The 56,028-nt window shown below is 60.0% G+C and carries 58 protein-coding genes and 1 tRNA gene (2 of these 59 cut by a window edge); 25 read left to right on the plus strand and 34 right to left on the minus strand.

The genetic code is table 11. From position 1 onward, the window contains the following. Both AC07N6_RS12950 and AC07N6_RS12955 read left to right on the plus strand, forming a co-directional pair. Nucleotides 1-63, plus strand: partial view of an HlyD family secretion protein gene (locus tag AC07N6_RS12950; RefSeq protein WP_494781575.1) — the 3' end only. It extends 1,146 nt beyond the left edge of the window; the window shows 63 of its 1,209 coding nt (coding positions 1,147-1,209); its start codon lies off the left edge, out of view; it ends in the stop codon at nt 61-63. 41 nt (nt 64-104) lie between these two features. After that, nucleotides 105-1,604 carry an MFS transporter gene (locus tag AC07N6_RS12955; RefSeq protein WP_494781574.1) on the plus strand — a complete coding sequence of 500 codons (1,500 nt, stop codon included), beginning with the start codon at nt 105-107 and terminating at the stop codon, nt 1,602-1,604. Nucleotides 1,605-1,715: 111 nt separating this feature from the next. On the opposite strand, the gene AC07N6_RS12960 is transcribed toward AC07N6_RS12955, so the two are convergent. From AC07N6_RS12960 to AC07N6_RS12985, 6 genes are all read right to left on the minus strand, one after another. After that, nucleotides 1,716-1,904 carry a hypothetical protein gene (locus AC07N6_RS12960; RefSeq protein WP_494781573.1) on the minus strand — a complete coding sequence of 63 codons (189 nt, stop codon included), beginning with the start codon at nt 1,902-1,904 and terminating at the stop codon, nt 1,716-1,718. 94 nt (nt 1,905-1,998) lie between these two features. Then, complete coding sequence (locus tag AC07N6_RS12965; protein WP_494781572.1) at nt 1,999-2,355, minus strand: hypothetical protein; 357 nt, start codon at nt 2,353-2,355, stop codon at nt 1,999-2,001. A 249-nt stretch (nt 2,356-2,604) separates the two neighbouring features. Beyond that, nucleotides 2,605-3,021 carry a hypothetical protein gene (locus AC07N6_RS12970; protein WP_494781571.1) on the minus strand — a complete coding sequence of 139 codons (417 nt, stop codon included), beginning with the start codon at nt 3,019-3,021 and terminating at the stop codon, nt 2,605-2,607. 173 nt (nt 3,022-3,194) lie between these two features. After that, on the minus strand, nt 3,195-4,022 hold the full coding sequence (locus AC07N6_RS12975) for a pirin family protein (protein ID WP_494781570.1): 828 nt from the start codon (nt 4,020-4,022) through the stop codon (nt 3,195-3,197). 30 nt (nt 4,023-4,052) lie between these two features. Next, entirely contained in the window at nt 4,053-5,123 is a 1,071-nt protein-coding gene (locus tag AC07N6_RS12980; protein ID WP_494781569.1) for an alkene reductase, read from the minus strand. Nucleotides 5,124-5,195: 72 nt separating this feature from the next. Beyond that, nucleotides 5,196-5,927, minus strand: coding sequence for an SDR family NAD(P)-dependent oxidoreductase (locus tag AC07N6_RS12985; RefSeq protein ID WP_494781568.1), 732 nt, complete (start codon nt 5,925-5,927; stop codon nt 5,196-5,198). 147 nt (nt 5,928-6,074) lie between these two features. On the opposite strand from AC07N6_RS12985, the gene AC07N6_RS12990 reads away from it, so the two are divergent. Further along, the gene (locus tag AC07N6_RS12990; protein ID WP_494781567.1) at nt 6,075-6,371 is read left to right on the plus strand and encodes a hypothetical protein; all 297 of its coding nucleotides are present in this window, start codon (nt 6,075-6,077) and stop codon (nt 6,369-6,371) included. A gap of 226 nt (nt 6,372-6,597) precedes the next feature. Here AC07N6_RS12990 and AC07N6_RS12995 read toward each other — a convergent pair. Further along, nucleotides 6,598-6,673: transfer RNA gene (locus AC07N6_RS12995), tRNA-Arg, on the minus strand. Between the two features lie 232 nt (nt 6,674-6,905). On the opposite strand from AC07N6_RS12995, the gene AC07N6_RS13000 reads away from it, so the two are divergent. Next, complete coding sequence (locus AC07N6_RS13000; protein WP_494781566.1) at nt 6,906-7,508, plus strand: c-type cytochrome; 603 nt, start codon at nt 6,906-6,908, stop codon at nt 7,506-7,508. 76 nt (nt 7,509-7,584) lie between these two features. On the opposite strand, the gene AC07N6_RS13005 is transcribed toward AC07N6_RS13000, so the two are convergent. The 5 genes from AC07N6_RS13005 to AC07N6_RS13025 all read right to left on the minus strand — a co-directional run bounded on the left by AC07N6_RS13005 (nt 7,585) and on the right by AC07N6_RS13025 (nt 10,995). Further along, on the minus strand, nt 7,585-8,295 hold the full coding sequence (locus tag AC07N6_RS13005; RefSeq protein WP_494781565.1) for a YiaD family glycine zipper/OmpA-like lipoprotein: 711 nt from the start codon (nt 8,293-8,295) through the stop codon (nt 7,585-7,587). 200 nt (nt 8,296-8,495) lie between these two features. Further along, nucleotides 8,496-8,933: a hypothetical protein gene (locus AC07N6_RS13010; protein WP_494781564.1), complete on the minus strand. Its 438-nt coding sequence runs from the start codon at nt 8,931-8,933 to the stop codon at nt 8,496-8,498. A 38-nt stretch (nt 8,934-8,971) separates the two neighbouring features. Continuing rightward, entirely contained in the window at nt 8,972-9,364 is a 393-nt protein-coding gene (locus AC07N6_RS13015) for a phage holin family protein (protein WP_494781563.1), read from the minus strand. An 11-nt stretch (nt 9,365-9,375) separates the two neighbouring features. After that, the gene (locus tag AC07N6_RS13020) at nt 9,376-9,684 is read right to left on the minus strand and encodes an ElaB/YgaM/YqjD family protein (RefSeq protein ID WP_494781562.1); all 309 of its coding nucleotides are present in this window, start codon (nt 9,682-9,684) and stop codon (nt 9,376-9,378) included. A gap of 246 nt (nt 9,685-9,930) precedes the next feature. After that, entirely contained in the window at nt 9,931-10,995 is a 1,065-nt protein-coding gene (locus tag AC07N6_RS13025; RefSeq protein WP_494781561.1) for a gamma-glutamyl-gamma-aminobutyrate hydrolase family protein, read from the minus strand. 321 nt (nt 10,996-11,316) lie between these two features. Between AC07N6_RS13025 and kefF the strand changes: the two genes are divergently transcribed. Further along, entirely contained in the window at nt 11,317-11,853 is a 537-nt protein-coding gene (gene kefF, locus AC07N6_RS13030; RefSeq protein WP_494781560.1) for a glutathione-regulated potassium-efflux system oxidoreductase KefF, read from the plus strand. Nucleotides 11,854-11,922: 69 nt separating this feature from the next. Beyond that, nucleotides 11,923-13,767, plus strand: a complete 1,845-nt coding sequence (gene kefC / locus AC07N6_RS13035) for a glutathione-regulated potassium-efflux system protein KefC (protein WP_494781559.1) — start codon at nt 11,923-11,925, stop codon at nt 13,765-13,767. Between the two features lie 130 nt (nt 13,768-13,897). Here the strand turns inward: kefC and AC07N6_RS13040 are convergent, their stop codons facing one another. The 5 genes from AC07N6_RS13040 to AC07N6_RS13060 form a co-directional block, all read right to left on the minus strand. Then, nucleotides 13,898-15,379 carry a DegQ family serine endoprotease gene (locus AC07N6_RS13040; protein ID WP_494781558.1) on the minus strand — a complete coding sequence of 494 codons (1,482 nt, stop codon included), beginning with the start codon at nt 15,377-15,379 and terminating at the stop codon, nt 13,898-13,900. 230 nt (nt 15,380-15,609) lie between these two features. Then, complete coding sequence (locus AC07N6_RS13045; protein ID WP_494781557.1) at nt 15,610-16,941, minus strand: ATP-binding protein; 1,332 nt, start codon at nt 16,939-16,941, stop codon at nt 15,610-15,612. Further along, on the minus strand, nt 16,938-17,594 hold the full coding sequence (locus AC07N6_RS13050) for a response regulator (RefSeq protein ID WP_494781556.1): 657 nt from the start codon (nt 17,592-17,594) through the stop codon (nt 16,938-16,940). The genes AC07N6_RS13045 and AC07N6_RS13050 overlap by 4 nt, the downstream gene beginning before the upstream one ends. Nucleotides 17,595-17,611: 17 nt before the next feature. Continuing rightward, nucleotides 17,612-17,806 (minus strand): DUF2905 domain-containing protein, encoded by a 195-nt coding sequence (locus AC07N6_RS13055; RefSeq protein WP_050467708.1) that lies wholly within the window; start codon nt 17,804-17,806, stop codon nt 17,612-17,614. Nucleotides 17,807-17,816: 10 nt separating this feature from the next. After that, on the minus strand, nt 17,817-18,977 hold the full coding sequence (locus tag AC07N6_RS13060; RefSeq protein ID WP_494781555.1) for a class I SAM-dependent methyltransferase: 1,161 nt from the start codon (nt 18,975-18,977) through the stop codon (nt 17,817-17,819). Between the two features lie 22 nt (nt 18,978-18,999). Between AC07N6_RS13060 and AC07N6_RS13065 the strand changes: the two genes are divergently transcribed. From AC07N6_RS13065 to rfbD, 9 genes are all read left to right on the plus strand, one after another. Next, complete coding sequence (locus AC07N6_RS13065; RefSeq protein WP_494781554.1) at nt 19,000-19,779, plus strand: SDR family oxidoreductase; 780 nt, start codon at nt 19,000-19,002, stop codon at nt 19,777-19,779. 18 nt (nt 19,780-19,797) lie between these two features. After that, complete coding sequence (locus AC07N6_RS13070; RefSeq protein WP_494781553.1) at nt 19,798-20,193, plus strand: dihydroneopterin aldolase; 396 nt, start codon at nt 19,798-19,800, stop codon at nt 20,191-20,193. A gap of 20 nt (nt 20,194-20,213) precedes the next feature. Continuing rightward, the gene (ttcA, locus tag AC07N6_RS13075) at nt 20,214-21,206 is read left to right on the plus strand and encodes a tRNA 2-thiocytidine(32) synthetase TtcA (protein ID WP_494781552.1); all 993 of its coding nucleotides are present in this window, start codon (nt 20,214-20,216) and stop codon (nt 21,204-21,206) included. Nucleotides 21,207-21,669: 463 nt separating this feature from the next. Then, on the plus strand, nt 21,670-22,746 hold the full coding sequence (rfbG, locus tag AC07N6_RS13080; protein ID WP_494781551.1) for a CDP-glucose 4,6-dehydratase: 1,077 nt from the start codon (nt 21,670-21,672) through the stop codon (nt 22,744-22,746). A 35-nt stretch (nt 22,747-22,781) separates the two neighbouring features. Then, nucleotides 22,782-23,792 carry a UDP-glucose 4-epimerase GalE gene (gene galE / locus AC07N6_RS13085; RefSeq protein WP_494781550.1) on the plus strand — a complete coding sequence of 337 codons (1,011 nt, stop codon included), beginning with the start codon at nt 22,782-22,784 and terminating at the stop codon, nt 23,790-23,792. A gap of 13 nt (nt 23,793-23,805) precedes the next feature. Then, nucleotides 23,806-24,885, plus strand: coding sequence for a dTDP-glucose 4,6-dehydratase (gene rfbB / locus AC07N6_RS13090; protein WP_494781549.1), 1,080 nt, complete (start codon nt 23,806-23,808; stop codon nt 24,883-24,885). A gap of 10 nt (nt 24,886-24,895) precedes the next feature. Continuing rightward, nucleotides 24,896-25,792, plus strand: coding sequence for a glucose-1-phosphate thymidylyltransferase RfbA (rfbA, locus tag AC07N6_RS13095; RefSeq protein WP_494781548.1), 897 nt, complete (start codon nt 24,896-24,898; stop codon nt 25,790-25,792). 24 nt (nt 25,793-25,816) lie between these two features. Beyond that, on the plus strand, nt 25,817-26,362 hold the full coding sequence (rfbC, locus tag AC07N6_RS13100) for a dTDP-4-dehydrorhamnose 3,5-epimerase (protein ID WP_494781547.1): 546 nt from the start codon (nt 25,817-25,819) through the stop codon (nt 26,360-26,362). A gap of 10 nt (nt 26,363-26,372) precedes the next feature. Continuing rightward, nucleotides 26,373-27,323, plus strand: a complete 951-nt coding sequence (gene rfbD / locus AC07N6_RS13105) for a dTDP-4-dehydrorhamnose reductase (protein ID WP_494781546.1) — start codon at nt 26,373-26,375, stop codon at nt 27,321-27,323. Nucleotides 27,324-27,424: 101 nt separating this feature from the next. Here the strand turns inward: rfbD and AC07N6_RS13110 are convergent, their stop codons facing one another. Genes AC07N6_RS13110 through rfbF form a run of 4 tightly spaced genes read right to left on the minus strand, consistent with a single transcriptional unit; the run spans nt 27,425 to nt 31,759 of the window. After that, on the minus strand, nt 27,425-29,173 hold the full coding sequence (locus tag AC07N6_RS13110) for a hypothetical protein (protein ID WP_494781545.1): 1,749 nt from the start codon (nt 29,171-29,173) through the stop codon (nt 27,425-27,427). Between the two features lie 27 nt (nt 29,174-29,200). Continuing rightward, on the minus strand, nt 29,201-30,424 hold the full coding sequence (locus AC07N6_RS13115) for a methyltransferase domain-containing protein (RefSeq protein ID WP_494781544.1): 1,224 nt from the start codon (nt 30,422-30,424) through the stop codon (nt 29,201-29,203). Next, complete coding sequence (locus AC07N6_RS13120) at nt 30,421-30,978, minus strand: dTDP-4-dehydrorhamnose 3,5-epimerase family protein (protein WP_494781543.1); 558 nt, start codon at nt 30,976-30,978, stop codon at nt 30,421-30,423. Before AC07N6_RS13120 ends, AC07N6_RS13115 begins: the two co-directional genes overlap by 4 nt. A 4-nt stretch (nt 30,979-30,982) precedes the next feature. Next, nucleotides 30,983-31,759: a glucose-1-phosphate cytidylyltransferase gene (gene rfbF / locus AC07N6_RS13125; RefSeq protein ID WP_494781542.1), complete on the minus strand. Its 777-nt coding sequence runs from the start codon at nt 31,757-31,759 to the stop codon at nt 30,983-30,985. 422 nt (nt 31,760-32,181) lie between these two features. On the opposite strand from rfbF, the gene AC07N6_RS13130 reads away from it, so the two are divergent. Beyond that, nucleotides 32,182-33,843, plus strand: a complete 1,662-nt coding sequence (locus AC07N6_RS13130) for a glycosyltransferase (RefSeq protein WP_494786259.1) — start codon at nt 32,182-32,184, stop codon at nt 33,841-33,843. Nucleotides 33,844-33,872: 29 nt separating this feature from the next. Here the strand turns inward: AC07N6_RS13130 and AC07N6_RS13135 are convergent, their stop codons facing one another. Then, on the minus strand, nt 33,873-34,712 hold the full coding sequence (locus AC07N6_RS13135) for a phytanoyl-CoA dioxygenase family protein (RefSeq protein ID WP_494781540.1): 840 nt from the start codon (nt 34,710-34,712) through the stop codon (nt 33,873-33,875). Between the two features lie 115 nt (nt 34,713-34,827). Between AC07N6_RS13135 and AC07N6_RS13140 the strand changes: the two genes are divergently transcribed. From AC07N6_RS13140 to AC07N6_RS13160, 5 genes are read left to right on the plus strand one after another with little or no spacing between them, the layout of a single operon-like run. Continuing rightward, nucleotides 34,828-35,484, plus strand: coding sequence for an acetyltransferase (locus AC07N6_RS13140; RefSeq protein ID WP_494781539.1), 657 nt, complete (start codon nt 34,828-34,830; stop codon nt 35,482-35,484). A gap of 2 nt (nt 35,485-35,486) precedes the next feature. Then, nucleotides 35,487-36,410, plus strand: a complete 924-nt coding sequence (locus AC07N6_RS13145) for a glycoside hydrolase family protein (RefSeq protein ID WP_494781538.1) — start codon at nt 35,487-35,489, stop codon at nt 36,408-36,410. Continuing rightward, nucleotides 36,403-37,182 carry a class I SAM-dependent methyltransferase gene (locus AC07N6_RS13150; RefSeq protein WP_494781537.1) on the plus strand — a complete coding sequence of 260 codons (780 nt, stop codon included), beginning with the start codon at nt 36,403-36,405 and terminating at the stop codon, nt 37,180-37,182. The genes AC07N6_RS13145 and AC07N6_RS13150 overlap by 8 nt, the downstream gene beginning before the upstream one ends. Nucleotides 37,183-37,193: 11 nt before the next feature. Then, nucleotides 37,194-37,973, plus strand: coding sequence for a phytanoyl-CoA dioxygenase family protein (locus AC07N6_RS13155; protein ID WP_494781536.1), 780 nt, complete (start codon nt 37,194-37,196; stop codon nt 37,971-37,973). Between the two features lie 2 nt (nt 37,974-37,975). Further along, complete coding sequence (locus tag AC07N6_RS13160; RefSeq protein WP_494781535.1) at nt 37,976-38,701, plus strand: class I SAM-dependent methyltransferase; 726 nt, start codon at nt 37,976-37,978, stop codon at nt 38,699-38,701. 12 nt (nt 38,702-38,713) lie between these two features. Here the strand turns inward: AC07N6_RS13160 and AC07N6_RS13165 are convergent, their stop codons facing one another. The 5 genes from AC07N6_RS13165 to AC07N6_RS13185 form a co-directional block, all read right to left on the minus strand. Beyond that, on the minus strand, nt 38,714-39,415 hold the full coding sequence (locus tag AC07N6_RS13165) for a WbqC family protein (RefSeq protein ID WP_494781534.1): 702 nt from the start codon (nt 39,413-39,415) through the stop codon (nt 38,714-38,716). A 2-nt stretch (nt 39,416-39,417) separates the two neighbouring features. Beyond that, nucleotides 39,418-40,536 carry a DegT/DnrJ/EryC1/StrS family aminotransferase gene (locus tag AC07N6_RS13170; RefSeq protein WP_494781533.1) on the minus strand — a complete coding sequence of 373 codons (1,119 nt, stop codon included), beginning with the start codon at nt 40,534-40,536 and terminating at the stop codon, nt 39,418-39,420. A gap of 74 nt (nt 40,537-40,610) precedes the next feature. Then, entirely contained in the window at nt 40,611-41,312 is a 702-nt protein-coding gene (locus AC07N6_RS13175; RefSeq protein WP_494781532.1) for a class I SAM-dependent methyltransferase, read from the minus strand. 60 nt (nt 41,313-41,372) lie between these two features. After that, the gene (locus AC07N6_RS13180) at nt 41,373-42,710 is read right to left on the minus strand and encodes a glycosyltransferase (RefSeq protein ID WP_494781531.1); all 1,338 of its coding nucleotides are present in this window, start codon (nt 42,708-42,710) and stop codon (nt 41,373-41,375) included. A gap of 93 nt (nt 42,711-42,803) precedes the next feature. Beyond that, nucleotides 42,804-43,850, minus strand: a complete 1,047-nt coding sequence (locus AC07N6_RS13185; protein WP_494781530.1) for a glycosyltransferase family 4 protein — start codon at nt 43,848-43,850, stop codon at nt 42,804-42,806. Nucleotides 43,851-44,144: 294 nt separating this feature from the next. On the opposite strand from AC07N6_RS13185, the gene glmU reads away from it, so the two are divergent. Beyond that, on the plus strand, nt 44,145-45,503 hold the full coding sequence (gene glmU / locus AC07N6_RS13190; RefSeq protein WP_494781528.1) for a bifunctional UDP-N-acetylglucosamine diphosphorylase/glucosamine-1-phosphate N-acetyltransferase GlmU: 1,359 nt from the start codon (nt 44,145-44,147) through the stop codon (nt 45,501-45,503). A 95-nt stretch (nt 45,504-45,598) separates the two neighbouring features. Here glmU and AC07N6_RS13195 read toward each other — a convergent pair whose 3' ends face one another. Then, a complete protein-coding gene (locus AC07N6_RS13195) occupies nt 45,599-46,078 on the minus strand; it encodes an Lrp/AsnC family transcriptional regulator (RefSeq protein WP_494781527.1) in 480 nt (159 codons plus the stop codon). Between the two features lie 194 nt (nt 46,079-46,272). Between AC07N6_RS13195 and glmS the strand changes: the two genes are divergently transcribed. Then, a complete protein-coding gene (gene glmS / locus AC07N6_RS13200; RefSeq protein ID WP_494781526.1) occupies nt 46,273-48,090 on the plus strand; it encodes a glutamine--fructose-6-phosphate transaminase (isomerizing) in 1,818 nt (605 codons plus the stop codon). A gap of 457 nt (nt 48,091-48,547) precedes the next feature. Here glmS and AC07N6_RS13205 read toward each other — a convergent pair whose 3' ends face one another. The 4 genes from AC07N6_RS13205 to gtdA are packed head-to-tail and all read right to left on the minus strand — an operon-like array spanning nt 48,548 to nt 52,316. Beyond that, on the minus strand, nt 48,548-49,786 hold the full coding sequence (locus AC07N6_RS13205) for a 3-hydroxybenzoate 6-monooxygenase (RefSeq protein WP_494781525.1): 1,239 nt from the start codon (nt 49,784-49,786) through the stop codon (nt 48,548-48,550). Nucleotides 49,787-49,821: 35 nt separating this feature from the next. Beyond that, complete coding sequence (gene maiA / locus AC07N6_RS13210) at nt 49,822-50,481, minus strand: maleylacetoacetate isomerase (RefSeq protein WP_494781724.1); 660 nt, start codon at nt 50,479-50,481, stop codon at nt 49,822-49,824. Nucleotides 50,482-50,510: 29 nt separating this feature from the next. Continuing rightward, complete coding sequence (locus tag AC07N6_RS13215) at nt 50,511-51,218, minus strand: fumarylacetoacetate hydrolase family protein (RefSeq protein WP_494781524.1); 708 nt, start codon at nt 51,216-51,218, stop codon at nt 50,511-50,513. Nucleotides 51,219-51,254: 36 nt separating this feature from the next. After that, entirely contained in the window at nt 51,255-52,316 is a 1,062-nt protein-coding gene (gtdA, locus tag AC07N6_RS13220) for a gentisate 1,2-dioxygenase (RefSeq protein ID WP_494781523.1), read from the minus strand. Between the two features lie 290 nt (nt 52,317-52,606). Here gtdA and AC07N6_RS13225 point away from each other — a divergent pair, with 290 nt between their 5' ends. Then, nucleotides 52,607-53,959 carry an MFS transporter gene (locus AC07N6_RS13225; protein WP_494781522.1) on the plus strand — a complete coding sequence of 451 codons (1,353 nt, stop codon included), beginning with the start codon at nt 52,607-52,609 and terminating at the stop codon, nt 53,957-53,959. 36 nt (nt 53,960-53,995) lie between these two features. Here AC07N6_RS13225 and AC07N6_RS13230 read toward each other — a convergent pair whose 3' ends face one another. Further along, nucleotides 53,996-54,889, minus strand: a complete 894-nt coding sequence (locus AC07N6_RS13230) for a LysR family transcriptional regulator (RefSeq protein ID WP_494781521.1) — start codon at nt 54,887-54,889, stop codon at nt 53,996-53,998. A 57-nt stretch (nt 54,890-54,946) separates the two neighbouring features. After that, nucleotides 54,947-55,879 carry a LysR family transcriptional regulator gene (locus AC07N6_RS13235; RefSeq protein WP_494781723.1) on the minus strand — a complete coding sequence of 311 codons (933 nt, stop codon included), beginning with the start codon at nt 55,877-55,879 and terminating at the stop codon, nt 54,947-54,949. Nucleotides 55,880-56,017: 138 nt separating this feature from the next. Here AC07N6_RS13235 and AC07N6_RS13240 point away from each other — a divergent pair, with 138 nt between their 5' ends. After that, a protein-coding gene (locus AC07N6_RS13240) for an SDR family NAD(P)-dependent oxidoreductase (protein WP_494781520.1) crosses the window boundary here: on the plus strand, nt 56,018-56,028 show its 5' portion. 727 nt of this gene lie beyond the right edge of the window; the window shows 11 of its 738 coding nt (coding positions 1-11); the start codon lies at nt 56,018-56,020; the stop codon falls past the right edge of the window.

Raw genomic sequence — 56,028 nt, forward strand, 5'->3', positions numbered from 1 at the left:
AACATCATCCAGCAAAACCTCGGCGCACAGGGCAAGGCGCAAGCCAGTCGGGGCACATCTTGAACCAGGCCCCGGCCCAAACCCAAACCAGGCCCCGGCCCAGCTTGCTGGCGACGATCTTTCTGTTGACGCTGATCGAGTTTTTGCAATCGGGCATGATTGCATTCGGCGCCGGCCCCATCATGGGAGAGATCGGCGCGGCCCCTGAAGAATTCAGCCTGGCCACGGCGGCTTATGCATGTACCGCAATCACGATGATCGCCAAACAACGCTGGATGGTGGAGCGTATGGGCTGGCGCGCATTCGTGCTCGGGTCGTTGGCCGTCTTCAGCATGGGCTGCCTCATCTGCGCGACGAGCGAATCGTTTCCGGCTTTTCTGCTCGGCCGGATCGTCATGGGTTTAGGCGGCGGCAGCTTCATGACATCGGGGCGTGTGATCATCAACTTGCTGCCGCCAAGTCCTGCCCGTTTCCAAGGGATTCGATACTTCGCTTCGGGTCTCGCCGCCGGCATCGCTCTGGCTCCCGGACTTGCCTCGTTTTCGGTCGCGCACGACAAATGGAACCTGATCTTCGGCATTCTCCTCGGCCTGGCTGTCATCACCGCTTTATGTGCGGCCCTGTCGTTGCCGGACGCACTGGTCCCGCAAGAATTACAAACGCAGTCGCATCCGGTCGGCTTCATGGCCCTCGTGGTCGGCAGTTTTTTCTGCATGTATATGCTGCAACGTTCCCAATACGACTTCTTCAGCGATACGGCCATATTGCTGGTCGGCTTCGCATTGGCAGGATTGGCGCTGTATTACTTCTTCCGCTCCATCCGCCATCGCGACCGGCCATTGCTGGCATTACACTCCTTGCGCCATCCCAGCTATGTCGCTGGCGTCATCCTGTTTTCGTTTTGCTATTTGCTGTTGGGCGCCAATAATTACATGCTTCCGGTGTTCATGCAGCGGACCTTGGGCTTCGCATGGGAAACCGTTGGCAAATTCCAGACCATGGGATTGTTTGCCGCCTTGCTTGCCTGGTTTTGCATGGCATGGATTCTTCCGCGGTGGCCGGGAGCAAAGAAATTCTTTGTCATCGGGTTTCTTGCATTGGCAATGTTTGGATGGCATTTGTCGCGCTTGACCCTGGGCGCCGACCTGTGGTCGGATGTGCTGCCGGCATTGATCGGAAACGGCATCTTCTTGATGTTTGTCATGGCAACGACGGCGATTCAGACATTCCGTGACGTCCAGAATCAGGATACGGTCTTTTCGAATGCCCAGCAGTTCAAGAACATGGTCGCTCAGTTTGCGATGGCGCTTGGCGTTTCTTTGGCGACCATTACGCTGCAATGGCGGACAACCGAACATTATGGCGTCTTGAATACGAAATTTTTTGCAAACGATCCGATCTACCTGAACCACGCGCAAAGAATTGCCGAGGCCATCGCGTCTGCCGTTGGCCCGCAAGCAGCACAATCCATTTCAGTCGCCACGCTTGCGCAAGCGCTTACCCAGCAGTCGACCCTGCTGGCCTGTATGGATTATTTTTCTGTCATTGCAGCGCTTGGCATGACCGGGGCAGTCTTGATGTCCTTGCAGAGGCTAATGAAGTAAAGGTTGGATGTCGCGCGTCATTTGCAATCCGGCGCACATCATGAGGCCCGCCAGGCCGAGAGCTTGGGGGCATATCGGTTCAGCGGGAACGCGATTGCCCGCTCGACATCATCAGATCTGCGCCTTCCCGGTCCTGATGCATTCGGCAACGCGAGCGCAGCAGATATTGCACAACATCTGATCGGGAGGATAAGGGGGAGACCAGGCGACCAGATTTTCATCGCAAGCAAGGCACAGGACCCAATCTCCCGGCTTGATATGCGGCGGCGGCGCTTTAAAGTCTCTGGCGGTATAGCCCATGATCTCTCCACTGTGGGATTCCAATCCTGATTTCAAGTGCATCGGCCTGACCGGCGGCATCGCGCAGGGATTGAAATGAACCCGTACATTCGATTCAATAATGCATTGCCCCAAGGGGTCGGCAACTTGAAATTTTTTTCCTTACCGCGGCGCAAACAGCGCGCGGCTGCAAGTTTCCATTGGACATGCCTATCGCTTCAGCGGCAGCTTCGGCTTGCTCCAATGCAGTCCAGATGTTGCTTGCGATTTCTCGCGTATCTTTTTCTTCGATAGCGTCGCTCAATTCCTGGGCCACGGCGACATGCCCGCCATACTGCGCAGCCAGGTGCGCAAGATGCTTGTCGTATCCGGCCAATATCGCACCGGCCCTTCCGGCAGCCTTCCCGAATGGCTCGGCGCGAAGCGCCATGGAAGGCAGATACTGCCGACCTTCAACCTGACCGACATTCATTAGGGCCTGTTAACATTTAATTTGCGAGATGCGTTGCCTCCAGAAGGCGGGGTGGCAAGGCGCCCGGTGAGGCTGGTGGTTGGCCACCAGCCTCACCGGGCAACGCGGCCAGCGCGTCTTCTGGAGGCAACCCTTCGGGAGCAGCCAGCAAGCGTCGCCTGCCGTTGTTGCGGCTCCTTGCCGTAGCACCGCTACGACGCGTCGCCACGCCTAGGCAGACAACGCTTGCTGGACACTCGCACTCGTAAATTAAATGTTAACAGGCCCTAGTTCCGCTTCACAGGCGCGCTGGGCGGCATCGGCGATCACCTTCATCACATCGGTTGCGGTGCATTTCACCAGCAATCTAAAAGCGCCGGTACTCAGATAATCACCCACAAGAACATCGCCGGCGACGCCAAGCCCTTCGGCGCCACGCCATTCATCATCGAGGTTGCGGTGCAAGCGATGTATTGCCAGGTTCATCAATTCCAAGGCTGCCGCGAGTTCCAATGCTTCTTTTCCCAACGCAAGGGAGAGCACTACCGCTGCCCGTACGGGCGTGATCCTGCTTGTGATTAACGAAATGCCAAACTCTATGGGCGCGGCATTACTCGGGAGGCATTGCTTTATCGGAGTTTTAATGCTGTCGCGCACATCATCGAAAGAAGTGAACATGATTTTCAAGGTTGGGTATCGATATAACTGTGCGCGTCTCTACCGCCAATCCCGTGGCCGGCCAATGCAATCCAAGCACATTGGCTGCTTTCGGCGCACCACACATCATCAACTTTCATGGCATTGCATCCAAAGTAGGCATGGGGCGCCCAGGCACTTGCCCCGGCCTGGGCGACGGCCTGTTACAACGATCCCATGTCGCCACGATGGTAAGCGGCGCTTGCCGCGGCCAGTTTCTCCTGGCTGGCAAAGGCCATCGGGCCATTGGAAAGCACGGGTTGATCCAGTGGCTGCCCGATGAACACGGCAATCTTGGCGCTGCCGTCCCTGGCGATGAGCTTGTGCTGGGTAGCCAAGGGCGATGTCGGCAAGATGGGCGCACCGAGATCATCAAGGCCGAACGTTTGACCGTCGAGTTCGGCGCTGCCGAAAATCGGCATAAAGAAAGCGCGCTGCCCGGCGGCGACTTGGAGATCCAGTTCGGCGCCGGCTTCCAGCGTGACATCCAGCAAGGTCACGTCAGTCGGCGGAGTCAGCGGCGATTGCACGCCCTCAAAACTGCCCAGTGGAATCCGGATCCGCACCCCGGGCCGCTGCACCACCGGAACGTCACGCGGCGTCAGGGTAAGCGCGAAGGGGGCGAAATCCTGCCGTTCCCGAGGCAGGTTGACAAAGATCTGCAGCAGATGCGTTGTGCTGCCCAATACGGCAGGATTCTCTTCATGAATCACCCCGCTGCCAGCCGCCGTCCAATGCAGGCCTCCCGGCTCGATCAGAGTCCGGTTGCCGCGAGAGTCTCGATTGGCAATGCCGGTCTCCGAATCAAGGAACAGGTAAGTCACGGCAGAAAAACCGGCATGGGGGTGCGGTGGGAACGTCGGCACACTCATCCATGCATGGTCGATGCCCATGAAGGGATCAAGTTGCGCCGGATTGGAGGGATGCAGGCGGTAAGCGCGAAAGCCGCTCCCGCGATTAGCGCGTTGCATGCGTGCAATGGTGGTGTTCATGGCAATTTGCCTTTCGTATTCTCTGGCTTTTTAAGCGGCGCCACTCCCGGCCAATGTCGGATAATCAATGTAGCCGTTGGCCGTCGGCGGCGCGAAGAAGGTGTTGCGATCGGGGACATTGAGCGCCGCGCCGACGCGGAAGCGTTCGGGCAAATCTGGATTGGCCAGGAATGCGCTGCCGAAAACGACGGCATCCGCTTTAGCATCATTTACCGCGGCTTCGGCGGTTTCCTGAGTCAGCCCGCTCCCCATGAAATAGGTGCCGCCGAAGAGAGGCCGCAGCAGGGCGTGGTAATCGGTTTTTGCGCCAAACAACGCCACATGCAAGTAGGCCAGGTTGAACTTGACCAGATTCCGGACCAGATAGGTGTATGTCGCTTGCGGATCTGCATCGGTGATGCTGTTGTAATTCATTTCAGGAGAAATCTTGATGCCGACGCGGTCGCCCCCTGCCTCTTCGACCATCGCTTCCAGCACCTCCAGCACGAAGCGCGCACGCTTTTCCAGCGAGCCGCCGTACTGGTCTTGACGATGGTTGCTGCCCGACGACAGGAATTGTTCCGGCAGATAACCGGAAGCGGCATGCAGTTCGACGCCATCGAAGCCGGCTTCAAGGGCGCGGCGGGTTGCCAGGCGGAATTCGTCGATCACACCGGGGATTTCATCCAGCGCGAGCGCACGGGGCGTCACATAGTCGACCTGGCCGGCACTCGTCCAGGCCTGGCCCTCGGGCTTGATGGCCGAGGGCGCCACCGGCGTGGCGCCGTCCAGCAGCGTCGGGTGCGAAATGCGGCCGCTGTGCATCAACTGCATGAAGATGCGGCCGCCGCGGGCATGCACGGCTTCGGTGATCTTCTTCCATGCGGCGACTTGCGCATCGGTGGCGATGCCGGGCGTATGGACATAGCCCTTGCCAACGGCCGAAGGGAAAACACCTTCGGAAATGATGAGGCCTGCGCTGGCGCGTTGTGCGTAGTAAGTCAGCGTGATATCGCTTGGCACACCGTCGTCGGCGGCGCGCGAGCGGGTCATGGGCGCCATGACAAGGCGGTTAGGCGCAATGTAGCGGCCGATGCGTACTGGGGAAAGAAGTTTGCTCATCATGTATTCCTTGGTTGTTTCCGTATTTGACGCGGAGTTGCGGGTTGTTGGTTGCTGCTGCTTAGTTGCTGCTTAGTTGCGAATCTGGCCGCCGTCGGCGGCGAGGGTCTGGCCGGTGACGAAGGCGCAATCAGGCGAGCACAAGAAAGAGACCACGCCGACCAGGTCTTGCGGTTCGATCATGCGGGGGATGGCCTGCAGTTTCGGCAGGTATTCGAAAATCTCTTCGTTGGTGCCGCGCATCGACTTCGTGTTGGTCAGGCCGGGGGCCATCACATTGACGGTTACGCCGTAGGCGCCAACTTCGCTGGCCAGCGCACGGGTGAATCCGATGACACCGCCCTTGCTGGCGATATAGGCGGTCATGTCGGGGGCATTAAGCCAGAAGGTGGTGCTGGCGATGTTGACGATGCGCCCCAGTTTGCGCGCCTTCATGCCCGGGATGAAGGCTTTGCACATCAGGAAAGCGCCATCGAGATTGACACCGATGACCTTGCGCCAGGTGGCGTAATCGGTATCCTCGAACGACTTCCATGGATAGATGCCGGCATTGTTGACCAGCGCGACGACGGGCTGCATGTTGGCGGCGACATCCTGGGCAAATTGCAAGGTGGACTCAGGCGAGGTCACATCGACCACGGCGGAAAAGAACTTGCGCCCCTTGGCCTCGACCAGGGCGCGGGTGGCAGATGCATCGCCGACATCGGCGACGGCGATATCGAAGCCATCCGCTGCCAGTCTTTCTGCATAGGCCTGGCCGATTCCGTTAGCGGCGCCGGTAACGACTGCGGTTCCTTTGGACATGATTCCTTCTCCTTATATCGCGCTGAACGATCAGATTCGTGTGGGACAAATGCACATCCGCCATCGCGCCATGCGTTCTCGTTGAGCGCCGTGTGAATGTGTTACACGTATCTTCGATTAATTCCGATAAGGGATAAAGGCGGTCAAGTGGAAATTATTAATCCAAAAATGGAATTATTGAATGAAATTGCCGAACGACAGGCCTCCGCCATCAACATCGCCAACGTCGTCAACGTCATGCGTTTTCGCAAGGGGCCGTGGGCAAGCGCCTGGCCGCGCTACTGCGCCGGACCACACGCAAAGCCGAGCTTGCCGAGGCCGGCCAGTTATATGACGGGCGATGCCGCCGACAGCTTGTGCGTCAATCCGAGGGGGCACTGCAATGGCGACTCAAATCGATGCGCAATTACAGAGTTGGCGGCGCCATTGAACAGAAAAATATAGCGCCTGATACCTGATTGATATCGCGCAAAGTATGTCGACCATCACGGGCACATCCTGCTTCCCGGCAGAACACGTTGGCTTTTAAATAATTCTTTGTATTTCGCTTGGTACGCTTATTCGATAGAGCATGCGCTGATCGGCGCATCTCTCCGAGATTGGACGCATAAGCTGCCAAACGGCAAAGTTATGGTTCCAGCTTCACATCTGAGGTGGGGAAAGAATTCTGTGGCGCGGCTGGCGGGGATCGAACCCACGACCCTTGGCTTCGGAGGCCAATACTCTATCCACTGAGCTACAGCCGCGTTGTGGGGCAAAACCCGAAGAGGCCTGAAGAATACCGTTTTTCATGCGGGCCGTCCATTGCCGCAGGCGTTTTTGCGTGTCAAACGGAAAGCATTGTGACTATAATCAAGGGTTCGGCGAGAGAGCGCAATGAAAGCCCTGCCTGATAATGAGTCCATATAATGCCAGGCGATACAAAGGGAACCGACGTTTTCCGCCCCAATTTCGAGGAAACATTACGGAGGGACGCTAATGAGCACAGCTCATCATGATGAACACGAGTCGGCAATCAAGACTCCCAAGCAATTGATCGCAGCTGTCGCAGCAGGTTTTCTGGTTCCAATCGTCTGCATTGTGCTCCTGGTCGAGTATGTTACCAACGACCAGAAGACCGGCGCCGGCTCCGATGGGCAAACGCCCGAGATGGTTGCCGCGCGCATCAAGCCGGTGGCCGACGATGGCTTCACCTTCCGTGACGCCAATACTCCCAAGCAACTGCAATCTGGCGAAGAAGTCTTCAAGTCGACTTGCGCCGCCTGCCATGCCGCCGGCATCGCAGGCGCACCCAAGGTTGGCGATGAGGCCGCCTGGAAAGCCCGTCTCGCCGAAGGCTATGACCAACTGGTTTCACACGCCATCAATGGCTTGCGCGCCATGCCGCCCAAGGGCGGCAATCCCGACCTGGATGATGTGGAAATCCAGCGCACCGTGGTCTACATGGCCAACCAGTCCGGCGCCAAGTTCAAGGAACCCGAAGTGAAAGCCCCGGCCGCGGCTCCCGCCGCAGGTGACGGCGCAGCGGCGCCAGCCGCCGATGCGCCTGCCGCTGCCACATCGGCCGCCCCGGCGAAATAAGGCGCTGCCAGCAAAAAGCCCCGAATACTATTCGGGGCTTTTTATTTCCCGGCCGCTCACCGGAGTCGGATCGCCATCAATAACGTGGCGGAGGCGGCGGCGTATATCCGGCAGGCGCTTGTTGTTGCTGCGCTTGCTGCTGCGGTTCGGCCACATAGATTTCCACGCGGCGGTTCTTGGCGCGGTTGGCGTCCGATGTATTGGGTACGAGCGGCTCATGCGAACCGCGGCCATCGATCATGAAACGGCCGACACCGACGCCGCGCGTGGTCAGATAGTCGCGCGTGCGTGCTGCGCGCTCGGTGGACAACGGGTCGTTGATCGCATCGCTGCCGGTGTTGTCGGTATGGCCGACGATGGTGACGGTGGTGGCCGGATTTTCGGCCAGGGTCGCGGCGAAGCGATCCAGCACGGGACGCAGCTCGGGCTTGATGTCGGCACGGCCCGTATCGAAGGAAATATCGCTGGGGATTTCAAGTTTCAGGCGGTTGTCCTGGGTCTGGGTGACTTGCACGCCGGTGCCCTGGGTTGCCTGTTCCATGGCGCGCTTTTGCTCCTCCATCCGGTTGGACCAGATATTGCCGGCCACGGCGCCGATGGCGCCGCCGATCGCCGCGCCGCCCAAAGCACGTCCGCCGCCACCGCCGCCGGTGACTGCGCCAAGGATACCGCCGATGCCGGCGCCAATACCCGCGCCGGTGGCCGTGCCGCGCTGCGTCTGGCTCATGTCCGCACAGCCGGAAATCGCCAGGACGCCGGCGATGGCGGCAATCGATAATGTCTTCATCTTGTTTCCTTTCTTGCCTTCTCAGCGTTGTTGTTCAGGCCTCGCGGCCGGTCAGATTCAGAGCAGGATGAACGCATTAATGTTCCGCCGCCAGCGATATTTCGCTTCCCGAAAAAACAAAGGCATCCGGCGCAGCGGATGCCTTTGTCTCGCGTGGAAAACAGCGCCTCTGCGGAAGCATCAGCGCCGCGGCTTGCCGCTCATGGCGCTTCCGGCGGCCGGTCCTGCCCGGCCGGTACGTTGTCGGCCTCTTCGCCGCCGGAACGTTGGCTCAGGTAATACGCCAGGCCGCCGACCGCGCTGATGATGCCGCCATACAAAAGCGGCTTGCGCAGCCAGCGCCTGGACAGCAAAGATGCGCCGGTGATCAGCAACGGCATGACCGACTGCAGGTTGACGCCGCCCAGGCCGCCGGCAGCCAGCGACTTGATCGACTGCAAGGTCTTGCCGCCGCCGATGAAGGAAGTGGCAAAATGCGCAGCCCGGTTCAAGGCCCCCTTGGCCAGCGATTCGGCGCTCAGACTGTGCCGCACCACCTCACGCGCCTCCATCACGCCCACACGGTACAACGCTCCTTGCGCCAGCACTTTGCGCTTGCGCTCTTCGTGCGTCATGGCGTCATCCTGGTTTGCTTGCATACGGCTCCTTTTCGCTCTGTCGGTAACGACTGCCAGCGTTACAGCAAGGCATCGCGGTCCTTGCGCAATTCGGACATGGTGACGGGCAGCGAGAGCTTGCCTTGCAGCAGCACCGAACGCGCATAAAACACCAGGCCGACCGTGACCGCACTGAAGATGGCGCCGAGCAACGCCAGGATCTTCCAGCCCCAGGTATCCCACGCCAGCATGACGAGCAACACCGACCAGAATGCGATCGCAAACCATAATGCGATGGCCGCCAACACGAAGATGACAGCGAAGCGAACCAGGTTGGCGCCGATCTCGGACATTTCCAGCGATGCCAGCTCGATACGGCTGATGATGAGGCCGAGCAGGTTCTTGGCCAGGCCCAGCAAGCCTGCGGTCAGCCCGGGATTGGCGGGCTGGCCTTCCTTGTGCGGGGTCGCCATCGGGACCCGGCTTACTTGCTGCGGCCGATGACCAGCCCCACCAGCAAACCGACGCCGGCCGAGATGGCCACGGCGCGCCACGGGTTTTCATGCACGTAATCGTCGGTCTTGGCGGCGACTACCTTGCCCTTTTCGATGGCGGCGGTCTGCGCGCCCTGTGCAGCTTCCGCCGCGGCTTCCAGCAGGGTCAGCCCCTTGGCGCGCAATACATCTGCCTTTTCGCCGGTGGCGGCTGCGGCTTCGGCGAACAGGGCCTGGGCATCTTTGACAAGGGTTTTCATATCGTTCCTCACGGTCTTGAGAGCGGTGGATTGGGTCATGTGATTCTCCTTTTTATCTCAGTTGGTGAAATGACAAAACTAACAAAACTGAGTGCCGGCGGCAACGCCATCAAGCTCAACGTATCGGCCCAGCTTCAGCCGATTCTACAGAGACGATTCGCCGACGTGTAGTCGACACGGCGCAATATTGCGCCAGCACAAAGAAAGTTCGATGACACGCCTCGACATTAGTTTCCCGAGGGAAAATATATGCCGTGCGCGAACAGACAGCACGCCGGCCCATATTCAGAAACGCGTCTCGCGCGCGGTGCGCAGGAAACTGTCGAGAATCGGCGTGCAGTCGAGCAGCTCGGCGCCGCCGGAGCGATGGAATTCCGGGTGCCACTGCAAACCCATGACGAACGGCGCCTTGCGGTAGCGGATGGCTTCGACGATCTGGTCGGGGCCGGATACCGCCTCCACCGAAAGGTCGCGTCCGAGGTCGCGCACCGCCTGGTGGTGGATCGAATTGACGATGGCGTTCTCGGTCTTCACCAGCGTCGCCAGCGAAGAGCCCGGCGGGAACTGCAGCGTATGGAAATTGCTGTCGTACATGTCGTTGACGTGCGGGATGGCGCTCGGCACATCGGTGGCGATATCCTGGTACAAGGTGCCGCCGAAGGCCACGTTGATCAACTGGCAGCCGCGACAGATGCCCAGCACCGGCTTGCCGGCCTCGATGAATTCATGCAGCAGTTCCAGCTCGTACATGTCGCGCGCGCGGTCGCCGCTCCATTCAGGGCGCGTCGCCGCCTGGGCGTAGCTTTGCGGCGAAACGTCCGCGCCGCCTTGCAGCACCAGGCCGTCGAGATTCTTGGCGTAGTCGCGCAAACGGATGTTGCTGGGATGGACCAGGCCGTTGGTATTGACCGTCGGGATCATGAACACCAGCACGTCGCGCGACATCACCCACTGCGCAATCGACTCTTCCAGGTATTGCAGCGTCTTGCTGCGCAAGCCCTTGGAGCCGGACTCGGGGTGGAAGATACGGGCCGACACGCCGATCTTGAGCGTACGCTGCATGACACGGCGCCCGGCCTTGTCGGACATCGCGCGCAAGCGCGCCGCCAGGAAATGCCAGGTCTGCGCCCATGGCGCATCGGTGGCATGGTGCGGCGGCGGCGGCAAGGGAGCGTGCTGGGCAGTTGGCGGCGGCGCCGCCTGGGCGGGCTGCTCCGCCGACTTCGGCTGGGCTGCCGCATCGGCGGCTTGCGGGGTGGCTGGAGGGGTAGCTGGAGGTGCGGCAGGAGCGGGCTTGGCCGGATTGGGTTCTCGTGGCTGGCTGGCTTCGGAATCTTGGATATCGGACATGGCTGCAATAACGAGTGAATATGAATAAACTGCGGCGAGTGTCATCTGCTGCGCCATCCGCATGCGCTCATGGCGCAAGGGGAAGCCGCTGGGGGATGGCTGAGTATAAGCGCATTGCCCGGCTTTTGATACCCGCAGGAAAACCAGGGGAAGGGCGTCGCCTTTGCATGTGCGTAGCGCTTTGTACAAGCGGCCGCCGGTGCTTTCGTGGCAAACTCCCCTTCCCTCGATCAAACAGACAACGGACAGTGCGCGCATGTTCCGGCCAATTTCGGCGAACTGCGCACCCTGCCCGAGAACAACACCAGGCTCGCCACTGCCATGCCCAACATACTCATCCTGTATGCCCACCCCACCGCCGAACTCTCGCGCACCAATGGCCTGATGGTCGAGGCCGCCGCCAAACTGCCCAACGTGGTGGTCAACGACTTGTATGAGCGCTATCCGGATTTCCACATCGACATCGAGCGCGAACAGCAACTGCTCACGCAAGCCGACCTGGTCGTCATGCAGCACCCCATCCACTGGTACAGCATGCCGGCGCTGCAGAAGGAGTGGCTGGACCTGGTGCTGGCGCGCGGCTGGGCCTTCGGCCATGATGGCAACGCACTGCGCGGCAAAGGATTCTGGCTGGTGGCAAGCACCGGCGGCGAATCCGAGGCGTACGCGCCCGGCGGACGCCACGGCCATCCCTTCAGCGACTTCCTCCCGCCTTACCGGCAAACCGCGCAACTGTGCGGCATGCACTGGATGGAACCGCTGATCCTGCACGGCGCCCACCACATCGCGCCGCTCGATTTCCAGCGGCACGTAACGCACTATCTCGACCGGCTGGAACGCTATCCGAACTGGGATTGAATCCATCCGCCATACCGAGCCCCTTCCCCGTAACCGCCCCCACCCCAATCCAATAAAGATAACGCCGCCATGGATGAACACTTACTCAAAGCCCTGGTTTACCTGCTCGCCGCAGTGGCCGCCGTACCGATCGCCAAACGCCTCGGCCTGGGCGCGGTGCTGGGCTACCTGCTGGCCGGGATCGTCATCGGCCCCTGGGGCCTGGGCCTGATCACCGAAGTCAATCACATCCTCGAATTCTCCGAATTCGGCGTGGTGCTGCTGCTGTTCCTGATCGGGCTGGAACTCGACCCCAAACGCCTGTGGGCGTTGCGGCGCTCCATCTTCGGCTGGGGCAGCGCGCAAGTGCTGGCGGTCACCGCCGCCCTGCTGGCCGCGACGCTGGCCGCCGGCGTGCCCTGGCGCATCGGCCTGATCGCGGCACTGGGCATGTCGCTCTCTTCCACCGCGATTGCCCTGGCCACGCTGGGCGAACGCAAGCTCACCGCCTCGCCGGCCGGGGCGGCGGGATTTTCCATCCTGCTGTTCCAGGACATCGCCGCGATCCCGATGATGGCGGCGGTGCCGCTGCTGGGCGTGGCGGCCAGCCAGGGCAGCGGCCAGGGCTGGCTGCATGCGGGCCAGGTGGCGCTGGTGATCGCCCTGCTGATCTTCGGCGGGCGCGTGCTGATGCGCCCCATCCTGCGCATCATCGCCAAGACCGATATGCGCGAGATCTTCACCGCCTTCGCCCTGCTGCTGGTGATCGCCACCGGCCTGTTGATGCAGTCGGTCGGCATGTCGATGGCGCTGGGCACCTTCCTGGCCGGCGTGCTGCTGGCCGATTCCGAATACCGCCATGCGCTCGAAAGCGACCTCGAACCGTTCAAGGGCCTGCTGCTGGGGCTGTTCTTCATCGCCGTGGGCATGTCGGTGGACTTTGGCGTGTTCCTCGCGCAGCCCTGGCGCATCCTCGGCCTGGTGGCGGCCTTCCTGATGATCAAGACGGCCGTGATGTGGTTCCTCGGGCGCTGTTTCGGCATCCCCCGCGGCCAGCAATTGTTCTTCGCATTCCTGCTCTCGCAGGGCGGCGAATTCGCCTTCATCGTATTCGGCGCGGCAGTCGGCGCACGGGTGCTGACGCCTGAGGTCTCGTCCATCCTGATCGTGGTGGTGGCGCTGTCGATGCTGGTCACGCCGCTGCTGTTGCTGATCCACGACCGCGTGCTGATGCGCTGGCTGGACGCCGGCAGCCGCCGTCCGGAAGATGACATGGCGCCACAGGAGCATCCGGTCATCATCGCCGGCTTCGGCCGCTTCGGCCAGATCGTCGGGCGCCTGCTGCATGCCAACGGCATCCACGCCACGGTGCTGGACCACGACCCGGACCAGATCGATTTCCTGCGCAAGTTCGGCTTCAAGGTGTTTTACGGCGACGCCACCCGCATCGACCTGCTGCGCACCGCCGGCGCCGCCCAGGCGCGCCTGCTGGTGATCGCCATCGATGACGCCCAGGCGGCGCTGACGCTGGTCGACAAAGTGAAGGAAGAATTCCCGCACCTGGCCATTGCCGCCCGCGCGCGCAACGTCACGCATTACTACGACCTGCTCGACCGCGGCGTCACGGTGCTGGAGCGCGAAACCTTCGAGAGCGCGCTGCAGATGGGCCGGCGCGCGCTGGAGCAGCTCGGCTTCGGCGCCTACCGCGCGCGCCAGGCGGCGATGAAATTCCGCGCGCACAACATCAAGACGCTGTACGAGCTCTATCCCCACTACAAGGACCAGCAGCAGATGGTATCGATGGCGGTGCAGGCGCGCGAAGAGTTGCAAGCCATGTTCGCCAGCGACCGCGAAGAGATGGAACGCGAACACACGCATGACCATTGGCGCGGCGCGCCGGCGGCGCAGGAAAAACCGCCGGCCGATCCGGCCTGAGCGGCAGGCGCCGCCGGACGAAAAAAGGCCGGACATGCTTGCGCATGTCCGGCCACTCCCTCACTGCTTACTGCTTTCCACGGACTACCCTCAGGACTACTTAGAGCCGCTAACAAAACGCTACGGAAAATCAGTTGAGCGCCAACGGAACAAAGATCTTCTCATCGCCCCGCTCCACCAGCAACGCCACGCTCTTGCCGGCCTGGCTGGCCAGCGCGCGCAACTGCTCGACGCTGGAGACCGGCGTGCCGTTCAAGGCCAGGATCACGTCGCCGCTCTGGATGCCGGCAATTGCCGCCGGGCCGTTGGCGTCTTCCACCAGCAGGCCGTTCTGGCCGCCCAGTTGCTTGCGTTCATCCGGGTCCAGCGGGCGCACCGCCAAACCCAGCCGGCCCTGGTTCTCGGCCTTGCTGGCAGGCGCGTCGTTCTTGGCGGACTTCATCTCGCCCACCGTCACGTTGATGGTGCGCACCTTGCCGCCGCGCATCACTTCCAGCGACTTCGAGGTGCCGGGCGCAGTATCGGCCACCAGCGTGGGCAGATCCACCGAATGGTCGATCGCATGGCCGCTGAAGCTGAGGATCACGTCGCCCGCCTGCAGGCCGGCCTTGTCGGCCGGGCTGCCCTTTTCCACCGAACTGACCAGCGCGCCTTGCGCATTCTTCAGGCCGAACGATTCGGACAGCGCCTGGTTCAGATCCTGCACCGACACGCCCAGGCGGCCGCGCGTGACCTTGCCGTGCTGCGCCAGCTGCTGCTCGACCTTCATCGCCACGTCGATCGGGATGGCGAACGACAAGCCCTGGAAACCGCCGGTCTGGCTGTAGATCTGTGAGTTGATGCCGATCACCTCGCCCTTCAGGTTGAACAGCGGACCGCCCGAATTGCCGGGGTTGACCGCCACATCGGTCTGCAGGAAAGGCACGTAATTGTCGTCCGGCAAGCTGCGCGACTTGGCGCTGATGATGCCGGCGGTGGCCGTGTTGTCGAAGCCGTAGGGCGAGCCGATGGCCAGCACGGGCTCGCCGACCTTCACGTTGGTCGGGTCGCCGACCTGCACCGTGGGCAGGTTCCTGGCGTCGATGCGGATCACCGCGATGTCGCTCTGCTTGTCCACGCCCAATACCTTGGCCTTGAATTCGCGGCGGTCGGTCAGCTTGACCACCACTTCCTGCGCCCCTTCGACCACGTGGGCATTGGTCAGGATCACGCCGTCAGGGGAAATGATGAAGCCCGAACCCAAACCGTGCATGACCTGCGGCTGGCGCGGTATCTGCAGTTGCGGGCCGAAACGCTTGAGGAACTGGGAAAACGGATCGTCCGGATCGCCATCGTCGCTGTCGTCGGCCACTTTCTTGACCTTGCCGGTGACGCTGATGTTGACCACTGCCGGCCCCGCGCGCTGCACGATGCTGGAGAAATCGGTGGCCGTCGCGATCACCGGAGCGGCCGGTGCGGTCGGCCCGGCATTGGATGCGACCAGCGGCGTATTGATCGCCGCCGCATGGGCCGCAGGCAAATCGGCGCCGCGGAAATAGACATAACTGCCGCCGACGACGGCAGCCAGCGCCACAGCCAATGTATTGCGGACGAAAACGATTCGACGGCTCATCATGCACTCCTTTGCTTTCCAGAGAAATATCGGTGGCCCGGCAGCTGATGGGCTTGGGATGCCGCGGCTGCTCGACCGTTGGAGTGAAGATTAAGGCGGGAAAATTAAGACAAACTTAAGGCAGGAAAAAGTGGCAGGCGACAAACCATCGGAGCTTCCGACTCACCGTGATCCTGACGAAAGTCGGGACGCAGCGGCGCTCAACGCCCCGAAACCGAGCGCCGAACGGACTATGGCAGCAGCGCAAATGTGACGCGCGCCTGCAGTCCCTTGCCGGTATTGTTGAGTTCCACCGGCACACGATGCAGGTCGGCGATCTGGCGCACGATGGCCAGCCCCAGCCCGCTGCCGAACGCGGCGCGGCCGGCGTTCTGCTCTTGCGGACGGCGCGCGCGATAGAAGCGGTCGAACACGCGCGGCATCTCGCTCTCGGCGATGCCCGGGCCGCTGTCCTGGATCAGCACCGTGCACTTGCCCTGCTCCGACATGGCCAACGATACGTCCACCACGCCGCCGGCCGGCGTGTAACGCAAGGCATTGTCGACCAGGTTGTTGAACAGGATGCGCAGGGCGTCGGCATTGCCGCTCACCATCAACGGGCCGCCGTCGCCATCCTCGCCGGACAGCCCCAGGTCGATATCCCCATCGCTGGCCACCGAAGACAGGTCGGCCACCACGCCGCGCAGGAGTTCACGCAGGTCGACCGGCGTGAAGCGCATCGCATCGGGCTCCTGGCGCGCCAGGGTCAACAACTGATGCACCAGGTGCGTCGTGCGCTCCAGGCCATTCTTCAAATCGGCAAAAGCCGCCTTGCGCTCGCCTTCATCGGCTGCGCGTTCGGCCAGTTGCGCCTGCAGGCGCAAGGCCGTCAGCGGCGTGCGCAGTTCATGCGCGGCATCGGCCACGAAGGCGCGCTGCGCCTCGGTCGATTGTTTCAGGCGCGCCAGCAGGTCGTTGAGCGCATGGGTCAAGGGCTGGATTTCCTGCGGCAGGCCGACGTCGGCGATCGGCATCAGGGAATTCATGTCGCGTGCCTGCACCTCGGCCGCCGCGCGCCGCACCGGCGCCAGCCCACGGCTGACCGCCAGCCACGCCAGGATGCCGATCAGCGGGAACAGCAGGAACAGCGGCGCCACCGTCTTGACCGCCATCTGCGCGGCGATCTCGTCGCGCGCGCTTTGCGGCTGCGCCACCTGCACCACCGTGCTGCCGACCTGGGCGCTGTAGACGCGCCACATGCCGTTGGGCCCATGCACGTTGACGAAGCCCAGCTCGGCCTGGCGCGGCATGGCGCCGCGCGCGTGCGAGTGGTAAATGACGGTGCCGCTGCTGTCCCAGATCTGCATCATGATCTCGTCTTCCAGCTCCGGCAGTTGCTGCCCCGGCGAAATCGGCGAGAAGGCCTGCCGCGGCAGCGAGGCGGCGATCTGGCGCATCTGGTAATCGAAGATCTGGTTGGCCTCGCCGCGCGCCTGGAAATACAGCCCGACGCCGGCCGCCACGATGATGGAGAACAACCCCAGCCCGAGCCACAGCAGCAGCTTGTTGCGCATCGAGCTCATGCCGGCACCAGGTAACCGACGCCGCGCACGTTCTTGATGAAGTCGCTGCCGACCTTCTTGCGCAGCGCGTGGATGTGCACTTCGACGGCATTGCTTTCGATGCTGTCGTCCCAGCCGTAGAGCTTTTCTTCCAGCTGGGCGCGCGACAGCACCACGCCGGGACGGTCCATGAAGGCATGCAGCAGGGTGAACTCGCGGGCCGACAGGTTGACCGGCTGGCCGGCCACGGTGACTTCATGGGTAGCGGGGTTCAAGACCACCTCGCGCACCTGCACCAGGCTGTCGGCGCGGCCGGACTGGCGGCGCAGCAGCGCGCGCATGCGGGCGCAAAGTTCTTCCAGGTCGAACGGCTTGATCAGGTAATCGTCGGCGCCGGCATCCAGGCCGGCCACGCGGTCGGCCACGGCATCGCGCGCGGTGGTGATCAGGACCGGAATGCGGTTGCCGCGCTCGCGCATGGTCTTCAAGACCGCCAACCCGTCCTTGTGCGGCAGGCCGAGGTCGAGCAGCAGCATGGCGTAGTCTTCGTTGCGCAAGGCGGCGTCGGCCGACTTGCCGTCCTGCACCCAGTCGATGGCGAAACCGTCCTGGCGCAAACCCTTGCGCACCGCTTCGCCCACCATGGGGTCATCTTCCACCAGCAATACCCGCATATCCGCTCCGCGCTCTTCTACAAGATCTTCGCCAGGATGAACACCACCGTCGACAACAAGATAGTCGAAGCGAACGGCAACGAGAAGGTGCGGCCGAACAGGCGGAAACGCAAGTCGCCCGGCAAACGGCCGATGCCCAGCTTTTCCAGCCAGGGCAGCAGCGACGAAAACACGATCACAGCAAGAAAAATCACGACAACCCAGCGTATCACGCGCGCTCCTTCACAGACGGTAGGTGCGGTCATGGCGCAGCATGCGCTGCGGCCATTGCACGTTCTTGCCGATGGCCAGCACCTTGAACAGCTCGCCCATCTCGGCGGGTGAAATCAGTTTCTGCATGGCGTTGGCTTGCGGCAGATATTGCAGGCTGGCTTCCGGCGAGGTGCGCAGCAGCAGTTCGCCGATGCCGGCGTTGAGCAGGAAAGCGCCCTGGCTGGCATAAGCCAGCACTTCCGCGCCCGCTTCCACGGCGGCCACCGCCATGGCGGTGAAATCGACGTGGGCGGTGATGTCCTGCAGCCCCGGCAGGTAAAACGGGTCGGGATGCGCATGGTGGCGGTAATGGCACATCAGCGTGCCCTGCGAGCGGTCGTCCAGATAGTATTCGGCCGCCGGGAAACCGTAGTCCGGCAAGATCGCCACGGCGCCCGCGCCGCGCGCGATCATGCCCGCCAGCGTGCGCATGAAACCGGTGGCCAGCGGCGCCAGCTCGGTCAGGTAGCCCTCAGGCAATTCCTCGGCGTCGGGGATCTGCGTCACCGGCAACCCATCCACGGCGCGGTCGGAGAATATGAAAGCGCCTTCGGCATTGACGGCCACGCCGCGCTCCAGCCAGATGCCGTCCGCCTTGACCGCCAGGCGCACCGGCATGGCGTCCAGCACTTCGTTGCCCAGCACGATGCCTGAAAAACTTTCCGGCAAGGCATCCAGCCATTCGACCAGCGCGGCGAATTCCCCCAAGGTTTCGCTCTGGCGCGCGCGCAGCTGGGCCGATATTTCCACAATGAAATATTGTTGCGGCAGTTGGTTGCGGGATTTCAGTTCCGACAGGATGTCGAACGCCAATTTGCCGGTGCCGGCCCCGAATTCGAGGAAAACATTGGCAATCGATTCATTGGTCGCGATCAGTTCTGTCGCCAAATGCGCCAAAGTCGCGCCAAACAGCGGCGAAATTTCCGGGGCGGTTGTAAAATCACCGTCTTTGCCCAATTTGGCCGCGCCGCCGCTGTAATAGCCGAATTGCGGCGCATACAGCGCCAGCTCCATGTAGCGCTCGAATGATATCCAGCCGCCCGCCGCGGCGATCTCGCCGGCGATCAGTTGCTGGAGGGCTTGTGAGGCGGCCTGTGCATCGGCGCCTGGTTCAGGTAATTGCAATTGCATGGGCCTTATTGTATTTGAACTTATGACATCCCAACCCCATTCCCACACTGCTCCACGCGTAGCCCTGGTGACCGGCGCCGCGCGCCGCATCGGCCGCCACATCGCACTGGCGCTGGCGCATGCCGGCTGGGATGTAGCCGTGCATTACAACCGCTCGCGCGACGAAGCCGATGACGTGGTGCGCGAGATCGAGGCGCTGGGCCGCCGCGCGCTGGCGGTGCGCGCCGAACTGGGCGACGAAGGGCAAGTCCGCGCCCTGCTGGCGCAAGCCGCGCCGCTGGGGCGCGTGTCGTGCGTGGTCAACAACGCCTCCCTGTTCGATTTCGACGACGCCGCCAGTTTCGGCAATGAGCGCCTGATGCGCCACATGTGCGCCAACGTCGGCGCCCCGGTATTGCTGGCGCAGGCGCTGTTCGAGGCCACGCCCGCAGGCGCCCAGTCGGTGGTGGTCAACCTGCTGGACCAGAAACTGTACAATCCCAACCCCGATTACCTGTCTTACACGCTGTCCAAGGCCGCGCTGCACAACGCCACCACGCTGCTGGCGCAAGCGCTGGCGCCGCGCGTGCGGGTGGTCGGCGTGGCGCCGGGCATCACAATGGCGTCGGGCGACCAAACTGCCGAAGAATTCGACCGCGCCCACCAGGTCACGCCATTGGGCAAGAGCAGCACGCCCGACGACATCGCCGCCGCGGTCTGCTACCTCGCCTTGGCGCCGGCGGTTACCGGCACCACCTTGCTGGTCGATGGCGGCCAGCATTTGCTCCCCCTTTCGCGCGACGTCATGTTCGTGGCGAAATAATCTTTTTCCCTTCTTATCATGCTCGCATTGTTCCATCCGTCCCTGCAAGATTGCCGCCGCCTGTTCCTGCGCAACTATGAAGTACTCATCAACATCGGCGTGCACGAATTCGAGAAGAAGGGCGAGCAGCGCATCCTGGTCAACGTCGACCTGTTCATCCCGCTGGCCGACTCGACCCCCAAGGCCGACTTGCTGGATGAAGTGGTGGACTACGATTTCATCCGCTCCACCATCGCCCGCCGCATGGCGCAGGGCCACATCCACCTGCAGGAAACCCTGTGCGACGACGTGGTTGCCGCCATGCTGGCGCATCCGAAAGTGCGCGCGGCGCGCGTATCGACTGAAAAACCGGATGTCTACCCCGACTGCGACGCGGTCGGCGTGGAAGTCTTCCGCATCAAGCGCGACAATTGAACCAACCAACGGGCAGCACCATGAACGACCGACTCCATCCCTCCGCCGACAGCTCCGCCATCCCCCCTGCCGGCGACGCATCCGACCAGGCCGCCATCGGCGCCAAGAAGGCGGAAAAGATCGCCTACGAGAACAACAAGCTGCACAAGCGGCTGTGCCGCCAGGTCGGCCAGGCCATCGGCGACTTCAACATGATCGAGGATGGCGACAAGGTCATGGTCTGCCTCTCGGGCGGCAAGGACAGCTATGCGCTGCTGGACATCCTGCTGACGCTGCGCGAGCGCGCGCCTATCCATTTCGACATCGTCGCCGTCAACCTCGACCAGAAACAGCCCAACTTCCCGGCCGAGGTGCTGCCGGCCTACCTGGAAAAGCTCGGCGTGCCTTACCACATCGAAAACCAGGACACCTACAGCATCGTCAAGCGCGTAGTGCCGGAAGGCAAGACCACCTGCGCGCTGTGCTCGCGCCTGCGCCGCGGCATCCTGTACCGGGTCGCCACCGAACTGGGCGCCACCAAGGTGGCGCTGGGCCACCACCGCGACGACATCCTGGAAACCTTCTTCCTCAACATGTTCTTCGGCGCCAAGCTGAAGGGCATGCCGCCCAAGCTGCAGTCCGACGATGGCAAGCAAATCGTGATCCGTCCGCTGGCCTATGTGAAGGAAGCCGACCTGATCCGCTACGCCGAGCTCAAGCAGTTCCCCATCATCCCCTGCGACCTGTGCGGCAGTCAGGAGAACCTGCAACGCAAGCAGATCAAGGGCCTGATGCGCGAATGGGAAAAGAAATTCCCGGGCCGGGTCGACAATATCTTCTCGGCGCTGTCGACCGTGGTGCCCTCGCACCTGATGGACCGCGACCTGTTCGGTTTCGCCGCCCTGCAAGCCACCGGCGAAGCCGACGCCAACGGCGACATCGCCTTCGACGAAGAACCCTGCGGCACCGGCGCCGGCCAAGCGGCCGACAATGCATTCGGTTCGCAAATCATTTCGCTGCTTCCCGCCGACTGACCGGAACGCAGGCCGCCACATCCATTCAGGTGCTGGCGGCCCTGGCTGCAGCTGCGGCATACCGCCGCAGCTGACGATACACCTCGTTCCACCATTAACCTGTCAAAGCCGCTCCACAGCTGGCTTTCCCGGATTTTTCGCGCTCCCCGGCGGCGCCGGAAGTAAATTTTTGTTGGCGCAAAACATATACGCCGGGATTAGATGACAAATACCCTCCTGATCCTCGCTTGAAGCGCAAAAACCACATGTTCTAATCTGACCGTCGCAGTTGATGCCGCAAAGCACCACTGCGAGGGAAGAGCAACCATAACCATGCAGTCGTGGTTTTGCAGGGAAACGTGGCCCCGGCACGGAAAAAACAGGGAGGCCTGCAGCGCTGCTGTTGCCGGTCATCCGCGTGAAACACCGCATTCTCGCCTCTGCACTCAAACGACTCTCCGCAATACGTGTATGAGGCTGCCTGATGGCTAACTTTTGGCGCGACAAGCGCGTTTTCGTAACCGGACATACGGGCTTCAAGGGCAGTTGGCTGACCTTGTGGCTGCACCTCATGGGGGCGAAAGTCAGCGGCTATTCCCTGCCTGCGCCGACCAATCCCAGCCTGTTCCATCTCGCGCGCCTGCAAAACTGCGTGCAAACCACCACCGGCGACGTACGCGACGCCAGGCATGTGGCCGAAACCATGGCCGCCGTCCAGCCCGACATCGTGTTCCATCTGGCGGCGCAACCGCTGGTCCGCGAGGCCTATGTCACGCCGGTCGACACCTATGCCACCAATGTAATGGGCACCGCGCACGTGCTCGAGGCCGTGCGCAACACGCCCAGCGTGCGTTCGGTGGTGGTCGTCACCAGCGACAAATGCTATGAGAACCGCGAATGGCTGTGGGGCTACCGCGAGGATGACCCGATGGGCGGGCACGATCCCTACAGCAGCAGCAAGGGCGCGGCCGAGCTGGTCACGTCCGCCTATCGCCGCTCCTTTTTCGCCAAGGATCCCGACAACCAGACCGGCATCGCCAGCGTGCGCGCAGGCAACGTCATCGGCGGCGGCGACTTCGCAGCCGACCGCCTGATCCCCGACTTCATCCGCGCGCTGGAAAAAGATGAGCCGGTCAATATCCGCAACCCGCACGCGGTGCGCCCCTGGCAGTTCGTGCTGGAACCGCTGTCGGGCTACCTGCAAATCGGCCGCCTGCTCTACGAACAGGGCAACAAGTATGCCGAAGGCTGGAACTTCGGCCCGGCCGATACCGATCTGCAGACGGTCAGCCAGTTGTGCGCCACCTTCAATCATTCCTTGCAGAAGAACGACGTGGCGCCGGTCGAGGTGCGCCTGGAACCGCAACCGCATGCGCCGCATGAGGCGGCCTTCCTGCGCCTGGACATCTCCAAGGTGCGCCAGCGCCTGGACTGGATCCCGAAGATGGAGCTCTACACCGCGCTGGAGCTGACGGCACAGTGGTATGCGGGCTACCTCAACAATGAGGACCTGCGCACGCTCTCCGAGAACCAGATCGCTTTCTACCAGAGTCTGACATAATCGCTCTGTCGCGATTTTCAGAATCGGAAGCACCCATGAACATCCTCGTCACCGGCGGCGCCGGTTATATCGGCTCGCATACCTGCGTGGAACTGCTCAAGGCAGGCCACGAAGTCATCGTCTTCGACAATTTCTGCAACAGCAGCCCGGAAGCGGTCGCCCGCGTCCAGAAAATTGCCGGCAAGGCCGTGTCGCTGGTCAAAGGCGACGTCCGCAACCGCGAACAGCTCGAAAGCGTGCTGCGCGAATTCAAATGCGAGGCGGTGATCCACTTCGCCGGCCTGAAAGCGGTCGGCGAATCGGTCGAGCAACCGCTCATGTATTACGACAACAACGTCGTGGGCACCGTGCGCCTGCTGGAAGCGATGCAGGCCACGGGCGTCAAGACCATCGTATTCAGCTCCTCGGCCACGGTCTACGGCGATCCGCAATACCTGCCGCTGGACGAAAGCCATTCGCTGTCAGCCAGCAACCCCTACGGCCGCAGCAAGATCGTCGTCGAAGACATGCTGCGCGACTACCACCGCGCCCATCCCGACTGGAAAATCGCCCTGTTGCGCTACTTCAACCCGGTCGGCGCGCATGCAAGCGGCCTGATCGGTGAAGACCCCGACGGCATCCCCAACAACCTGATGCCTTACGTGGCCCAGGTCGCGGTTGGCCGCCGCGAGAAGCTCAACGTCTGGGGCGGCGACTATCCGACCCCGGACGGCACCGGCGTACGCGACTTCATTCACGTGGTCGACCTGGCCATGGGCCATCTGGCCGCGCTGGAAAACCTGGGCACACCGCAATGCTTCGCGGTCAACCTCGGCACCGGCATCGGCTATAGCGTACTGGACGTGGTCAAGGCGTATGAGAAGGCATCCGGAAAGCCGATCCCCTACACCATCGCCGGCCGCCGCCCGGGAGACATCGCCTCGTGCTACGCCGATCCGGCCGAAGCCCGCCGCAAGTTAGGCTGGGAAGCGAAACTGGGACTGGATGCCATGTGCGCGGATTCATGGCGCTGGCAACAGATGAATCCCAACGGCTTTAAATCCTGATCTCCCGAGGCATATGATCTTTGTCACCGGCGGTGCCGGCTTCATCGGCAGCAACTTCATCCTCGATTACCTCGCGCTCAGCCGAGGCGGGCGGCTGCTCAACATCGACAAGCTGACCTACGCCGGCAACCCCTACAACCTGGCCAGCATCGCTGGCGATACCCGCTACCTTTTCTCGCAGACGGATATCTGCGACGAAACGGCCATCGCCAAGCTGTTCGAGCAGCACAGGCCCCGCGCCATCCTGCACTTCGCCGCAGAAAGCCACGTCGACCGCTCGATCGCCAGCCCGGACGAGTTCATCCGCACCAACGTCAACGGCACCTTCAACCTGCTGGAAGCGGCGCGCCGTTACTGGAACACGCTGCAGGGCGAGGAACGCGACGCCTTCCGCTTCCTGCACGTTTCCACCGATGAGGTCTACGGCACGCTGGGGCCGCAAGACGCGCCCTTCTCGGAAACCACGCCGTATGCCCCCAACAGCCCCTACTCGGCCTCCAAGGCGGCCTCCGACCATCTGGTGCGGGCTTATCACCATACCTACGGCCTGCCCACGCTGACCACCAACTGTTCCAACAATTACGGCCCCTACCATTTCCCGGAAAAGCTGATCCCGCTGGTGATCTCCAACGCCATCGAGGGCAAGCCGCTGCCGATCTACGGCGACGGCATGCAGATCCGCGACTGGCTGTACGTGGGCGACCATTGCGCGGCGATCCGGGAAGTGCTGGCGCGCGGCAAACCGGGCGAAACCTACAACGTCGGCGGCTGGAACGAGAAACCGAACCTGGAAGTCGTGCATACCCTGTGTGACATCCTCGACCAGCTCAAGCCCAAGGCCGCCGGCAGTTATCGCGACCAGATCACCTTCGTCAAGGACCGCCCGGGGCACGACCGCCGCTACGCCATCGACGCCCGCAAGATCGAGCGCGAACTGGGCTGGAAGCCGGCCGAAACCTTCGAGAGCGGTATCCGCAAGACGGTTCAATGGTACCTGGCCAATCCGCAATGGGTGGCCAATGTGCGTTCGGGCGGCTACCTGACATGGATGGAACAGCAATACGGTGCGCAAGCTGTCGCCACCCCGGCGTGAGGAGATGAAAATGGAACATACAGCGAACCGCCGCAAAGGCATCATTCTCGCCGGCGGCTCCGGCACCCGCCTGTATCCGGCCACCACGGTGGTCTCCAAGCAGCTCATGCCGATCTACGACAAGCCGATGGTGTACTACCCGCTGACCAGCCTGATGCTGGCCGGCATCCGCGACATCCTGGTGATCTCCACGCCGCAGGATACGCCGCGTTTCGCCGAACTGCTCAAGGACGGCAGCCAATGGGGCCTCAATATCCAGTACGCGGTGCAACCGTCGCCGGATGGGCTGGCGCAAGCCTTCATCATCGGCAGCGATTTCATCGGCAACGATCCTTCGGCGCTGATCCTGGGCGACAACATCTTTTACGGCCGCGACCTTGAACCGCCGATGCGCGCCGCCAGCGAACGCGCCGATGGCGCAACCGTCTTCGCCTACCATGTGCAGGATCCGGAGCGCTATGGCGTGGTCGAGTTCGACAAGCAGCGCAGGGCCATCGGGATCGAAGAAAAGCCGGCGCAGCCGAAATCCAATTTCGCAGTCACCGGCCTGTATTTCTACGACAGCCAGGTGAGCTGCATCGCCCGCTCGCTCAAGCCCTCGGCGCGCGGCGAACTCGAAATCACCGACGTCAACAAGGCCTATCTGGAACTGGGCCAACTGCAGGTGGAACTGATGGGACGCGGCATCGCATGGCTGGACACCGGCACCCACGAGTCGCTGCTCGATGCGGGCCAGTTCATCGCGACGATCGAAAAACGCCAGGGCCTGAAAGTAGCCTGCCCGGAAGAGATCGCCTATCGCCGCGGCTACATCGATGCAGCGCAACTGGAGCAATTGGCGGCGCCTTTGAAAAAGAATGCCTACGGCCAGTACCTGATGCACTTGCTGACCGATATGAGCTACTGAAACCCAGCATCCGGAATCATCAATATGCAGGTCAAACCCACTCCGCTCTCCGGCGTGCTCCAGATCGAACCGCGCGTGTTCGGCGACAGCCGCGGGTTTTTCTACGAAAGCTTCAATGCCCAACGCTTCCTGGAAGAAACCGGCATCGATGCGCAATTCGTCCAGGACAACCATTCCAGGTCTGCCCGCAACGTGCTGCGCGGCCTGCACTACCAGATCCGCCACGCGCAAGGAAAACTGGTGCGCGTCATCCGCGGCGCCGTGCTGGACGTGGTGCTCGACATCCGCCACAGCTCGCCGACATTCGGCCAATGGTTCAGCACGGTGTTGACCGAAGAAAACAAATTGCAGTTATGGATTCCGCCCGGATTCGCGCATGGCTTCTCGGTGCTGGAAGACGATACCGAATTCCTCTACAAGACCACCGATTACTGGATGCCCGAACATGAGCGCTGCATCCTCTGGAACGACCCCGCCATCGGCATCGACTGGCAACTGCAAGATGCGCCCGTGACGTCCGCCAAAGACAAGCTGGGCGTCTTGTTGAACGCGGCCGAAGTGTTCGAATGAAAGCTCATCCATGAAAGCCATGCGCATCCTGTTGACCGGCGCCAGCGGCCAGGTGGGCGGTGAATTTCTGCGCCGCCTGCGCGCCATGCCGAACCATATCGAGGTGATCGCCCCGAACCGCGCGCAACTGGACATCGCCGATCCGCAGTCCATACGCCAGGCCGTCCAGGCCGCCCAGCCCGACCTGATCATCAATCCGGCCGCCTACACCGCGGTGGTCAAGGCCGAATCGGACAGCGCCCTGGCGCGCGCCATCAATGCCGATGCGCCTGGCGTACTGGCCGAAGAAGCGAAGAAGATAGGCGCCGCGCTGCTGCACTTTTCCACCGACTACGTCTTCGACGGCAGCCATGCCGGCGCTTACACCGAAGACATGCCGACCTGCCCGGTCAACGTCTACGGCGCCACCAAACGCGACGGCGAACTGGCCATCGCCGCTACCGGCGCGGCGCACTGGATCCTGCGCACCAGTTGGGTCTACAACCTGCATGGCGGCAATTTCATGAAGACGGCGATCCGGCTGGCCCAGCAGAAAGAGGCTTACACCATCGTCGGCGACCAGTTCGGCGCGCCGACCTGGGCCTCGACCATCGCCGCGGTATGCTGCCGCATGCTGGCCGGCGAACATGGCGGCCGTGAACGGGTGCACGCCACCAGCGGCACCTACCACCTGACCGCGGCCGGCGCCACTTCCTGGCACGGCTACGCCTCGCTGGTGGCCCGGGAACTGATGGCGCGCGGCATCCCGGTCAAGCTCAAGGGTCTGGAACAGATCACGCCGGTGCCGACCTCCACCTATCCCACGCCGCCGCAACGCCCGCTCAACTCGCGCCTGGCCTGCGGCAAGCTGGAACGCAGCTTCGGCATCACGCTGCCGCCCTGGGATGAAGATGCGCTGGCCTGCCTGCAGCAGATCATCGCGCACTATGGGCTGGACCAGGGCAAGCTGCTGCCCGACTGAACTGCGTACTACACGCACCACTCTCGCCACGCGTACCCAAAACAACAGCGCCGCGGCACTCTCAACAAGTGCCGCGGCACTGTCGCTCCCGGAAAAAACCATCAGTGGCTGGGCACGTATTGCTTCTGGTCGCCCTTGGTAATCAGGTTGAGCTGGCCGAAAAAGCGCTGGTAAGCCGGTTCTCCATAACGCGCGCGCAACTCCCGCAGCAGCAGGAAACTGCCCAGGCGCTCGGCGCAGAAAGCCCAGGCGCGGGTCTGGTAGCCCTCGCGGCGGGTATCGTAACGCTGCACGCAATACCAGGTCACCGCCTCGATCTGGCCGATGGCCTGCAGCCAGAACCGGGCCGGGAACACGCCCAGTTCGACGCCGCCCATGAAGAACACTTTCTCACTGAAGAATGCCTCGGCTTCGGCCTTGCCAAACACCCCCAGTTCAATCGCCGCCGCCGCGTAGCGCAACAGGTCCTCGGCATGATGCGCATGCGCATAGTGGGTCAGATAGCCGGCGCCCTGCCCGCCATAGTTGAAACCGCAGGTCTGGCCGATCACGAAATCCTGGGCCCCCGGTTCCAGCATCTGCTCCAGGCTCTGACGCTCGAACTCGCGGTCGGACACCACGTCCATCATCCAGTTATCGTCGGCCGGCACGCCGCTGATGCGCTCGCGCGAGACGAACTTGCGGTACATGCACACGCCCACGCGCTGCGCCTTGGGGTAGTCGCGCAAGATCAGGTTGCGCAGCGCGAAATTGCCCAACATGCCGCCCACGATGGGGTGGTAAGGCACCCATTCCGGCGCCAGGTCGCGCAGATTGAGCGCGCCGTCATGCTGCGATTCGCCCAGATAGATCGGCAAGACGTAATCGGGAAACTTCACCGGCAACGGCACATGGGTCATGCAGCCGAACACCAGTTCGCCGCGCGCGGCCTGCGCGGCGGCATCGACAGCCGCGGCAGGCGAAACACCGCCCAGCCTGAGCCCGGCTGACGAAATCGCCGCAGCGGCGGAAGAAATACTGAGCGGGCGCTGCTCCGCCGCCACCGCCGAAGGCGGACGGGCCGGCGCTGCGCCCAGTTCGCGCAGCAGGCGCGCGCCCAGTGCATCGAAACGGGAACGCACGAGCGCATCGTTCTGTTGCGCATAAGTGGCGCGCAGCGCGTCGAGCGCCATCAGGTCCTGCGGCGCCAACTGCTGCGCCGCAGGCATCAACGCAGGCGGGCAATGCCAGAGTTGCAATTGCTGATCCAACGCCAGCACCAGCGAGGCCAGCCGTTCACCCAGCAGGCACTTGATGCTAGTCATTTCGCTGGCCGGCGCTGTGCCATTAAGCTGCTCAGTGAGTGGCCCGCTCTCTGCGTCGGCAAGCTGATACAGCCGCTCCGCCAAATCGAACCAGGTGCGCCAAAACACCGGTTTGGCCAGCACGAAGCCATTGAGCACGTTGCTTTGCCAGGCCGGCACAAAAGTCTCCGGATCGAGCGCCAATCCCACGCTGTCCAGGAAAGCACGCGCGGCAGCGACCAGGCCCGGCAACTGGCGCTCGCCCTGCAGGAAAAGATTGAAATGCACGGCCGCATCGAGCGTGCGCGGGAAGAAGGTATAAGCGTCGCACCCCGGCGCGGCCTGCGCCAACTCCATCAGGCGCGCAGCAGGCAGGCCGGTCTGGGCGACAAAGTCGCGCGGCACGAAGGCGTACCAGTGTTCATCATCCACCGCCTGCGTATGGAAGAAGCCGCGGATCGCGGCAAAGTCGCCCCAGGCGCCGGACTCAGGGTTGGCCAGCGGCGTGAAGCCGGTATCGCCGGCGTCGCCGCTATCGGGGCAGATCTGGAAAAGATGGATGTTCATGAATGCCTTATCGTGTCGCCGCGCGCCTCACCAAACCTGCAACTGCGGCACGGCAATGGCGAAGCTGCCGCCCCAGCCGCGGATCTCGGCCAGTTGCCGGGCCACCTCGTCCTTGATGTTCCATGGCAGGATCAGCACCACGTCGGGCTTCTCCTGCAGCAGGCGCGCCGGCGAAACGATGGGGATATGGCTGCCCGGCATATACTTGCCCTGCTTGGAAGGCGCGGCATCGGCCACCAGCGGCAGCAGGTCGGGATGGACACCGGAATAATTGAGCAGCGTGTTGCCCTTGGCCGCGGCGCCATAGGCCAGCACCTTCTTGCCGGCGCGCTTTTGCGCCAGCAGGAATTCCAGCAGGCCGGCCTTGATCTCTTCGGCCTTGCGCTGGAAGCCGGCGTAGGCATCGATGCTTTCCAGGCCGAAGGCGCGTTCGCGCGCCAGCATGGCGGCTACCGCCGGCGCCGTGGCCAGCGCGGCATCCAGATGGCAGGCATAGATGCGCAGGCTGCCGCCGTGCGTAGGCAACTCCTCGACGTCGTACACGCGCAACCCTTGCGCGCGCATCACACGCTCCACCGCCACCAGCGACAGGTAAGAAAAATGCTCGTGGTAAATGGTGTCGAACTGCGATTGCCCGATCAGGTTCAGCAGATGCGGGCACTCTACCGTCACGGTGCCTTGCGGCGCCAGCAGCGCCGCCATGCCGCCGACGAAATCATTGATGTCGGGCACATGGGCCAGCACGTTGTTGGCGGCGATCAGGTCGGCCGCGCCATGGCTCTGGCGCAAGCGCTGCCCGAGCGCCACGCCGAAGAATTCCTCGACGATGGGGATGCCCTTCTCGCGCGCGGCGTCGGCGGTGCTCCTGGTCGGCTCCACGCCCAGGCAGGGAATCCCTTTTTGCTGCACGTATTGCAACAGGTAACCATCATTGGCGGCCAGCTCCACCACCAGCGACTTCGCGCCGAGCCCCAGCCGCGCGGCGATCATGTCGACGTAGTCGGAGGCATGCTTGAGCCAAGTGCTGGAGGTTGACGAGAAGTACGCGTAGTCGGTAGCGAACAACTGGTCGTAATGGGTGTAATCCTCGGTCTGCACCAGCCAGCACTGGCGGCACACCATCACCTTCAGCGGGTAATGGGTCTCGGGCCGCTGCAAGTCCTCCGCCTTCAGGTAGGCATTGGATGGCGGCGAGAAGCCCAGGTCGATGAAGGTGTCATGCAATTCAGTCTGGCAGTGGCGGCATTTCATAGAGAGATTCCATCGAAATCGGAAGCCAGCGGCGGATGCTGGAGGTCGCGCGGCGACAAATTCTGCGGCGGCAGTGGCCAGGCGATCGCGGCGCGCGGATCATCGTGGCGCACGCCGCCTTCGGCGGCCGGCGCATAGGCCGCAGTATGCAGGTAAAGCAGGGAAGCGTCAGCCGAGAGCGCCTGGAAACCGTGCGCGCAACCCTCGGGAATCAGGATGGCGCGGTCATCGCCGGCAGCCAGCTCGACCGCGCGCCATTGCAGGAAGGTCGGCGAGCCGCGCCGCAAATCCAGCACCACGTCGAACACGCGACCGGCGATGCAGCGGATGAGTTTTTTTTCGGCATGCGGCGCGTATTGGAAGTGCATGCCGCGCACACTGCCGGGCTCGGCCGTGACCGAATTGTTGATTTGCACGATGCGGCTGCCGCCCAGCACGGACGCCAGTTCATCCTCGCAGAACCAGCGCGCGAAGCCGCCGCGCGCATCGCCGCGACGCAGGCTGGAGACGACCACGGCACCGGCGATGCCGGTCTCCTCGATCCGCAGGTTCACGGCGTCAATTCCAGGTCTTCCAGCGCGCCTGATCCTGGTCCCACATCTGGTTCAACTGGATCTTGTCGCGCAGCGTATCCATGCACTTCCAGAAACCGTGGTGCGGCCAGTTCAGCAGTTTTCCGTCAGCGGCGATCTGCTCCAGCGGCGCACGCTCGAAAATCGTGCCCTCGCCGTCCTTCAAATAATCGAACACGCCCTGGCGGCACACCATGAAGCCGCCATTGATCCAGCCCAGGTCGCCCGGCGGCTTCTCGCGGAAGTCGCGGATCAGGCCGGCCTCGTCGGTCTGCACCATGCCGAAACGCGCCTCGGGCTGCACCGTGGTCATGGTCACCAGCGCCTGCTGGCTGCGGTGATGCCGCACCAGCGCGCCCACGTCCACATCGGAAACGCCATCGCCATAAGTGAGCATGAAATCATCATCCTTGAGGTAGTCGCGCGCAGCCAGCAAGCGTCCGCCGGTCTGGGTATGCAGGCCGGTTTCCACCAGCGTGACCTTCCACGGCTCGGACTTGTTGCGGTGCACCTCGACGCGGTTGTCGGCCAGGTCGATGGTAACGTCCCCCTGATGCAGGAAATAATTGGCGAAGAACTCCTTGATCATGTAGCCCTTGTAGCCGAGCAGGATCACGAATTCGTTGAAGCCGTGCTGCGAATAGCCCTTCATGATGTGCCACAGGATCGGCTTGCCGCCGATTTCGACCATCGGTTTCGGCCGCACATCGGTTTCTTCCCCGAGCCGCGTGCCCAGGCCGCCTGCGAGAATGACGACTTTCAATTTCTGCCCCTAAGCTGGATGGTGAATGGCCCGGCCATGACTGGCGCGGCCTTCCGCAAAGCGTTTCCATCATGACAACTGGAACGCTTCGCCATAGGTGGATATGTTACCGGCTTTGCCACGGCAATATCTATCGGTCTGGACGGTTTATCGGCTCCAATTTGGCTTTTTGCGGCGTCGGCACGGCCTACCCGATACGACGATTTGTCGGCATCTTCACCGCCATTTCGTCCAATCTGCCCCGAAAGGCCGCTGCTATACTGCCTCGCACCCCAGCCTGCGCACGCTGGCCAATCCGATACGCACCGCCCTTACCACAGACGCCTGAGTAGCACATGAGACAAGATCTGTTCGCCCGCCTTAACCTCCCGTACTACATTCACGGTCCAGCCTATGCCGAGAATACGGATGAGGCTCGCGCGTTGCACCACCTATGCCACGCACTCAATCTGGCCGGCGAGGAAGCCTATGTCACCGAAGAAGGTGACGGTGCACTGCACACCCCGCGCCTGACTCAGGAACGTATCGAAGCCCACCTGCGCGCCTCCCGTCCGCCTATCGTGGTCTATCCCGACAGCATCACCGGCAATCCGTTGGGTGCGGATCACATCGTGCGCTACCTGCTGGCGCCGTCCGGCATGCAAAACGTGCTTGGCGCCCCAACGTCGGAAATGCGGCTGGCGTGGCGTGCCGGGCTCGGCAGCGCCGACATGCCGCTACTGGAAACACCGTTGGCCGATGACCCCGCCTATGCACAAGGCAAGAATGTTTTTGCCAACCAGTTGCGCGTCTTCATCGACACCAGCCAGCGTCGCTTCAATCCGCTTGCCCCCGTGGCAGCACCGGCCGCCATTGCATCGCCCCCCACAGGACACCGTACAGCTTCGCAGCAAATCATTTCCGGCCGACTGGCGCGGCCGCTGGGCCGGCCGGCGCCGGCCGTCTCCCGCTCTCCGTCTCCGGCGCCAACTGCGCCGCCTCCACCTCCGCTGATACAAGGACTCAAGACCACTCCAGCAGCGCAATCGCCATCCGGCACCGGCACAACATCCTCGGTCAGGCGCAAGAAACGCATCGTCATTTATTCAGTAGAGTCGACTTGGAGCCCTTGCCCGCAGATCCGCCTGATCCGCCCCTTTGCCCACCTGCAGGATGAGTGGGAGCTGATCTGGGGCATCAGCAATGGCCAGCTGCAAACGGACTATCTGAGCAACGCCGATCTGATCGTGCTGCACCGCTTCACCCCCGGGCTGATGTCCATCGCCACCCTGCAGACGATCTTCGCGTCGCAGGTCCCCATCGTCTACGAATCGGACGACCTGCTCAACGACATCCCGCATGACCACCCGGAAGCACAGCAAGGCGCCAGTTGGAAAGCAGGCATCGAATACGCGGTGAAACACGCCAAGGCGGTCGTCGTCTCCACCGAGTTCCTTGCGGCTAAATACCGCGAGCTCAATCCGGCAGTCTACGTCCTGCCCAACTATATCGATTTCGACCTGTTCTACCGCCCGGTTCCCGCCGTCCAGCCAAGTGGCGGCAAGATCAACATCGGCCTGCTCGGTTCGTCCATCCAACCATCCAATTTCGCGTTGGTCGACTACGCGCTGCGCGCACTGGTCGAACGCTATGGCGAGCGCCTGCACATCGATTTCGTCGGCTGGGAATGCCCCAGGGGCTGGAACGGCCATCCGTTGACGACTTTCCATTCTTTCGTCCACCAGTACGTGGATTACGCGGCGCAACTGCGCCAATGGAATTGGGATATCGCGCTGATCCCACTAGCTTCGGATGAGTACAACCAGTGCAAGAGCTATATCAAGTGGCTGGACTATTCTGCAGCCGGCATCGCTTCGGTGTTCAGCGACGTGTCAGTCTATAACGAGGCCGTCACGCACGATGTGACCGGCTTGCTGATGCCTAATTCCTGCCAGGCCTGGCAGGAGGCGATCACCTCGCTGATCGAATCGCCGCAAAAACGCCATGCGCTCGCGCAAGCGGCGCAGCAAGCCATCCGTGACGGCTTCAACCTCGGCTCGAAAGCAAGCCTGTACAACCAGACTTACGGCGCGCTGGCGCGCTGAAGCAGGCGGATACAAGGCCAACACCTGGTTCAGCTATCCTGGAAGATCTTGCGTACTTGGCCTTCGGCGGGGAAATTCTCGGTGATAAAGCCGCGATGCAGCGACTTGAGTTGGGTAAAGGGATATTCCCGTTCGACAAATGTGGGTTCACTGGCATTTTCGTAGCGCCCGCTGACGGAAATCCGCATGCGTTCGTCGCCGCAGCGTGAACTGCGATGGACGGTGAAGTTCGACATCAGGCAGACCCCTGACTTGCGCACCTGCACCGGGACAAACTGCTCCTCGGCATAATGCTTTTCGTCGACACGGAAGATATTCAGCTCCTGCACACCACTGAGCAGCCCCTTGAGGTGGCTGCCCGGCACCACTTCCATCGTATATAGATTCGCATCGACGTCCATGAAGGGAATCCAGGTGGTAATAGTGTCCAGGCTCCCCTGTACCGAAGTCCAGTCCTGATGCACATCAAACCCCTGGTAACCGCCAGGAATGACAAGGCGGCGCGCCATCAAATGCAATACCGGCGTCGTCTGAAACAACGGCGTCCGTACGCCCAGATCCTCCACCGCGCCGCGCAGCCGGGGGGCGGTCATCAGTTGGTAGACGCCATACAGCTTGGAGCACATGCGCAAGGTGGCAAGGTAAAGCTGGACGTCGGCCTGCAGCAACTGCACCATATTGTCATGCAGCGCGGACAACCGCTCGCCGCCGGCTACCGGTAACTTCCTTCGTTCGAGCTGCTGCACAAAGGAAAGATTAAAGGCATCCAGGGTATCCTCCAGCCAGGCCGGATCGAAGATGTCTTCGGCGATCAGGTAGCCGTTTTCCCGGTAGAACCCGACCTGTTGCTTGCTTAACACTTTGCCCATAATTCACATTCCCTATGCCAATACAAGGAGGAAAGCCCCTTTTCCCCGCAATATGTCGCTTATAGATGCAAGTCTATTCTGCTTTAATCCAGAATAGGGACTTCAGGAGACTACGATGCAAAAAGTTATCCTTTTCGGCATTTTGGACACTGCACAACTGGCGCATTACTACTTGAAAAAGGATCCGTCGGTGGAGGTGGTGGGCTTCGCCGTGCATGAGCAATACATCCCCGAAAGCAAGACCTTCGAGGGCCTTCCCGTCGTCCCCTTCGAGACGGTAGGCAACTACTATTCTCCTTCCGAATACAAGATGTTCGCGCCGATGACCGGCCGAAAAATGAACCGCCTGCGCGAGTCCATCTATCTTGAAGGCAAGGAAAAAGGCTACGATTTCATCTCTTATGTCAGCCCGAATGCCACCGTCAACGACAACCGCATCGGCGAGAACTGCTTCATCCTCGAAGACAACACACTGCAACCCTTCACCACGATCGGCAACAACGTCGTCATGTGGAGCGGCAACCATATCGGCCATCACGGCGAGATAAGGGACCACGTCTTCTTCACCTCGCACGTGGTGCTGTCCGGCCATTGCGTAGTGCACCCTTATTCGTGGTTCGGCGTCAACTCGACCATTACCAACGACTGCACCATCGCGGAAGGCACATGCGTTGCCATGGGCGCCCTGATCTCCAAGGACACCCAACCGTGGCAGCTGTATATCGGCTCGCCCGCCCGTGCCGCGAAAAGTAGCCAAGAACTGGATTTCTGAACATGCCATGGAACAAACTGGGGCGCGTCTTCGACCCCGACGTCGACTGGTTGGGCTCGCATGCCCAAGTCCCGACGACACTGGTGCTGGACGACGTAGTGCGCGTCTTCATCTCAACCCGCAATGCCTCAGGCAAAAGCCTGTGCTACGCCATCGACCTTGACCGCAAGGATCCCCGCCGGGTGGTGCAGCGTCACCGCGAGCCATGCCTGGGCTTCGGCCGCCCGGGCACCTTCGATGACGACGGCGTCATGCCCAGTTATGCGCTACAGCGCGACGGCAAGACTTACCTTTACTACAGCGGCTGGAACCAGCGCGTTACCGTCCCGTACCACAACTCGATGGGCATCGCTGTATCCAGCGACAATGGCCTGCATTTCGAGAAGCTCTACGAAGGCCCGATCATGGATCGCACCGCTACCGAGCCCTATGTGGCCGTGACGCCGACGCTCCTGTTCGACCAAGGCCTATGGAAGATGTGGTACGTCTCGGGCATCAGCTGGCTCAATGTGCAAGGCCATTACGAGCCGCTGTACGTCATCAAGTACGCCGACTCGACGGACGGCGTCAACTTCACCCGCTATCCGGAACATTGCCTGGAATCGCGCTTTGCCACCGAGGCATTCTCGCGCCCCAATGTCATCAAGGAAAACGGCCTCTACAAGATGTGGTTCTGCTCGCGCGCCTCCGAAGACTACCGCAATGGCGCCGGCTCCTACCGCATCCGCTACGCGGAATCTGAGGATGGCCGCAACTGGGTGCGCTTCGACGATGACGGAATTCCCCCTTCTCAGGAGGGTTGGGACTCACTGATGACGTGCTACCCTTTCTCGTTCCAGGTGGACGAAAAAAAATACATGTTATACAACGGCAACCGATTCGGAACCACCGGATTTGGCCTGGCAATTTGGAGCGATGATGAGTAACGACAAGATTCAAGACGATGTCTACAAACTGGAGTCCACTGCCTCGGACGCGCAATTCGCCTTCCGCGAACAGTTACTGGACATGTTCCGCAAGAGCCCGCTGTCGCAAGAAGATCTGCTGTTCAATGTGGGCCTCTATACGCGCAGTTCAGTGCTGGTCAAGTTCATCGTCCTGAATGACCTGTACAAGCGCTTCAAGCACATTCCCGGAATGCTGGTCGAGTTCGGCACCTGGTATGGCCACAACCTGGTGCTGCTGGAAAACCTGCGCGCCATCTACGAACCTTTCAACAAGCAACGCCAGATCGTCGGCTTCGACACATTCGAAGGGTATTCCAAACCCAGCGACAAGGACCGCCAAGAGAGCGGCGTCTGGGTCGAGCACTCCTACTCCACCCAATCCAGCTACAAGGATTACCTGGAAGAGCTGCTGCAAGTGCACGAGGGCAACAACGTCATCGGCCACAAGCGCAAGATCCACTCCTTGGTCGCTGGCGACGTCACCAAAACGGCGCCCGACTATTTCGAAAAAAACCCGGCCAGCATCGTCGCCTTCGCCTACTTCGACATGGGCCTGTACGAACCGACCCTGGCCGCGCTCAAGGCCGTCAAGCCACACCTGGTGTCGGGCAGCATTCTGCTGATGGATGAGCTGACATGGCCTGAATCGCCGGGTGAAGCGATTGCATTCAAGGAAGTGTTCGCCAAGGATGAGTACACGCTGGAGAAGTGCGAACTCTATCCGTCCAAGTGCATCGTCACCATCAAGTAAGCGGAGCGGCCATGATTTCCATACAGGAATTCGACGAGCTGATGGAGGAAAAGGGCTGGGTGGTTTTCGACAACGCCATCCCCCAAGACATCGTGACGCGCATGCGCGACGACATCCGTCCGGCCTACGAGATCTGCCGCGACTACCAGATCAAGAACGGCATCGACCAGGACACCAGCTTCACCGTACACCACCTGATCGGCCAGTTCGACAGCTACCTGGATTGCCTCAAGGCCTACCCTATCTATGAGTACATAGAGCGCTATTTCGGCGGCAACTTCATCCTCAATTCATTCGGTGGCGCGATCAACACGCGCAACTCGACCTCGTATGCGCAGCGCGTGCACCGCGACATCCGCTCCTACTCGGGCGAGCTGACGCTGCTGCTGAACACGCTGGTGATGCTGGACGACTTCACGCCGGACAATGGTTCGACGTGGATGCTGTCCGGATCGCACAAATACGCCGAAAAGCCCAGCGACGAATACTTCAAGCAGCACGCCCGGCAGGCTCTCGGCCCGGCCGGCAGCATCCTCCTGTTCAACTCCAACGTCTGGCATGCCGGCGGCAACAACGAAACCGACCTGCCACGGCGTTCGGTCACGCCGATGTTCTCCAAACCGTTCATGAAGCAGCAGTTCGACTATCCGCGCGCCATGGGCTACGATCGCGCCGACAGCTTCGACGAACGCACACGCCAGGTACTCGGCTACAACGCACGCGTGCCGGCCACGCTGGACGAGTGGTACCAGCCGCCGACCAAGCGCATGTACCGCCCCAATCAAGGATAACCATGTCGCGCGACCTGAACACCGAATACCAGGATACGGAAAAGCGGCTGTATGCCTACGACTTCGACTATATCCACCGCGACTACATGCTCAAAGCGCTGACCCCTTACCTGCGTCCTGGCAATGCGCTGGAGATGGGCTGCTACCACGGCGAGTTCACGAAGAAGCTGAAAGCCTTCTTCGACGACATTACCGTCATCGAAGGCTCGTCGGACCTGATCGAAATCGCGCGCAAGAATGCCGGCGACAGCGTCAAATTTATCCTCAGCTATTTTGAGGAGGCCGAGCCCGGCCGCCGCTTCGACAACATCTTCCTGGTGCATACGCTGGAGCATCTGACCGACCCGCAGGCGGTGCTGAAGAAAGTGCGCCAATGGCTCACGCCCGAAGGGCGGCTGTTCATCATTGTGCCCAATGCCAATGCCGCCTCGCGCCAGATCGCAGTAGGCATGGGCCTGATCGATTTCAATGCCGCGGTCACCGCCGGCGAACACGCGCATGGCCACCGCGCCACCTACAGCCTGGATACGCTCGAGCATGAAGCGCAACGCGCCGGATTCCAGGTCGAACATCGGGGCGGCATCCTGTTCAAGCCGCTGGCCAATTTCCAGTTCGATGCCGCCATGCGCCATGGCATCATCGACCAGGCCTTCTTCGACGGCTGCTATACGTTGGGAATGAAATATCCTGACCTCACTGCCAGTGTGTTCGTAGTCTGTGAAGCCTGAGCGGACTCGCCCTCAGACGAATTCGTAGGCATCCAAATGGGCCCCGATATTCGCGGGCCCGATTTCCATCAGCGCATCGATGACAGACAAGTAAGGAACGAAGCCGGGGCTACGCTGTGCATAGACTTGCGGCCGCATGGCGATAAAGCACAAGTCCACGCCGGCGGCCGAGAATGCGGTCGGGTCATACAGTTCCTTGCCGCCCTGGGCGTTGACGTAGACTTGGGCCTGCTCGCACCGGCAAATATCAAGAATACGCTCCTGTGCTGCCAGCCCGTTGTTGCCATAGGTGCGGCTGGTCGGCACGATCTGCGTCATCAATCCCATCAGGGATGCCAACTGCTGCAGCTGGTGGGCAAGAAAAGCTGCCAGGTTGCGCTCTTCAAAAGACAGGATCTTTTCCAGCGCAGGAAATACCTCGCCGAAATACGGCGCCTTCTTGTAGGTCACCTCGGCCATTCTCAACATCTTCTTGTGCCACTCGGCGGCCGGCGCAATCTCGATCTCGCAGATTTTTTTGTTCTGCGACGCCTGCAGCAGCGGAAGCGTGATGAAGGCCGGCTCACCGTTGATCAGCAGCCGATTGCGATTGATCCAGCCGCGGTTGATGTAGTTCACATCATCGTAGATGACGAAACGATCCACCGCCCGCATCAGCTGCCAATAGCCGATGTACGGAAACAAGTAGGGCTGCATGATCGCCAGACGCGTCATGTCTATGCAGCCTCACTGACGACCGCCAAGATCCGGCCAACTTGTTCCTCGGCCAATTCAGGATAGATCGGCAGGCAAATGACCTGGCTCGCCACCCGGGTGGCCATCGGCAGATTGGCGGCAGCGGCAGAAGGCAGCGGGCGATACATCGGAAAGTCCGTGATCAGCGGACAAAAATAACGCCGCGTGTGAATCCCATTTTCTTGCAACCGCTTGAACAACCCATCGCGGGACAAGGGATAATCCGGACCAACCAAGATGGGGAAATACGCACAATTCGCCACCCGCTCATTGACGCCATCGACGCATGAAATCCCCCTTATTGCCGCCAGCTCCCGGCGATAACGCAGGTCGATCGCCTGACGCCGGGCCAATGCCGCATCGATGCTCTTGAGTTGCAATATGCCGAAGGCGGCATGGATCTCGCTCAATTTTCCATTGGTGCCATGCAGGGAAACTGTGCTGCCGTCAGCATCAAGGCCAAAATTCTTCAGGCGATCGATCTTTTGCTTCGTCTCCCTGTCGCGACAGATGATGGCGCCACCTTCGAAAGTGCTGAACACCTTGGTCGCATGGAAGCTCAATACCGACATGTCGCCATGACGCAAGACACTGCCGCCGTCATCCTGCACGCCAAATGCATGGGCGGCATCGTAGATCACCTTCAGACCATGCTTGTCGGCAATGGCGCGGATCGCTTCGACATCGCAAGGATGGCCGTAGCAATGCACCGGCATGATGGCGGTGGTGGCTGATGTGATGGCTTCTTCGATACGGGTGGGATCCAGATTCAGCGTATCCGGGTCGATGTCGACAAAGACCGGCTGCAGCGCGTTCCATAACAGCGAATGCGCCGTCGCCACGAAAGAGTACGGCGTAGTAATGACCTCGCCACGGACATCAGCCGCCTGCAACGCGGTTACCAGCGCCTGGGTGCCGTTATTGAACAGCGAGATATGCGGCACGCCCAGATGTTCGCACAGCGCTGCTTCCAACCGCTGATGCATCGGCCCGCCGTTGGTCAGGATACGCGCATCCCATATCTCCTGGAGGTATGGAACGAACTCTTCAAGCGCCGGCAACGCCGGCCGGGTCACATATATCGGTTCCCTGTCACTCATACGCTTCACCTGTTGCACTTCACAATGCGGATACCCCGGCAAGGGCGGCAAGGGCACTTGCCGGCGCACCCGGCTTATTTTTTCTGGCAGACGAAAAGGAAATATTCCAAGGGTAGACCGAAACAGTCGTCCGACAGCCTGGCCCAGGAGAAATTGGTGAAATGCGCACCGAACACCTGCTCGATATGTTCAAAGGAATCGAAGCGATACATCAACGTACCCTTGAGCAATCCACCGCCCCATTTGTTTTCCGGCGGATTGATCTGGATGCGGTTATCTCCCAGGTCGTCGCAATTAAGCAGCGAATAGCAATTCCTGGTCGGCACCGAACACACCATGTAGCCGCCGGACTTCAGAATGCGCGCATATTCGGAAACATGGTCGCCGATGTCGGACTGCTTGTTGTCAAGGTAATAGATGGCATTCCAAGACAACAGGTAATCGAACAGCCCGTCTTCAAAAGGGATATCGACATTGGTGCCCGACTTGATCTGACTCTGGATCTTGAACGGATGCTCCAGCAACTTCTGTTGTGTGATCTGCGCTGTCTTCTCCGTCACTTCGGTACCGTACAGTTCAAAACCAAGTTTGTGCAGCAGCACCATGTTGCGGCCATCGCCGCAAGAGACATCGCAGATCTTCTTGCCGCGATAGTTCTTGTCGATCTTCAGCTTGGGATAGCCGCCAACGAACGAACGCAATACATATTCATTGGGAAAAAGCAGCGAATTGAGGCCACTGTAGTAGTTTTCCCATGCATCATATTTTTCTTGCATTTCCGACTCCACTCTTCAAATCCACCAGACTCAAAAGACAAACTTGATTCGCGAGATACGTCATATCCCGCGATTGAATTCGTTACGCGACCAAAAGTCGCGCAAGATATTCCAGCATCGCGTCGACTCTTCCTGCGCCGCGACGGCCGACACTACCTGCCCCTGCTGCTCGTGGATTCGGAAGAAACTCAATGGCTCAGTGAGATAGACAGTACTCCCTTTCAGCGCAAGGTTGATATAGATCGCGACGTCGGATGCCCAGGAGATCTCCTGGTTGTCGACGGACATGAAATCCGGCTTGACCTCGGCAAGCTCGGATTTCCGGAACATAACCGTACTCGGCTCGCCGACGAAGTTGATCTGCGTCGAAAGCAACGCCGTGCCGAGCGACAAGCCATCGATGACAGAATCCGCCTGCACCGGCAACTGCGTAGCTGCGATATCGGGAAGAAAATTACCATGTCGATCGATGCGTTGGCGCTTGGAGGTCGCCAGGGTGATATCGGGATTGCTGGCGAAGGCCTTGACCATCCTTGCGACGCAATGCGGCGCCAACAAGTCGTCATCGTTGAGGAATTTGACGAATTCGCCCTTGGCCTGCTCCAGGCACAGGCAATGATTGGAACGACCGATGTCGGTTCCTGCCTTGGGGTTGCGCATATAACGGATACGCCCATCCTTCTCCCGATACTCACGCACAATGGCTTCGATGGCATCGGTGGGGCAATCATCCGTAACAAGGATCTCGATATTGCGATATGTCTGCGCAATCGCGCTTTCTAATGCCTGCCTGAAATAGATGGCCTTGTACGACGGCATGACGATGCTGACCAAAGGCTCGGCGCCTTCCTGAATCTGTCGTTGCGGCTTGCGAAACTCAACGATCAGTTGGGACGACTCACTATATTCACGATTGCTCATCATCGGGTCGGAACTGACGCCATATTCACAGCGTCCGACCACCTCCAGGCCAACCAGTTTTCCGATGCGGGCCAGCTCTTCTTCGTCGTAGATCCACTCGTTCCCCCACCAACGCATGGCGATGTTAAGCCTCTGGCAACGACTTGCCGTCCATGGCATGCCGAAACGAGCCCAGTCTGGGTGAACGCGATTATTCACGTAGTCGCCGATCATGTACTCCAGATCCGGCATCGCAAAACGCACGATGCCGCCGGGCTTGAGCACGCGATGGCACTCATGCAGCAAGCGTACCCCCTGATTCGCCCCGACGTGTTCGAAAAAGTGCTCGCTGTAGATGCCCGATACACTCCCCCTCTCCCAAGGCAGCTGCCGGGTCAGATCCAAATGCATGTCCGCGCCCGGCGCGTCGCGGTCAATATTGACGAAGCCATCGAAACGTTTGTCGCCACAGCCGAGATGAAGATAGATGGGATGCATTCCTGTCACTTTTCCATGGTGATCATATTAAAAAATTCATTACAAAATCTCGCCCGGGAAACGCCGGCGCGGCGAACCGCACAGGTATCTCACTCAATACCCCAGCTTCTTGATCTCCGCCTGCGTCTGCGCCCGATAGATAATGCGCTCAAACTCATCAGCCCAGTCGCTGGCAAGGTGATTGAGCAACAGGCTCTTGCCGGCGCGGGAGACGCTGCGGCGCACATCGTCGCTGGTCAGCAGGATGCGCAAGTTGGAAGACAGCATTTCAATATTGCCCACCGGGTGCATCAGCGCATTGACGCCGTTGCGCAGGCCGATGTGCCGATAGGTTTCCAGGTCAGACAGGCAGACCGGCACCTCCAGCTCGAAAGCCTCCCAGATCGTCAGCGGCTGCGACTCGGAATTGCTGGCCAGCACGTAAGCATCGGCCGACGCCAGGTAGCGCAGGGTTTCCTCATTGGGCAGCTCGCCCATCAGTCGATAGCGCTCAGGCAGCGCGTCGACCAGGCGTTTGGCGCCGTCGCTCATTTGCAGATACTTGCCGATGAAGAGCACTTCGACACTGTTGCGCAAGTCCTCATCCATGGCGTTGACCGCCATGATGGTGTCTTCCATGCGCTTACGCGGTTCGATGGTGCCGATGCAGACGATGCGCTTCTTGTCTTTAGGCTTGGGCGCGAGATCTTCCTGCTTGTAGATGGCGTCGTTCCAGAACGGCAATACATGCACGGCAGCCGGGCTGTCAAACAAGAAGCTGCCATAAACGATGCGCTGGAATTCGGTCTGGAAGACGATATGCGATGCCTTCTTGAAACCGGGCGCCATTTGCGGGTAATGTATAAGCAGATCGCGCCCGATTTCGGCCTCATGGATCCACCAGACCACCGGGCATTTCGATGCCAGATCGGCCACCGCCGCCCCCGACAAGATGCAGTTGGAGACGATCACATCGGCGCTATCGAGGTTCTTGACGATGGGAATGCCTAACGCTTCGAACTTCTTGCGCACATCGCCCGGGCCGTCGATACGCGGCAAGACGTACACCTCATGGTTTTGCACAAGCCGTTCTGCCAGGCGCAACATTGCGATGCTCGCGCCGGTGGTATAAAACTCGTCGTTCAACAATAAGATCTTCATTCACTGCTTCCATGGATATCCCGGCCGTGCCGGGATCCGTTATCGTTATCTTGGCGCCATTGCAGCCCGTCCGCCGGAATGATGCCGCGCTGCAACCCGCAGCATGCTTCCTGCTTGCTTCCCGATGTGTCAGGCGCACTCCGTGCAGATTGTCATCATAATTGCCGCCCAGCCACGCAAAGGGCCGAGTACATGCGGAAATGACCTTCAACTTTGCATTTGGACAAGGCCGGGGCCAATACCCGTCTGCATGCTAGACTTTCGGCTTTCGTTTCGCTCGCTACACGCTCTTACATGAACATCGTCATCCTCGCCGCCGGCATGGGCAAACGCATGCAATCAGCGCTGCCCAAGGTCTTGCACCCGCTCGCCGGAAAGCCGCTCCTGGGCCACGTCATCGACACCGCCCGCGCGCTCTCGCCCCAGCGGCTGTGCGTGGTTTACGGCCACGGCGGCGATGCGGTGCCCAAGGCGTTCGCGGATGCCGGCCTGTCGTTCGCCAAACAAGAACCGCAATTGGGCACCGGCCACGCGGTGATGCAAGCTCTGCCGCACATCGAAGACGATGCGCCGACCCTGATCCTCTACGGCGACGTGCCGCTGACCACGTCCGCTTCGCTGCAGCGCCTGCTGGACGCGGCCGGCAACGACAAGCTGGGCGTACTGACCATTACCCTGGACGACCCGACCGGTTACGGCCGCATCGTGCGCGAGAACGGCAAGATCACCAGCATCGTCGAGCAAAAGGATGCCAGCGAAGCCCAGCGCGCCATCCGCGAGATCAATACCGGCATCATCGCCGCGCCCACCGGCAGGCTGCGCAAGTGGCTGGCCGCGCTGTCCAACAAGAACGCACAGGGTGAATATTATTTGACTGACATCATCGCCCTGGCGGTGGCCGATGGCGTCGACGTGGTCTCGGCCCAACCCGACCATGTGGCCGAAACGCTGGGCGTCAACAGCAAGGCGCAACTGGCCGAGCTGGAACGCGTGCACCAGCGCAATATCGCCCACCAGTTGCTGGAGCAAGGGGCGACGCTGGCCGACCCGGCGCGCATCGATGTCCGCGGCGAGCTCATCTGCGGCCGGGATGTCGCCATCGACGTCAACTGCGTGTTCGAAGGCCGTGTCAGCATCGCCGAAGGCGCGGCCATCGGCGCCAATTGCGTCATCAAGAACGCCAGCATCGGCGCCGGCGCCAACATCAAACCCTTCTCCCATATCGAAGGCGCGACAGTCGGCGCCGGCGCCCAGGTCGGCCCGTATGCGCGCCTGCGCCCCGGCACCGAACTGGCGCAGGATGTCCACGTGGGCAACTTCGTCGAGGTCAAGAACAGCATCGTCGGCATCGGCAGCAAGGCCAACCACCTGGCCTACGTGGGCGATGCGGATGTCGGCAGCGGCGTCAACATCGGCGCCGGCGTGATCACCTGCAATTACGACGGCGCCAACAAATTCCGCACCGTCATCGAAGACGACGCCTTCATCGGCAGCGATTCGCAACTGGTGGCGCCGGTGCGCGTCGGCAAGGGCGCCACACTGGGTGCCGGCACCACGCTGACCAAGGATGCCCCGGCCGGCCAGCTCACGCTGTCACGCGCCAAGCAGCTCTCGCTGCCGGGCTGGCAGCGTCCGGTGAAAATCAAGAAATAATCATCCCGGCAAACAGCGCCGCAAAATAAAAAGGACCGGCTCCGTGAACTGCACAGCACACGGGCCGGTCCTTTTTATATCGATCCCACTCCTGCCTATTCCTTCTGCACATCGATCGGCACCGCCGTCTCGAATTTGCTGCGCAACACAGAGAAATAGCTGCGCACGTTGCGCACGTTCTTTTGCGAAGCGAACAAGCGATGCGCCAGCGCATGATAGGCCGGCATGTCGGCCACCAGCACCACCAGCACGAAATCCGGGCCGGGCGACACCCGATAGCACTGCTGCACCGCCGGCTCATCGGCCACCAGCGACTCGAACGATTGCTGCTCCTCATCCCCCTGCCGATCCAGCGTGATTTCAACGATGGCAGTCAAGGTCGATGCCAGTTTGTCCGTATCCAGCAAGGCCACCTGGCGCGCGATCACCCCCGCCTCGGTCAGTCGCCTGACCCGGCGCAGGCAAGTCGGCGGCGACGCGTGCACCGACGCCGCCAACTGATGGTTGGTCTGGCTGGCATCGGTTTGCAGCGCCTTCAAGATACGGCGGTCCAGATCGTCGAGTTCAAGTTTCATCCGTGACTCAGCTTGCAATCATGTTGTTCAATCAATTTAATGAGAAATTAAATTTCATATAATTAATATATATTTCATTTAATTTCACGATGAATTTCAAAAGCAATAATAATTCATATTTAAATATTTTTAGAAATCTTATTTCACACCCACTCGCCTAATATGGCCTCACATTTCTACCAGCGAGGTTCACCATGTGCGGTATCGTCGGCGCGGTTGCGCAACAAAACGTCACTCCCATCCTGCTTGAGGGCTTAAAGCGCCTTGAATACCGCGGCTACGACTCCTGCGGCGTCGCGCTGTACGTGAACGGCAAGCTGCAGCGCTCGCGCAGCACTTCACGCGTAGCCGAACTGCAAAAGCAGATCGACCAGAGCGGCCTGGCCGGTTTCACCGGCATCGCCCACACGCGCTGGGCCACCCACGGCGCCCCCGCCACGCACAACGCCCATCCGCACTTCTCGCGCGATCGCATCGCGCTAGTCCACAACGGCATCATCGAAAACCACGACGAACTGCGCGCCGAGCTGCAAGCCGCCGGCTACGTGTTCGAAAGCCAGACCGACACCGAAGTCATCGCCCACCTGATCGACCACATGTACGACGGCGACCTGTTCGCCACCGTGCAACAGGCCGTGCGCCGCCTGACCGGCGCCTATGCCATCGCCGTCTTCTCATCCGACGAACCGCACCGCGTGGTTGCCGCCCGCCAGGGATCGCCGCTGATCGTCGGCCTGGGCGAAGGCCAGAACTTCGTCGCCTCCGACGCCATGGCGCTGGCCGGCACCACCGACCAGATCATCTACCTGGAAGAAGGCGACGTGGTCGACCTGCAATTGCAGAAAGTCTGGATCGTCGACGCCGCCGGCCGCCCGGCCGAACGCGAAGTGCGCACGGTGCAAGCCTTCAGCAGCGCCGTCGAACTCGGCCCCTACCAGCACTACATGCAAAAGGAAATCTTCGAGCAACCGCGCGCCATCGCCGACACGCTCGAAGGCGTGGCCGGCATCATGCCCGAACTGTTCGGCGACAAGGCCTACAAGATCTTCAAGGAAGTCGACTCGGTCCTGATCCTGGCCTGCGGCACCAGCTACTACGCCGGCCTCACCGCCAAATACTGGCTGGAATCGATCGCCAGGATCCCGGTCAACGTCGAGATCGCCAGCGAATACCGCTACCGCGACAGCGTGCCCAATCCGAAATCGCTGGTCGTCACCATTTCGCAAAGCGGCGAAACCGCCGACACCCTGGCCGCGCTCAAGCATGCGCGCAGCCTCGGCATGCCGCACACGCTGACCATTTGCAACGTCGCCACCAGCGCCATGGTGCGCGAATGCGAACTGGCCTATATCACGCGCGCCGGCGTCGAAGTCGGCGTCGCCTCGACCAAGGCCTTCACCACGCAACTGGTGGCCCTGCTGCTGCTCACGCTTGCACTGGCGCAAACCCGCGGCCTGCTGACGCAAGAGCAGGAAGAAGCCCACCTCAAGGCCATGCGCCACCTTCCCGCCGCGCTGCAAAGCGTACTGGCGCTGGAACCCAGCATCGTCGCCTGGGCCGAAACCTTCGCCCGCCGCGAAAACGCCCTGTTCCTCGGCCGCGGCCTGCACTACCCGATCGCGCTGGAAGGCGCCTTGAAGCTCAAGGAAATCACCTACATCCACGCCGAAGCCTACGCCGCCGGCGAGCTCAAGCACGGCCCGCTGGCGCTGGTGACCGACCAGATGCCGGTAGTCACCATCGCCCCCAACGACGCGCTGGTGGAAAAGCTGAAATCGAACATGCAGGAAGTGCGCGCCCGCGGCGGCCAGCTCTACGTGTTCGCCGACAGCGATTCGCACATCAACTCAAGCGAAGGTCTGCATGTGATCCGCATGCCGGAGCACTATGGGGTGTTGTCGCCGATCCTGCACGTGGTGCCGTTGCAGTTGCTGGCTTATCACACGGCGCTGGCGCGCGGCACCGATGTGGACAAGCCGCGTAATCTGGCTAAATCGGTGACGGTGGAATAGTGGGTTCCACGTGGCCTTGACTTATTGTATTGGGTAAATAAATAACCTACTTTCACCTTTTGCAAATGAGCGGATCATCAAAAGCCTTCCGAGACCTCCATGTCATCCAGGATTGAGGGACTCCGTTATTTGGCATCTCTTCTTTAGCCAGGACAGGTTTATCTGATATTCAGATATCTTTGCTTTATCTGAAATCCGGATAAACTGGATTTATCTCGATATCGGATATTCCCAAGATGGCTGTCAATAACACTCATCCTCTCGTCACCGCGCCACAGCTCGGTCAAATTCTCGTAGTCTGAGCCAGAAAAACGGCCTTTGAACGAATAGTCCGGTCAATCTAAAACAGCCCGGCGAAAATGCGGGCTGTTTAGTGTGTGTCGTATTTCAGGGTCGCAAATGGCTGCTTCCGGGAGGCCAGCAGGACTGACGGTTATGCCCATCGTCCGACCAGAAATCAAGCCGCCTGCCGGACTACCTCTGCTTTCGATAAGGACGCCTCGTCTAGACAGTGCTCTGGGCTCCAGGAATACAGCCAGTCCAACGCGTCATAAAAGCGTTCAGAGGAGTATTTTTTCCAGAGTTCATTTCGCACCAGCCGTTCGATTCCGGCAGCGTGATAAATTCGCCCCATTTCGCGCACCGATAGAACAACACGAGCGGCTCTGGCCACGCGTGCACGCTCATATACCTTCAATGCTTCAACGATGTTCATTTTGCAGGCTTGAAATGCTTTACCCAGCGTCACTGCATCTTCCAAGGCCATACAAGCGCCTTGCGCAAGATACTGCATCATCGGATGAGCCGCGTCTCCCAGTAGAGTGGCACATCCATCACTCCAGTTCTCTACTGGATTTCGATCTGCAGTACTCCACCGGCGCCACGAAGTTGGCAAACTCAATAATTGGCGAGGGCGCTCATGAATGCCCGTGAAGTAAGACAGAACTTCTTCCTCGCTACCGTCGGTGACTCCCCATTCCTCTTGATTACGGCTATGGAACGTAACCACGAGATTGTATTCCCGGCCGCTGCGCAATGGATAGTGAACCAGATGGCAGTTTGGCCCCGCCCATACAACTGGAGCATTGATTTGAAGATCGGCGGGCATGCGCTCCACAGGTACGACAGCCCGGTAAACCACATGGCCTGAGACTCGCACATTGTCGCCAACAATCGCTTGGCGTACGACGGATTTCACGCCATCGCAACCAATTAGCGCTCGCCCTACGTACGAGTCGCCCTTCACGGTTTGCACCGTAGCAGAACGCTCGTCGTAGACAATGCTCTCGACTCGGGAATCAATGTGAACTCGCACACCAGGATGGGCACAGGCCGCATCGTACAAGGCCGTATGCAGATCTGCACGGTGAATCACCGCGTAGGGATTGTTAAATCGGCCGCGAAAGTCAGCTTGAACCGGCAAATTCGCCACTTCATGGCAATCTACTGCATCCATCAGCAACAGGCGCTCCGTGAAGACGGCGCTATCGCGAACGGCTTGCCCCACACCTAAGGCATCCAGTGCCGCGAAGGCATTGGGTCCCAATTGTAGCCCCGCACCAATTTCGCCAATCGAAGGGCTTTGTTCCAGAACCTCAACGCTCAACCCGAGTTTGGCAAGTGCCAGGGTGGCAGCTAAGCCGCCGATACCGGCTCCGATGATAATGACATCGGCTGAATTAGTAGTCGCACTCATTTTTTGTCTCCTTCATGCATTGATTCATGGCCCAATCATTCGCTATCGATCTGTCGCTCAGGTGCAGCTCGACCAAACGCATCGATCGCAGCCGCGGCATCGGCAATACGAACGATTGTCGGATAACTGTCGAGGGGCACCTTCATTCGCCTGGCGTTGAAGACCTGTGGGACGAGGCAAACGTCAGCAAGCGTCGGGGTTTCGCCGAAACAGAATTTGCCGGCACGGCCGCCAGCTTCCGCTTCAAGTTTCAGCTTCGCTTCCAAGGCGGTAAACCCAACGTCAATCCAGTGGCGATACCAGGCACTTTTCTGCTCTTCAGTAACCCCCAGAGGGCCTTTAAGATACGAAAGGACACGCAAGTTGTTGATAGGGTGAATATCGCAGGCAATGAAATAGGCCAAGGACCTCACATAGGCGCGATCTGCAGCAGATTCAGGAAGCAATGGAGGTTCTGGATGGACTTCATCAAGGTATTCGAGAATGGCCAACGACTGCGAAATTGGATGATGTCCAGAATCAACCAGAATGGGGACTAGCTTCTCTGGATTGAGTGCTGAGTAACTGTCCGCAAATTGCTGGCCACCATCACGCGTCAGGTGAATGGGCACATATTCGTAGGAAAGGCCCTTCACCTCCAGCGCAATGCGGACGCGATACGACGCTGAACTGCGGAAATAGTTATAGAGCGTCAGTATCGGGCTCGTCGAACTAGATTCGTTACTCATGAGGCCACCTTTACCTCAAGATCAGGGAATCCAGAGATCTTTCCAACCATCGTCTGCCCCTTCGTGACAGCACCGACGCCTTCGGGTGTCCCCGTGAAGATCAGATCGCCTGGTTCCAAGGTGAAAAGCGTCGACAAATTGGCAATCGTTTCTTCAACCGACCAGATAAGGTGCGAAACGTTGCTGGATTGACGAACTTCACCATCGACCAGCAGTTCGATCGCGGCGTCTTTGAGTTGCCCCGTCTCAGCAATAGTTCGAATGGGCCCAATGGGTCCCGAAAAATCGAATGCCTTGCCGATTTCCCATGGCCTGCCCTGTTCACGCATTTTCATCTGCAGATCGCGGCGAGTCATGTCCAATCCCACCGCGTATCCATAGATATACGACGCTGCGTCCTCAACAGCGATCGACAAACCACGTTTTCCAATGGCCACCACCAATTCGATTTCGTAGTGGTAATTCTCAGTACGCGGTGGGTAAGGAATGCTTCCCACCTGGCCGGATGGCACCGGGATGATGGACTGCGGATCGTTTGGCTTGCAGAAGAAGAATGGCGGCTCTCTATCCGGGTCAAAGCCCATTTCACGGGCATGTGCGGCATAGTTCCGTCCAACGCAATAGACTCGACGGACAGGGAACTGGGCTTCACTACCCTCCACAGGAATAGTGACGATTGGCATTGGCGGAAAAATGAGACTCATAAATTCAACTTTCTGGTGATGTAAATATATATACGGTTAAGCTGCCAGGAATTCTTCGCGGAAAATCGACGCCGCCTGCTGTACGGGGCGATCAGAAAAGCTAAAGAGAACGACCTCTGCTCCGGTGTCGGCATGCAGACGAATGGCATTCCACGAAGGCACCACGAACGTGTCTTTTGGTTCGAACCGGAATTCCTCATCACCGATGTAAGCGACCCCAGTACCTTCCACTACTGAATACACGGTTCCATCAGTGGAGCGATGAGGTTTCCCGCGGAAACCTGGCGGCAACAGTTGTAGACAAGGAGCCATGGTGGGCATCGGTGCGCCACCTGTTAGAGGATTGATGTAGCGGAGCTTGTATCCCTGCCACTCATCCAAGGGCTGAGTCTTGGACAGCACGCTGAGCGCCTCTCTACTACGATCGTACGGATAATTGAAGATGGGGGACGATGCGTGCGCACCGACGTTCTTCACCGGCGCCATGTTGTAGCCGAATTCCGCGTAGCTGGTGCCTTCTGGGCGGCTGACCAATTGAGAAGCTTGATCGTCGTTCTCAGCAAAGCCGGCGTCAAAGAAGCGCAAAATCGGAATATCCAAACCGTCGAGCCAAATCACAGGTTCAGATACCCCCTCAATACCCTCATTGCCATGATCATGCCAAGTCCAGGAGGGGGTAATGATGAAATCTCCCGGATACATGGTTGTACGCTCGCCATTCACAGTCGTATAGGCGCCTTTGCCATCGACGATAAACCGCAGGGCAGACTGGACGTGCCTATGCGAAGGTGCAACTTCGCCGGGCAGAATAAGCTGCAAGCCGGCATACAGACTATGTGTGATCGAAGACTGATTCGGAAGCCCAGGATTTTCGAAGACAAGAACGCGGCGAACTGCTTCTTCAGCTGTAATCAGTTCGCCAGCCTGCATCAAGTGTGGCTTGACGTCTCGATAGCGCCACTGTGCTGGAACGCAAGGGGATTTCGGGTGCTTTGGCACGAGATTGTGGAGTGATTCCCACAAAGGTGAAAGATTGAGCTTGGCAATCGCATCATTAAACTCACGACGGATTTCGGACTTGTTTTCGTTCACACTCATTGCAGTCTCCGGTTATGCACGATTCTGGTGGATCAGATCGAGTAGGGTGCCCTGAGTGTATTGAGACGAATTGCCGTAGGTCTATAAAGCCATTCCAATGATTATTATCTAGCTGACCAATATCACTCAGACCCTGCCTGGGAGGGCGCATTTATCAAGGCGACTAGCACTATTTACTTTTTAAAATATATCTATTGAATGGCCCGTATGGACTACTTTTCTAGGCTTCGTATCATTCAAACAATGACAAGAAAGGCGGCCTCACCGTCTTAACAACCTAGGAGACATTCATGCGTTCATCAGCCGCCCTGAGCGTGGGCGAATTCATCGACACTCAACCTGTTTCCGGATTTCAGAAGCGGGTTTTGCTCTTGTGTTTTTTCATCGTCGCGATCGACGGCTTGGACACTTCCTGCGTCGGCTTTATCGGCCCCTCCATTAGAGCGCACTGGGATCTAACCGCAGCAGCTTTGGCGCCACTCTTCGGAGCAGGCCTGGCAGGCCTCATGATCGGAGCACTTTGCTTCGGGCCAATGGCGGATAAGATTGGCCGCAAGAAGGTGCTGATTTTGTCCGTACTTGTCTTTGGCGGGGCCAGTCTGGCTTCTGCATTCTCACCTACGTTTCAGATCCTTGTAGTGATGCGTTTCGTCACAGGTTTGGGTCTCGGCGGCGCCATGCCAAACGCAATCACGCTCACGTCCGAATACTGCCCGAGCGCAAAGCGATCCGGGCTAGTGACGCTGATGTTCTGTGGCTTCACCATTGGTGCGGCTTTAGGGGGGCTAATGAGTGCGCAGCTGGTCAATGTCATCGGCTGGCATGGCGTGCTCATCGTCGGCGGTGTATTGCCGCTCGCGCTGGTGCCACTTCTGATCTTGTTTCTTCCTGAGTCAATTCGATTTCTCCTGGTCAAAGGAGGATCGGATACCTATGACCGCGCAGTAAAGATTGCATCAAAGATCAGCCGACAAGTTCCAGCGCTACGAGCGGAGGAAAAGGCGACTCATTCATCGGTGCGTGAAATCTTCTCGCCGGGTGTTTTCGCAGGAACAATGCTGCTGTGGGCTACGTTCTTCATGAGCCTCGTCATCGTGTATCTGCTGACCAACTGGATGCCGGTTCTATTGGCAAATGCAGGGGTTTCATTGAAGGAAGCATCCCTTATCACAATGATGTTCCAAATCGGGGCAACCATCGGCGCCATCTGGCTGGGGCGCCAAATGGACAAATTTGATCCGCAAAGAGTTCTCGGATGGTCCTATCTTGCTGCTACGGCTCTGATCGTACTGTGCGCCTTCGCGGGTGATTCCAAATGGCTCATCGCATTTGGTGTGTTCGGCATCGGATTTTTCGTCAGTGGCGGCCAGATCGGCGGATATGCGCTTGCCGCAGCATACTATTCGACCAATAGTCGAGCGACCGGCGTAGCCTGGTCTAATGCTGCTGGACGTGTCGGATCTGTTTTGGGCTCTATGCTGGGTGGAGCGATGCTGGGCATCGGCATGGAGCTACGCGGAATTATTTTGACGCTCACCATCCCCGCAGTAATAGCGGCACTCTGCTTATTCGGGCTCCAGCGGGTTCGAGCGACGAAACATGAGACACGCCCGGTTCGATCTACTTCGGTTGTCACCGAATGACGCCTAGTATGCGCCGACACAACCGTCGGCGCATTTTTATCCGTCAAGGAATAGATCCGTCAGGAGCGATCGCAACCACCGATGTCCAGGATCATTGTGATTACGACTATGCCAGTGCTGCTTAACATCATAGGCCGGTATAGAAAATGGAAGGGCAAACTGCAACGCGCCGCTCGACGCCCCTGCTGCATCAGCCAGCTTCTGCGGCACCGTCGCCAAAAGATCGGTATTGGCAACGATGTCCATCACGCCCAGATAATTCGGAATCTCTAGAACAACATTGCGTGTCAGCTGCAGCTCTCGGAGAGTTTTATCTATTATTGAGTGGCCAGTACCGGCGGGCGTTACGCGAATATGTCCCATAGAAATATACTCATCCAGGGACAAAGATTTTCCTTCGTCCGGAGGCGACCTGGAAGACAAAACCACATATTTCTGCTGGAACAGTTTTTGTTGATAAAAACCTGCATCCAACTGCGGCATGAAGCCGACAGCCAGCTCCGTTTCCCCGTTCTCCAGCATTTTCGGTGTTTCAGCAACGATATGGCTCACGCGTAACTGCACCTTCGGCGCCACTACACGTAGCCTATTCAGTATTTTTGGCAGCAAGACTATCTGACTGATATCAGTCATTGCGAGGTGGAACGTTCGGGACTGCGCCGGATCGAAATTAGTCTGCAAATGAACGATCTTTCCAAATTCGCTCTGCAATTCCACAACGCGTTCATACAGCGTATCTGCAAAGGGCGTTGCCTGCATTCCTCGCGATGTTCTGACCAACAGCTGATCCTTATAGTGCTCGCGCAGCTTTGACAAGTTAAAAGAAATAGTCGGTTGCGAAAGCCCTAGATTCTCCGCCGCTTGCGAGACGCTATTTGTGCGATACGTCTCTGCGAACACTCCAAGCAATTTAATATCGATATCGTTCATATTTCAGCTCCGCTGAGATCGATGCGATGGACGGTACGGTGTTACTGATGCCGCTGCCTACTTTCCATTCTTGTCGGTTCCGACTACCGCCCTTCGTAGTGCGGACATCGCCGTCTTCACCGCGCTACGCTGCGCAGCATCTTCGCGCCAATACATTGTTACGGACCCGACAACCGACAACGGATACTTCACGATTCCCAGAATTTTCATCCGATGGAGACGCAGGGCCGGACGGTGTGAAGCAACCCCGATCAGGTTGCTGGAAGTGAGCAATGATGTGTTTAGCGTCGCTGAGTTGGATTCAACGAAATTCGCAGGTAAGCTGTTTCCAGCTTCAGTGATAGCCATGTCAAATGCTGTTCGAACAGGCGTCCCCTTGGCCCATAAGGCCCATCCGTAATTGGAGATTTGATCCCAACTCGGATTTCTTACTTTGAAAATGGGGTGATCAATTCTTGCCACGATGTGGATCGGCTCGACGTACAGCACCTCTGAAAAAATTCCTTCATCTTGGAAGTCAATTCCCGAACGGCCGACAATGATGTCGAGCTGCCCTGAAATTAACTTGTCCCTTAACGTCTCGACGGCGTTCTCTTCGATTTGCACGTGCACTGTCGGCATGCTGTCGAGAACTTTTAGTACAGCCAATGGGACCACGGTATCGACAGAGGATGCTCCTGCTATTCCCATCATGACGATACCGGCTCCTCCCGCCCTCATCACTGCCATATCGTCTCTTGCCTTATCCAAATGCGCGACGATCCTCCGGGCATGAGCGATCAACGCCTCGCCATACATTGTCGGCCGAACGCCACGCGCTTTGCGTTCAAATAGTGGCAAGCCGACGTCATCCTCAAGCTCTTTGAGCCATTTTGAGAGCCCAGGTTGGGTCGAGTGCAGTTCGTCTGCCGAATGACTCATATTCCCCGTCCTCGCCAAACTCAATAACATCTGCAGATTGCGGAGTCGAAGTCGATCAGTCCAATCCATCATCAAGTCTCCCTCTTTATTGGCATAGCTTATTTGGTATAGATCATGCCATTTATTCAGTGTTATTGGCATTGGTAGTTCTACATAATTGGGGCAGAACAAAATTTTTATTTGGACTAATTTGACGAGGACTACGACATGCAGCGGTT

This window comes from Herbaspirillum sp. GW821-FHT09A12, from assembly GCF_059418325.1.

What these genes read in the sequence shown, in the direction of transcription:
- AC07N6_RS12960 (WP_494781573.1), bottom strand. Translation starts at nt 1,904, where the DNA reads ATGGGCTATACCGCCAGAGACTTTAAAGCGCCGCCGCCGCATATCAAG.
- AC07N6_RS12965 (WP_494781572.1), bottom strand. Translation starts at nt 2,355, where the DNA reads ATGAATGTCGGTCAGGTTGAAGGTCGGCAGTATCTGCCTTCCATGGCG.
- AC07N6_RS12975 (WP_494781570.1), bottom strand. Translation starts at nt 4,022, where the DNA reads ATGAACACCACCATTGCACGCATGCAACGCGCTAATCGCGGGAGCGGC.
- AC07N6_RS12980 (WP_494781569.1), bottom strand. Translation starts at nt 5,123, where the DNA reads ATGAGCAAACTTCTTTCCCCAGTACGCATCGGCCGCTACATTGCGCCT.
- AC07N6_RS12985 (WP_494781568.1), bottom strand. Translation starts at nt 5,927, where the DNA reads ATGTCCAAAGGAACCGCAGTCGTTACCGGCGCCGCTAACGGAATCGGC.
- AC07N6_RS13000 (WP_494781566.1), top strand. Translation starts at nt 6,906, where the DNA reads ATGAGCACAGCTCATCATGATGAACACGAGTCGGCAATCAAGACTCCC.
- AC07N6_RS13005 (WP_494781565.1), bottom strand. Translation starts at nt 8,295, where the DNA reads ATGAAGACATTATCGATTGCCGCCATCGCCGGCGTCCTGGCGATTTCC.
- AC07N6_RS13010 (WP_494781564.1), bottom strand. Translation starts at nt 8,933, where the DNA reads ATGCAAGCAAACCAGGATGACGCCATGACGCACGAAGAGCGCAAGCGC.
- AC07N6_RS13015 (WP_494781563.1), bottom strand. Translation starts at nt 9,364, where the DNA reads ATGGCGACCCCGCACAAGGAAGGCCAGCCCGCCAATCCCGGGCTGACC.
- AC07N6_RS13020 (WP_494781562.1), bottom strand. Translation starts at nt 9,684, where the DNA reads ATGACCCAATCCACCGCTCTCAAGACCGTGAGGAACGATATGAAAACC.
- AC07N6_RS13025 (WP_494781561.1), bottom strand. Translation starts at nt 10,995, where the DNA reads ATGTCCGATATCCAAGATTCCGAAGCCAGCCAGCCACGAGAACCCAAT.
- kefF (WP_494781560.1), top strand. Translation starts at nt 11,317, where the DNA reads ATGCCCAACATACTCATCCTGTATGCCCACCCCACCGCCGAACTCTCG.
- kefC (WP_494781559.1), top strand. Translation starts at nt 11,923, where the DNA reads ATGGATGAACACTTACTCAAAGCCCTGGTTTACCTGCTCGCCGCAGTG.
- AC07N6_RS13040 (WP_494781558.1), bottom strand. Translation starts at nt 15,379, where the DNA reads ATGAGCCGTCGAATCGTTTTCGTCCGCAATACATTGGCTGTGGCGCTG.
- AC07N6_RS13045 (WP_494781557.1), bottom strand. Translation starts at nt 16,941, where the DNA reads ATGAGCTCGATGCGCAACAAGCTGCTGCTGTGGCTCGGGCTGGGGTTG.
- AC07N6_RS13050 (WP_494781556.1), bottom strand. Translation starts at nt 17,594, where the DNA reads ATGCGGGTATTGCTGGTGGAAGATGACCCCATGGTGGGCGAAGCGGTG.
- AC07N6_RS13060 (WP_494781555.1), bottom strand. Translation starts at nt 18,977, where the DNA reads ATGCAATTGCAATTACCTGAACCAGGCGCCGATGCACAGGCCGCCTCA.
- AC07N6_RS13065 (WP_494781554.1), top strand. Translation starts at nt 19,000, where the DNA reads ATGACATCCCAACCCCATTCCCACACTGCTCCACGCGTAGCCCTGGTG.
- AC07N6_RS13070 (WP_494781553.1), top strand. Translation starts at nt 19,798, where the DNA reads ATGCTCGCATTGTTCCATCCGTCCCTGCAAGATTGCCGCCGCCTGTTC.
- ttcA (WP_494781552.1), top strand. Translation starts at nt 20,214, where the DNA reads ATGAACGACCGACTCCATCCCTCCGCCGACAGCTCCGCCATCCCCCCT.
- rfbG (WP_494781551.1), top strand. Translation starts at nt 21,670, where the DNA reads ATGGCTAACTTTTGGCGCGACAAGCGCGTTTTCGTAACCGGACATACG.
- galE (WP_494781550.1), top strand. Translation starts at nt 22,782, where the DNA reads ATGAACATCCTCGTCACCGGCGGCGCCGGTTATATCGGCTCGCATACC.
- rfbB (WP_494781549.1), top strand. Translation starts at nt 23,806, where the DNA reads ATGATCTTTGTCACCGGCGGTGCCGGCTTCATCGGCAGCAACTTCATC.
- rfbA (WP_494781548.1), top strand. Translation starts at nt 24,896, where the DNA reads ATGGAACATACAGCGAACCGCCGCAAAGGCATCATTCTCGCCGGCGGC.
- rfbC (WP_494781547.1), top strand. Translation starts at nt 25,817, where the DNA reads ATGCAGGTCAAACCCACTCCGCTCTCCGGCGTGCTCCAGATCGAACCG.
- rfbD (WP_494781546.1), top strand. Translation starts at nt 26,373, where the DNA reads ATGAAAGCCATGCGCATCCTGTTGACCGGCGCCAGCGGCCAGGTGGGC.
- AC07N6_RS13110 (WP_494781545.1), bottom strand. Translation starts at nt 29,173, where the DNA reads ATGAACATCCATCTTTTCCAGATCTGCCCCGATAGCGGCGACGCCGGC.
- AC07N6_RS13115 (WP_494781544.1), bottom strand. Translation starts at nt 30,424, where the DNA reads ATGAAATGCCGCCACTGCCAGACTGAATTGCATGACACCTTCATCGAC.
- AC07N6_RS13135 (WP_494781540.1), bottom strand. Translation starts at nt 34,712, where the DNA reads ATGGGCAAAGTGTTAAGCAAGCAACAGGTCGGGTTCTACCGGGAAAAC.
- AC07N6_RS13140 (WP_494781539.1), top strand. Translation starts at nt 34,828, where the DNA reads ATGCAAAAAGTTATCCTTTTCGGCATTTTGGACACTGCACAACTGGCG.
- AC07N6_RS13145 (WP_494781538.1), top strand. Translation starts at nt 35,487, where the DNA reads ATGCCATGGAACAAACTGGGGCGCGTCTTCGACCCCGACGTCGACTGG.
- AC07N6_RS13150 (WP_494781537.1), top strand. Translation starts at nt 36,403, where the DNA reads ATGAGTAACGACAAGATTCAAGACGATGTCTACAAACTGGAGTCCACT.
- AC07N6_RS13155 (WP_494781536.1), top strand. Translation starts at nt 37,194, where the DNA reads ATGATTTCCATACAGGAATTCGACGAGCTGATGGAGGAAAAGGGCTGG.
- AC07N6_RS13160 (WP_494781535.1), top strand. Translation starts at nt 37,976, where the DNA reads ATGTCGCGCGACCTGAACACCGAATACCAGGATACGGAAAAGCGGCTG.
- AC07N6_RS13165 (WP_494781534.1), bottom strand. Translation starts at nt 39,415, where the DNA reads ATGACGCGTCTGGCGATCATGCAGCCCTACTTGTTTCCGTACATCGGC.
- AC07N6_RS13170 (WP_494781533.1), bottom strand. Translation starts at nt 40,536, where the DNA reads ATGAGTGACAGGGAACCGATATATGTGACCCGGCCGGCGTTGCCGGCG.
- AC07N6_RS13175 (WP_494781532.1), bottom strand. Translation starts at nt 41,312, where the DNA reads ATGCAAGAAAAATATGATGCATGGGAAAACTACTACAGTGGCCTCAAT.
- AC07N6_RS13180 (WP_494781531.1), bottom strand. Translation starts at nt 42,710, where the DNA reads ATGCATCCCATCTATCTTCATCTCGGCTGTGGCGACAAACGTTTCGAT.
- AC07N6_RS13185 (WP_494781530.1), bottom strand. Translation starts at nt 43,850, where the DNA reads ATGAAGATCTTATTGTTGAACGACGAGTTTTATACCACCGGCGCGAGC.
- glmU (WP_494781528.1), top strand. Translation starts at nt 44,145, where the DNA reads ATGAACATCGTCATCCTCGCCGCCGGCATGGGCAAACGCATGCAATCA.
- AC07N6_RS13195 (WP_494781527.1), bottom strand. Translation starts at nt 46,078, where the DNA reads ATGAAACTTGAACTCGACGATCTGGACCGCCGTATCTTGAAGGCGCTG.
- glmS (WP_494781526.1), top strand. Translation starts at nt 46,273, where the DNA reads ATGTGCGGTATCGTCGGCGCGGTTGCGCAACAAAACGTCACTCCCATC.
- AC07N6_RS13205 (WP_494781525.1), bottom strand. Translation starts at nt 49,786, where the DNA reads ATGAGTGCGACTACTAATTCAGCCGATGTCATTATCATCGGAGCCGGT.
- AC07N6_RS13215 (WP_494781524.1), bottom strand. Translation starts at nt 51,218, where the DNA reads ATGAGTCTCATTTTTCCGCCAATGCCAATCGTCACTATTCCTGTGGAG.
- gtdA (WP_494781523.1), bottom strand. Translation starts at nt 52,316, where the DNA reads ATGAGTGTGAACGAAAACAAGTCCGAAATCCGTCGTGAGTTTAATGAT.
- AC07N6_RS13225 (WP_494781522.1), top strand. Translation starts at nt 52,607, where the DNA reads ATGCGTTCATCAGCCGCCCTGAGCGTGGGCGAATTCATCGACACTCAA.
- AC07N6_RS13230 (WP_494781521.1), bottom strand. Translation starts at nt 54,889, where the DNA reads ATGAACGATATCGATATTAAATTGCTTGGAGTGTTCGCAGAGACGTAT.
- AC07N6_RS13235 (WP_494781723.1), bottom strand. Translation starts at nt 55,879, where the DNA reads ATGGATTGGACTGATCGACTTCGACTCCGCAATCTGCAGATGTTATTG.